Origin of the sequence: Nonomuraea ferruginea (assembly GCF_039540635.1) — a bacterium.
GTDB classification, from domain to species: Bacteria; Actinomycetota; Actinomycetes; order Streptosporangiales; family Streptosporangiaceae; genus Nonomuraea; species Nonomuraea ferruginea.
Genome location: NZ_BAABFD010000011.1, coordinates 1 through 57,671, shown reverse-complemented (window position 1 = coordinate 57,671; position 57,671 = coordinate 1). Strand labels below are relative to the sequence as shown.

Below are 57,671 nucleotides of genomic sequence, written 5' to 3'. Positions count from 1 at the left end.
CGGCGCAGGCAGGCCTGACGGGTGAGCGCCAGGCCGAGCCCGCGCGGCCCCGAGTGGGCCGCCTTGGTGGTGAACCCCTCACGGAAGACCTCCTCCACCAGCTCCGGCGTGATGCCCGGCCCCGAGTCGCGCACCCGTACGCGCAGCCCGCCGTCCCCCGCCACGACCGAGACCTCGATCGTGCCGGCCCGGCCGTCGAGCGCGTCGATGGCGTTGGCCACCAGGTTGCCGACGACCAGGACCGCGTCCTGCGGGTCGCCGAGCGCCCCCTCGGGCACCGTGGAGTCGTCCGACAGCACCAGCCGGGCGCCGCGCTCGGCCGCCTCGGCCGACTTGGCCAGCAGCAGCGCGGCCAGCGTGGGGTCCTGCACCCGCTCGCGCAGCTCGCCCGCCTTCACGCCCGGGGTGGTGCTGGTGATGAACGCGATGGCGGCGTCGTGTTCGCCCATCTCCAGCAGCCCGACCACGGTGTGCATGCGGTTGGCGAACTCGTGCGCCTGGGCCCGCAGCGCCTCCGTCGCGCTGCTGGTCGACTCCAGCTCGCGGGCGAGCCGGACCAGCTCGGTGCGGTCGCGCAGGGTGATCACCCAGCCGCTCTGCCGGCCCCGTACGGACACCGGGGTGCGGTTGAGCACCAGCACCCGCTCGCCGTGCAGGACCACCCGGTCCTCGCCGGGGTCGGCGCCGCCGAGCACGTCGCGCATGCGGTCGGAGACGGGCATCCGGGTCAGGTCGTCGCCGACGTCGCCGAGCAACTCGCGGGCGGCGTCGTTGACCAGCGTCACCCGGCCGTCGAGGTCGAGCGCTAGCACGCCTTCCTTGACGCCGTGCAGCACGCCCTCGCGCTGCTCCAGCAGGGCGGCGATCTCGCGCGGCTCCAGCCCGAACGTCTGCCTGCGCACCCTCGCGGTGATCAGGGCGGCCGCGGCGAGCCCGGCGACGAGCACGGCCGTCGCGGTCCACAGCAGCGGCGGCAGCGCGCCCGCCACCTCGCCGATGACCGTGGTCTCCAGCACGCCGACCGAGACCAGGCCGATGACCTCGCCGTACTCGTCGCGCACCGGGGTCTTGCCGCGGACCGTGATGCCGATCGTGCCCTTCTGGGTGCCCACCCAGTCGCCGCCGGTGGTGAGCACGTAGCTGCCGTCGGTGGACAGCCGGTGGCGGATCAGCGAGGCGTTGGGGTGGGCGTAGCGGACCTGGTCGGCGTTGGCGATCACCACGTAGTCGGCGCCGGTGGTCTGCTGCACGCTCAGCGCGAGCGGCTGCAGCACGGTCTCCGGCCGGCGCAGCTTGAACGCCTCGCGCACCTGCGGCAGGGCGGCGACCGACTGGGCGATGGCCAGCGCCCGCTGCTCGTAGCGGGAGTCGTACTGGTTGCGGGTGTGCTGTGCCCAGACAGCGGCGGTGCTGCCGACGGCGAGCAGCACGATCGCCATCTGGAGCACGAACAGCTGGGTGCCGAGTCTCACGCAGCACATGCAAACAGCGCCAGGTCACGGGCCGGTTGCGACCAATACGACCACTACGACCGCTACCTGCAGAGTCTCGACGCGGGCGCTCACGGGCCGCACGATCCAGGGTTCATAGATGTGAAACCCCCTGGAGTTGATCATGCGTTTGCGCATCATCGCCGCGCTCGCGGCGTTCTCCGTCGCGCTGGCCGGCTGCGGCGGCGGCAGCGGCGGCGGCACCACGACCCTGCGCATCATGGCCCCGGCCTCGCCCGGCGGCGGCTGGGACCAGACCTCACGCACCGCGGAGCAGGCGCTGAAGTCCGTCGCGCCGGACCGCGGCGTCGAGGTCTTCAACGTCCCCGGCGCCGGCGGCACGATCGGGCTGGCCCAGCTCGCCGGTGAGCAGGGCAACGGCAACCTGCTGATGACCATGGGCCTGGTCATGGTCGGCGCCATCGAGCAGAACAAGTCCAAGGTCACGCTGGCCGAGACGACGCCGATCGCCAAGCTGACCGAGGAGTACGAGATCGTCGTGGTCCCGGCGGAGTCCCCGCTCCAGTCGCTGCAGGACCTGGTGGCCGCGTGGAAGGCGGACCCGGCGAAGGTGTCGGTCGCGGGCGGCTCGGCCGGCGGCACCGACCACATCGTGGCCGGGCTCATGGCCAAGGCCGCGGGGGTCGACCCCAAGCAGGTCAACTACATCGCGCACTCCGGCGGCGGCGAGGCGCTCAACGCGCTGCTCGGCAACAAGGTCACGATCGGCGTCTCGGGCGTCGGCGAGTTCGCCGAGCACGTCAAGTCCGGCAAGCTGCGCGCGCTCGGCGTCACCTCCGGCGAGCGGCTGCCCGAGCTGGACGCGCCCACGCTGAAGGAGGGCGGCCTGGACGTGGAGCTGGCCAACTGGCGCGGCTTCGTGGCCCCCGGCGGGCTCGCCGACGCCGACCGGCAGGCGCTGACCGACCTGGTCACCAAGATGCGCGACTCGCAGCCGTGGAAGGACGCGGTGGCCAAGAACGGCTGGATCGACTCGTTCATGACCGGCCAGGAGTTCGACGCCTACCTGAAGTCCGAGGAGACCCGGGTCAAGGGCATCATCGCCGAGATGGGGCTCGTGTCCTGATGTCCTCACCCGAGGAGCCCACTCTTCAGGAGACCGGGCGCAAGCGCGGCCTTTGGCGGCCCGAGCTGGGGCTGGCCCTGGTGGTGCTCGGTCTCGGCGTGTTCGTCGTCGTGGGCACGCTCGACGTGTCGGCCGCGGCCTCCCGGCTCGGGCCGGGGCCGCGGTTCTTCCCCATGCTGGTCGGCGGGGCGATGATCCTCATCGGCCTGTTCTACGTGGCCGACGTGCTGCGCGGCGGGCGCGGCGACCCGGAGGAGAGCGAGGACGTGGACGCCGAGGCGCCCGCCGACTGGCGCGGCGTCGGCCTGGTGAGCGGCGTCTTCCTGGCCTTCACCGCCGTGCTGGACGTGCTCGGCTGGATCATCGCGGCGAGCCTGCTGTTCTTCGGGCTGTCACTGGCGCTCGGCGCCGAGCACAAGGTCCGCGCGGCCCTGATCGCGGTGGTGCTGGCCGTCTCGACGTACCTGACGTTCGTCGAGGGGCTGGGCGTCACGCTGCCCGCCGGGCTGCTGTCGGGGGTGATCTGAGTGGAGTCGCTGGGGCTGCTGCTCGACGGGTTCGCCGCCGCGCTGACGCCGGTCAACCTGCTGTACGCGCTCGTCGGCGTCACACTCGGCACCCTCGTTGGCGTGCTGCCGGGCATCGGGCCGGCGATGACCGTGGCGCTGCTGCTGCCGATCACCTTCACGGTGCCGCCGGCCAGCGCGTTCATCATGTTCGCCGGCATCTACTACGGCGGCATGTACGGCGGCTCGACCACGTCCATCCTGCTCAACACGCCCGGCGAGTCCTCCTCCATGATCACCGCGCTGGAGGGCAACAAGATGGCCAGGCGCGGGCGGGCCGCGCAGGCGCTGGCCACGGCGGCCATCGGCTCGTTCGTGGCGGGCACGATCGCCACCGCGCTGCTGGTGTTCGCGGCGCCTGCCGTGGTGAGCTTCGCGATCTCGTTCGGTCCCGAGGACTACTTCGCGCTGGCGATCCTGGCCTTCACCGCGGTGTCGTCGGTGCTGTCGCGGTCGGTCGTGCGCGGGCTGGCCTCGCTGGTGCTGGGGCTGGCGATCGGGCTGGTCGGCATCGACCAGCAGACCGGGCAGGCCCGGCTCACGCTGGGCATCCCGCAGCTCCTCGACGGCATCGACGTGGTGATCGTCGCGGTCGGGCTGTTCGCCGTGGGCGAGGCGCTGTACGTGGCCTCCCGGCTGCGGCACGCCCCGCCGGACGTCGTACCCGTCGGGCGGGCCTGGATGGGCCGCTCGGACTGGGGCCGGTCGTGGCGGCCGTGGCTGCGCGGCACCGCGCTCGGCTTCCCGTTCGGCGCGCTGCCCGGCGGCGGCGCCGAGATCCCCACGTTCCTGTCGTACGCGGCCGAGAAGCGGCTCGCCCGCGGCGTGGCGCGGGAGGAGTACGGGAAGGGCGCGATCGAGGGCGTGGCCGGGCCCGAGGCGGCCAACAACGCCTCGGCGGCGGGCACCCTCGTGCCGCTGCTCACGCTGGGGCTGCCGACCTCCGCCACGGCCGCGATCATGCTGGCGGCCTTCCAGCAGTACGGGCTGCAGCCCGGGCCGCAGCTCTTCGACCACAACCCGGCGCTGGTGTGGGCCATGATCGCGTCGCTGTTCATCGGGAACACGATGCTGCTCGTGCTGAACCTGCCGCTCGCGCCGGTCTGGGCCAAGCTGCTGCGGATCCCGCGCCCGTACCTCTACAGCGGGATCATCCTGTTCGCCGCGCTCGGCGTCTACGCGCTGAACGCCAGTGCGGTGGACCTCGTGGTGCTGTTCGTGCTCGGGCTGCTCGGGTTCGCCATGCGCCGGTTCGGGCTGCCGGTCGCGCCCGCGGTGATCGGCATGATCCTGGGGCCGATGGCGGAGATCCAGCTGCGTCGGGCGGTGGCCATCGGCGCCGGCGACGTGACCGTGCTGGTGGGCAGCCCGGTCGCGGTGGTGCTGCTCGTGCTGTCGCTGCTGGCCCTGCTGACGCCGCTGCTGCGGGGCTTCATGGCCAGACGGCGGATGCCGCCGCTGCCGGTCTCGCACGAGGACTGAACGACGCGGCCCCGGACACCACCCGGGGCCGCGTCCGTCTCAGACCGCCGCGGTCGCGGGGACGGGGGTTCCGGCCCGCACGGCGCGGGGCACGATCAGCAGCCCGGCCGCCGCTATGACCAGGGTCGCGGTGAACACCGTCCAGTAGGCCCCGCCGGCCGCGATGAACAGCGCGGAGGTGACGGCGACCGCCACCACCGAGAACACCGACTCGCCCAGGTGCAGCGCCCCGCTGTTCTCGCCGGCCTCGCCGGGGGCCGACAGCTCCAGCGTGAGCACCGACAGCGTCGGGTAGATCAGCCCCATCCCGAACCCGGCCGCGATCCAGGCCGGATAGGCCAGCTCCAGCGGCACCCCGGGGAACGTCACGGCCCCCATCGCCACGATGCCCGCCGACAGCGCCACCGAGCCCAGCCGCAGGTTCGTGCTCCGGCTGAACACCTCGCGCCCCTGCAGCCAGGAGGCGAGCGACCAGGTCAGCGCGCCGCCGGTGAGCGCGATCCCGGCGGTGAACGGCGACATGCCGCGCTCCTCCTGCAACATGAGCGGCACCATCACCTCGGCCGCGAAGAACGCCCCGGTGGCCAGGCCGCGCAGCCCCACCACCGCCGGCAGCCCTCTGGCGGCCCTGAGCGTCCCGGGGGGCAGCAGCCTGGGCAGCGCCACGGCCAGGATCACCAGCCCGATCGCCAGCAGCGCGAACCGCCCGTCGCTCCCGTACTGCATGAGGGCCGCCGCCACGGCCGTCACCGCCGCCCACGCGATCTTGCCCATGAGCCCCGGCGCCGGGGCGCCCTGACCGCCGCGCACCGGCTGCCCGGCCAGCCCGCGCGCCAGCACCAGCCCGGCCGCCACGGTCAGGAACGGCACCAGCAGGAACACCCACCGCCAGCCCAGCGTCTCCACGATCACGCCGACGATCGCCGGCCCCACCATCGACGGCACCACCCACGCGGTCGCGAACAGCGAGAACACCCGGGGATGCAGCTCCTCGGGATAGACCCGGGCCACCACCACGTACAGCGCCACGTTCACCAGCGCCCCGCCGAACCCCTGGATCAGCCGCCCGGCGATCAGCACCTCCATGGCCGGCGCCAGCCCCGCCAGCGTCAGCCCGCCGATGAACGCGGCCGCGCCGGTCCAGAGCGGCGGGAGCGGCCCGCGCACGTCCGCCCACCGGCCGCCGAGCACCGTGCCCACCACCCCGGCCGCCAGCGCGCTGCTGAAGGCCAGCCCGTAGAGCTCGAACCCGCCGAGCTCACGCGCCACCACCGGCATCGCCACCGCGACCGCCACATATTCGAAGGCCACCAGTGACACCATCGCCACGAGGCCCGCGGTCAGAGCAGATGTCTTCATACCGGAGACGGTAGATCCGCTCCTCGCGGAAAACCTCCAGCCACGGCCGTAGGCCGGGGTACGCGGATCGTCCTAGGTCCCGCCCCCACGCGCGGAGGGCGGGACCTAGGACCTACTCGGAGACGCCCAGCTTCTCCAGGATGAGCTGACGGGCGCGGGCCGCGTCGGCCTTGCCCCGGCTGGCCTTCATCACGCCGCCGACCAGCGCGCCGACGGCCGCGATCTTGCCGGAGCGCACCTTCTCGGCGGCGTCGGCGTTGCCCGCCAGGACCTCGTCGATCATCGCCGACAGCTCGCCCTCGTCGTTGACGATCTTCAGGCCGCGCTTCTCGACCACCTCGTCGGGGGCGCCCTCGCCGCCGAGCACGCCCTCCAGCACCTCGCGGGCCAGCTTGTCGTTGAGCGCGCCTGAGGCGACCAGCTCGGTCACCTTGGCCACCTGCGCGGGCGTGATCGGCAGGTCGGCCAGCGCCACGCCGGTCTCGTTGGCGCGGCGGGCCAGCTCGCCCATCCACCACTTGCGGGCGTCGGCCGCGGGCGCGCCCGCCGCGACCGTGGCCTCCACCAGGTCGATGGCGTCGGCGTTGTGCATGGCCCGCATGTCGAGGTCGGACAGCCCCCACTCGGCCTGCAGCCGCTTGCGCTTGACCGTCGGCAGCTCGGGCAGCCCCGCCTTGAGCTCCGCCACCCACGCCGGGTCCGGCGCGATCGACACCAGGTCGGGCTCGGGGAAGTAGCGGTAGTCCTGCGCCTCCTCCTTGGACCGGCCGGACGTGGTGGTGCCGGTGTCCTCGTGGAAGTGACGGGTCTCCTGCACGATCCGGCCGCCGTCGGCGAGGATCGCGGCCTGCCGCTCGATCTCGCCGCGCACCGCGCGCTCGACGCTGCGCAGCGAGTTGACGTTCTTGGTCTCGGTACGGGTGCCCCACTCGGACGCGCCGCGCGGCATGAGCGAGACGTTCACGTCGCAGCGCAGCGAGCCCTCCTCCATGCGCACGTCGGAGACGCCCAGCGAGCGCATGATCTCGCGCAGCTCGGTGACGTAGGCCTTGGCCACCTCGGGCGCGAGCCGGTCGGTGCCGGGGATCGGCTTGGTGACGATCTCGACCAGCGGGATGCCGGCCCGGTTGTAGTCGACGATCGAGTAGTCGGCGCCGTGGATGCGGCCGGTGGCTCCGCCCACGTGGGTCGACTTGCCGGTGTCCTCCTCCAGGTGGACCCGCTCGATCTCGATCCGCACGGTCTCGCCGTCGACCTCCACGTCGAGGTAGCCGTCGAAGCAGAGCGGCTCGTCGTACTGGGAGATCTGGTAGTTCTTCGGCATGTCCGGATAGAAGTAGTTCTTCCGAGCCATGCGGCACCACTCGGCGATCGAGCAGTTGAGCGCCAGGCCGATCCTGATCGTGGACTCGATCGCCATGGCGTTGGCCACGGGCAGCGCCCCCGGCAGCGCCAGGCAGGTCGGGCACACCTGCGTGTTGGGCGGCGCGCCGAAGGTGGTCTTGCAGCCGCAGAACATCTTCGACGCGGTGCCCAGCTCGACGTGCGTCTCCAGCCCGAGCACGGGCTCGAAGCGAGCGAGCGCCTCGTCGTACGGCATGGCCGTCTCGACAGTCATGATGAGGTCCTTCGTTCAGATCGCATGCGAACCAGCTCCTAGAGCGCCGGGGCCTTGGCCAGCAGGCTGCCGCCCCAGCGGCTTTCGAGGGCCTGCTCCACGGCGGCGCCGACCCGGTAGCAGCGGTCGTCGCCCAGGACCGGGGCCATGATCTGCAGGCCCACCGGCAGGCCGTCCTCGTCGGCCAGGCCGCACGGCACCGAGATGGCCGCGTTGCCCGTCAGGTTGGACGGGATCGTGTAGAGGTCGGCGAGGTACATCGCCATCGGGTCGTCGGCGCGCTCGCCGATCGGGAACGCCGTCGTCGGCGTCGTCGGCGAGACGAGCACGTCGACCTGGTGGAAGGCGGCCTCGAACTCGCGCGAGATGACCGTGCGGACCTTCTGCGCCTGGCCGTAGTAGGCGTCGTAGTAGCCGCTCGACAGGGCGTACGTGCCCAGCATGATGCGCCGCTTGACCTCGGGACCGAAGCCGGCGGCCCTGGTCAGCGCCATGACCTCCTCGGCGCTGCGGTCGCCGTCGTCGCCCACGCGCAGGCCGTAACGCATGGCGTCGAAACGGGCCAGGTTGGAGGAGCACTCCGACGGCGCGATCAGGTAGTAGGCCGGCAGGGCGCTCGCGAACGCCGGGCAGGACACCTCGACGACCTTGGCGCCGAGCGACTCCAGGAGCTGCACGGTCTCGTTGAAGCGGGCCAGCACGCCGGCCTGGGCGCCCTCACCCGCGGCGAACTCCTTGACGACGCCGATGCGCATGCCGGAGACGTCGCCGTGGCGCGCGGCCTCGACGACGGACGGCACCGGGGCGTCGATGGAGGTCGAGTCCATCGGGTCGTGGCCGGAGAACACCTCCTGCAGCAGCGCGGCGTCGAGCACGTTGCGGGCGAACGGGCCCGGCGTGTCGAGCGAGCTGGCGAAGGCGATCAGCCCGTAACGGGACGAGCCGCCGTAGGTGGGCTTCATGCCGACGATGCCGGTGACGGAGGCTGGCTGGCGGATCGAGCCGCCGGTGTCGGTGCCGGTCGCCAGCGGGGCCTCGTAGGCGGCCACGGCGGCGCTGGAGCCGCCCGACGAGCCGCCGGGCACCCGGGTCAGGTCCCACGGGTTGTGGGTGGCGTGGTAGGCCGAGTTCTCCGTGGAGGAGCCCATCGCGAACTCGTCCAGGTTGGTCTTGCCCAGGATGACCAGCCCGGCCTCGCGCAGCCGCCGGGTGACGGTCGCGTCGTAGGGCGGACGCCAGCCTTCGAGGATCTTGGACGCGGCCGTGGTCGGCATGTCGTGGGTGGTGAAGATGTCCTTGTGCGCGATGGGCACCCCGGCCAGCGGCCCGAGCTTCTCGCCCGCCCGCAGCCGGGCGTCCACGGCCCGCGCCTGCCCCAGCGTGGTCTCGCGGTCGACGTGCAGGAACGCCTTGACCTGGGGCTCCACCTCGGCCATCCGATCGAGGTGGGCCTCGGCCACCTCGACCGCGGACACCTCACCGGCGGCGATCATCGCGCCGAGCTCGGCGGCGGTCTTGCGGATCAGGCTCATGCCTCCTCCCCGAGGATGCGCGGCACCCGGAAGCGGTCGTCCTCGACGGCGGGAGCGCCCGACAGGGCCTGCTCGGGCGTCAGGGACTGTCGCACCTCATCGGGACGGAAGACGTTGGTCAGAGGCAGAGCGTGCGACGATGGCGGCACGTCCTCGGCGGCGACCTCGGCCACCTTCGCGACCGACTCGATGATGGCATCGAGCTGCGTGGCGTAGTGGTCGAGCTCGTCGTCGGTGAGCGCCAGCCTGGACAACCGGGCCAGATGCGCGACCTCGTCGCGGGTTATGGCGGACATGAGTCGTTGAACCCGTTTCGTGGATGGAGTTTGGACACTCACATCCTAGGGGCCTTGACGGATCGCCTCAGAACCCTTAACCACCTGGTAACACCAGTGGCGTGACGCCTCAGACGGTCTGGGGGAACTCCTCGCCGTACTCGTACTCGCGCTCCTGACGCTCGCGGAGCCAGGCGGTGGCGTCGGCGGCCGGCATCGGCTCGCAGAACAACCACCCCTGGCCCAGGTCGCAGCCGATCTCGGCGAGGCGGAGCGCGACCGTCTCGGACTCGACGCCCTCCGCCACGGAGCGCAGGCCGAACGAGCGGACCAGGTCGACGATGGAGCGGACGATGCGGTCGTCGTCGGCGGAGTCGGCCATGCGGCGCACGAAGGAGGAGTCGATCTTCACTTCGGAGATCGCCAGCCGCTGCAGCCGGATGAGCGACGAGTAACCGGTGCCGAAGTCGTCGAGCGCGAGCGGCACGCCGAGCGCGGCCAGCGCCTTGATGGTCTCCTGGGTGTAGACCTGCTCGCCGGTCAGGATGCGCTCGGTGACCTCCAGCTGGATCGCGGCCGGCGGCAGCCGGTGCCTGGCCAGGCCGGCTTCGAGCTGCTCGGGCAGGGCGGGGCCGAGCAGGTCGCGGGCGGAGATGTTGACCGAGATCTGCACCCGCAGGCCGGTCTGCCACCAGCGGGCGGCCTGCTCCAGCGCCTCGTCGACGACGTAGGCGGTGAGCTGGCGCATCAGGTAGGACTGCTCGGCCAGCGGGATGAAGTCCGACGGCCCGATGGCGCCGTGGACCGGGTGGTGCCAGCGCAGCAGCGCCTCGACCCCGTCGACGGCGCCGCCGGCCAGGGCGACCTTCGGCTGGTAGTGCAGGCGCAGCTCGCGGCCGTCGAGCGCGCGGCGCAGGTCGCCCAGCAGGTTGAGGCGTTCGGGCGAGTTGCGGTCCTTGTCCGGCTGGTAGATCTCGACGCCGGTGCGGCCCTCCTTGGCCAGGTACATCGCCACGTCGGCGCGCTGGAGCAGCAGCTCGAAGTCGGGCGCGTGGTCGGGGTAGAGGGCGATGCCGACGGAGCCGTCGAGGTCGAACGACATGCCTTCGAGCCGCACCGGCTCGGTGAGCGCGGCCCGCAGCCGGGCGGCCACCTCGCGGGCGGCGTGGGCGTCCCTGATGGACGGCAGCAGCACGGCGAACTCGTCGCCGCCGAGCCGGGCCACCACGTCGCCGGGCCGCACGGAGTGGGCGAGCCGGTGGGCGACGAGCTGCAGCAGCCGGTCGCCGACCGGGTGGCCCATCGTGTCGTTGACCTCCTTGAACCGGTCGAGGTCGATGAGGAACAGGCCGACCCGCTCGTCATGGCGGGCCTCGGCCAGCGCCTCCTCGGTGCTGACGATGAGCATCTTGCGGTTGGGCAGCCCGGTCAGCTCGTCGTGCAGCGCCTGGTGGTCGCGGCGCATGGAGAGCGTGGCGGTGAAGTAGACGGCCGCGAGCGGGGCCACGAACAGCGGCACCAGCCCGGGTGAGTGGTTCATCACGACGACGACCAGCGGGGCCAGCCCCAGCAGCCCGGCGTACACCAGGGCCTGCGGCCCGATCGAGGCGCGCAGCACCCGCAGGATGGAGCGGCGCTCGTGCAGCGCCACGGCGCCGCACACGAGGGTGGCCCGGGTGGCGAAGTAGGCGACCCCGGCCAGCGTGATGGCCGGCAGCGCGTCGCCGGTCGGCACCCACGGCACGGCCGGGTTCGGCGCGTGGCCGAACGCGCCGATCACGACGGCGGCGGCGGTGAGCGCGAGCGTCGACTGGGCGATGTTGAACATCACCCGGTGCCAGGCCTTGCGGGTGGCGATGCCGTTGACGGTGACGGCCACGGCCTGCAGGAGCACGGCCACGGGCAGGCCGAGGTAGAGCAGGACCGCGAAGGTGAACATGGCCGAGGGGTACGTGCCGCCCACCGCGGTGGCGGAGGACACCATGACCGGCCGCAGCTCGCCCAGGACGACCAGCACCGCGAGCACCCAGAACAGCGGCGTGCGGACGAGCTCCGTCAAGGGGCCCGGGTCCAGTCTCAGCACGGCCACGAGGAGCGCGGTGAAGCCGATCACGGTGACGCCCGCGAGGAACGCCCACAGGGGCGTGCCGGCGCGCGGCCCGGTGTCGCGGGTGTCGGTTGGGTCAGTCATCGTTAACGAAACCCCCATTAGTTCACTATGGGAGGGTACGACCATAACCCACTTCTCGCAGCCAAGTGCGTACGTTCCGTCACATCTCCTCCCCGGCCTGCACCCACCCTCCGTAGTTACCTGGTCAACGCCCTGTATTCGCAGAAACTTCCCGAGCGTCACTATTCGGGCGTGACCGCCAGCTCCGCGGCGGCGTCGGGCCCGTGTTCGAGCAGGGTCGCGAAACCTTCGTCGGTCAGAATGGGGATCTTGAGGCTGACGGCCTTGTCGTACTTGGACCCGGCGTTCTCGCCGGCGATCAGGAACGACGTCTTCTTCGACACCGATCCGGTCACCTTGCCGCCCCTGGCGGTCAGCTCCGCGCCCGCCTCGTCGCGGGTGTGGCCGGCCAGCGTGCCGGTGACCACGAACGTGAGCCCCGCCAGATTCTGCGGCAGCTCGGAGACGGCCGGGGCCGCCTCCTCCATGCGGACGCCCGCGCGCCGCCACCGCTCGACGATCTCGCGGTGCCAGTCGACCTGGAACCACTCCTTGATGGTGACCGCCATCCGCGGGCCGATGTCCTCGACCGCGGCGAGCTCCTCCTCGGTGGCGTTCATGACGGCGTCGACGGAGCGCAGCTCGGCGGCCAGCTTCTGCGCGGTCGGCGGGCCGACGTGGCGGATCGACAGCGCGACCAGCACGCGCCAGAGCGGCGCCTCCCGCTTGACCCGGTCGAGCTCGGCGATGAGCTGGTGGGCGGCCTGGCTGGGCCTGCCGTCGGCGTTGGAGAACAGCGAGACGACCTTCTCCTCGCCGGTCTTCGGGTCGATCTTCGGCAGGCCGGACTCCTGGTCGCGGACCACCGACCTGATCGGCACCAGCCGGTCGAGCGTGAGGTCGAACAGGTCGGCCTCGGTGCGGACCACCGGCTCCTGCGGCGGCACCGGCTGGCTGAGCGCGGTGGCGGCGACGTAACCCAGGCCCCGGATGTCGAGCGCGTTGCGGTGGGCGGCGAAGTAGAGGCGCTCGCGGATCTGCGCGGGACAGCCGCGGGCGTTGGGGCAGCGCAGGTCGGCGTCGCCCTCCTGCTCGTAGGCCAGCTCGGTGCCGCACTCCGGGCAGTGGGTGGGCATGGCGAAGGCCCGCTCGGAGCCGTCGCGCAGCGCGGTGACCGGGCCGATGATCTCGGGGATGACGTCGCCGGCCTTGCGCAGGATCACCGTGTCGCCGATGAGCACGCCCTTCTTCTCGACGACGGCGGCGTTGTGGAGCGTCGCCCGGTTGACGGTCGAGCCGGACACCACCACCGGCTCCATCACGCCGAAGGGCGTCACCCGGCCGGTGCGCCCGACTCCGACCTGGATGTCGAGCAGCTTGGTGTTGACCTCCTGGGGCGGGTACTTGTAGGCGATGGCCCAGCGCGGCGCCCGCGAGGTGGAGCCCAGCTCGCGCTGGATGCGGAACCGGTCGACCTTCACGACCACGCCGTCGATCTCGTAAGCGGGATCGTGACGGTGCTCGCGGTAGTGCTCGATGTAGGCGTTGACCTCGTCGAGCCCGTCCACGACCCGGTAGAGGTCGCTCACCGGCAGCCCGAACCCGCGCAGCCGCTCGTAGACCTGCGACTGCGACCGCGGCTCCGCCGCGCCCTCCCAGACGCCCACGCCGTGGACGAGCATGCGCAGCGGCCGCTTGGCGGTGACGCGCGGGTCCTTCTGCCTGAGCGTGCCGGCGGCGGAGTTGCGCGGGTTGGCGAACGGCGGCTTGCCCTCCTCCACGAGCTGTTCGTTGAGCAGCTTGAAGTCGTCGACCGGGATGTAGACCTCGCCGCGCACCTCGACCAGGCTGGGGACGTCGTCGCCGGTGAGCCGGTGCGGGATGTCCCTGATCGTGCGCACGTTGGCGGTCACGTCGTCGCCCACCCGCCCGTCGCCCCGGGTGGCGCCGCGCTCCAGCCTGCCGTCGCGGTAGACCAGCGCGATGGCCAGCCCGTCGATCTTCAGCTCGCAGAGGTAGGGGCCGGGATCGCCTTCGGCCAGCCGCTCCGCCCTGGTCAGCCAGCCGGTCATGCCGTCGGCGTCGAAGACGTTGTCGAGGCTCTCCATGCGGGCCAGGTGGTGGACCTTGGTGAACTCGCCCGAGACCGGCGCGCCGACCTTCTGGGTGGGCGAGTCGGGCGTCTGCAGCTCCGGATGGGCCTTCTCCAGCTCCAGCAGCTCGCTGAACCAGGTGTCGAACTGCGCGTCGCTGACCGTCGGCGCGTCTTCGACGTAGTAGCGGTAACGCGCCTCCTCGACCAGCTCGCTCAGCTCGGCATGCCGCTGCCGCGCCGCCGCCGGCATGTCCCCCTGCTCGCTCACGGCGTCTCCTTCCGTACGAACACCCCTGGCCGAACGGTATCGCGCGGCACCGTCACTCCTGGAGGTCGCGCGCGGGGTCGTCCTTGATCACCTGGGCGGCCTTCCGGCAGGCGGCCAGCGCCGACCTGGCGTAGCCGGGCGAGGCGCCGGCGAGCCCGCAGGCGGGCGTGAGCACGATCTTCCCGGCCAGCTCCTCCGGCGCGAACCCGAGCCGCCGCCACAGCTCCAGCGCGGGCCGGGCCACCGCCGAGTAACGGGGCAGCCGCGTGTCGGTCGCGGGCACCACGCCGAGGAACAGCCCGACGCCGGCCTCGACCAGCTCGCCGATCGGCTCCTCGTCCCTGCGCCTGATCAGCGACGCGTCCGCGGACACCGCCCGCACCCCCGCCCGGCGCAGCAGCGCGTACGGCACGGAAGGGGCGCAGCAGTGGACCACCACGTCGGGGAAGGCGCGCAGCGACTCCTCCACCCGCCACTCCTCGGCGGCGGGCAGCCGCCCGAACCCGGACGCGGTCGGCACCGTGCCGTTCAGCACGCCGGGCAGGCCGGGCTCGTCCAGCTGGAGCACGAGGTCGGTGACGCCGGGCATCCGCCGGCGCACCTCGGCGCAGTGGTCGGCGACGCCCTGCGCGAGCGAGGCGGCCAGGTCGCGCACCGCGCCCGGGTCGGACAGGACCTTGTCGCCGTGACGCAGCTCGATCGCGCCCGCCAGCGTCCACGGCCCGCAGACCTGCAGCTTCAGCGGCCCCACGTAGCCGTCGCCGACCTCCTCCAGCCCGTCGAGGTCGCGCCGCAGATGGTCGACGGCCCGCTGGTGGTCGCGCCCCGGCCGCCCCGCCAGCCGCCATCCGGACGGCTGCACCTCCACGGGCAGGTCGACGAGCAGCCCCGCCGTCCGCCCCACCATGTCGGCGCCGACCCCGCGCGCCGGCAGCTCCGGCAGGTAGGGCAGCCCCGGCACCTCCCCGAACACGACCCGCAGCGCCTCAAGATGATCATCGCCGGGATGCGACCCGACCCCGGTGGCTTCCCACGTCAGCATGGGCACAAGCGTAGGGTGTGCCAGATGAAGCTCACGAAGTACGGGCACGCCTGCGTACGCCTGGAGAAGGACGGCAAGGTCCTGGTCATCGACCCCGGCACCTTCACCCGGGACCCGGTGCTCGACGGCGCCGACGCGGTGCTCATCACCCACCAGCACCCCGACCACCTGGACGTCGACCGGCTGGCCGCCGCCTCCCCCGATCTGGAGGTGTGGACGTGCGAGGCCGTCGCCGCCGAGCTCGACGAGCTGCCGCTGAAGGTCGGCGTGGTACGTCACGGCGACGACTTCCAGGCGGCCGGGTTCCGGGTGGACGTGTTCGGCGAGTGGCATCTGAAGAACCATCCCGACCTGCCGATCGTGCAGAACGTCGGCTTCATGGTCGACGGCGCGCTGTTCTACCCAGGCGACGCGCTCACCGTGCCCGACGCCGAGGTGGAGACGCTGCTGGTGCCGACCAACGCGCCGTGGCTGAAGCTCGTGGAGATGGTCGAGTATCTGCGCACGATCCGGCCCGCGCGGGCGCTCTCCACCCACGACGGGCTGCTCAACGACATCGGGCTCGGGCTGGTCGACAACTGGCTGCGGATGGAGTCGGAGGCTCAGAAGGCCGACATGCGCCGGCTGCCCGTCGGCGGGTCGATCGAACTCTAGGCCGCCGACGTGATCGTGGCCGACCCGATCACCGTCGGCCCCGAGTAGAGCACCGCCGCCTGGCCGGCCGCGACGCCGGTGGCCGGCCTGTCGAGCTCGATCTCCAGGCCGCCGTCGCGCTCCTCGAACGCGCACCCGTACACCTCGCCGTGCGCGCGCAGCTGCACGGTGAGGTCGTCGCGGACGTGCGGGCCGTTCCACACCGGTCGCACGCAGGAGATGCGGGTGACCTCCAGCGCCGAGCGCGGCCCGACCGTGACGGTGTTGGACACCGGCTCGATCGACAGCACGTAGCGCGGCCTGCCGTCGGGCGCGGGCCGGTCGATGCGCAGGCCCTTGCGCTGGCCCACGGTGAACCCGTGGGCGCCCTGGTGGCTGCCGACGACCGCGCCCGACTCGTCGACGATCGGCCCCTCGTCCGCGCCGAGCCGCTCGGCCAGGAAGCCGCGGGTGTCGCCGTCGGCGATGAAGCAGATGTCGTGGCTGTCGGGCTTGTCGGCGACGGTCAGCCCGCGCCGGGCCGCCTCCGCGCGCACCTCGGCCTTGGTGGAGTCGCCCAGCGGGAAGACGGCGTGGCCGAGCTGCTCGCGGGTGAGGACCCCGAGCACGTACGACTGGTCCTTGGCCGGGTCGGCGCTCCTGGACAGCACGCCGTCGACGAGCCTGGCGTGGTGGCCGGTCGCGACCGCGTCGAAGCCGAGCGCCAGCGCCCGGTCGAGCACCGCGGCGAACTTGATCTTCTCGTTGCACCGCAGGCACGGGTTGGGCGTGCGGCCGGCCGCGTATTCGGCCACGAAGTCGTCGACCACGTCACGCTGGAACCGCTCGGCCATGTCCCAGATGTAGAACGGGATGCCGATCACGTCGGCCGCCCGCCTGGCGTCACGCGAGTCCTCGATCGTGCAGCAGCCCCTGGCCCCGGTGCGGTGGGATTGGGGGTTGGCGGACAGGGCGAGATGGACACCGGTGACGTCGTGACCGGCCTCGGCGATCCGGGCGGCGGCCACGGCGGAGTCGACGCCGCCCGACATGGCGGCAAGCACACGCAATCCCATGACCGTTCCAGCGTACTGGCCGCGCGGATGTGGTGTGGCGTCACCGAACGGTCGGCTGACCTCCGCTGACGGGGAGGCGCTCCCGGAAAGGATGGCGGACGCGGGGCCGGTCGGCCTGGTCGAGCGAGACCAGGGGCAGGGCGGGCGCGGAGCCGCCCCGGCTCAGCAGGGACAGGACCAGTTCCACGGTCTCCTCCATCACGGTCATGTTGAGGCGGTACCAGATGGTCGTGCCCTCCCTGTCCCCGATGATGAGGTCGGCCCCCTTCAAGACGTTGAGATGGCCGGACAGCGTCGGCCTGGGCACCGCGAGCTGCTCGGCGAGTTGTCCCGCCGACAGCCGGTCATGCTTGCGGAGGATGCGTAACACCTCACGACGTCGCACGTGAGCCAATGCTTCGAAGGCACGATTCGCGAGCACGAAAACCCACCTCGTTTCGCCCTAGACAGTGAGGGGCGGCTTCCTGCCAATGGGGAGATCGTAAATTTGGCCAGTGAAGCCAAATATCCCGCCTAGGGCACATAGGGGTCACGCCGCACCATGACCCAAGTCATGCGCGGCGGCCCGGCGAGGCATGACCACGGCCACGCTGTGCTGCGAGAACCGGCTGGTTAAGCTCGACGCCATGAGCCTCCGGACTCGCAAGCCGCGCGCATGCCGTGGGCGGGCGTCGTCGCCTCCGCCGCGGGCCTCCTCGTGATGATCGCGATCGCGTACGTCATGTGGGACCGCCTGCCCGAGTACGTCGCCACCAGGGAAGCCACCGCCACCCGGCCGGGTGTCGACGTGCCGAGGATCGTCATCGCGGGCGCCCTGCCCGCCGTCCTGCTCCTCGTCGGGGCCGTCATGACCGTGTCCACGATCATCGGCGGCAGGTTGCGGCACTACGTCGACCCCACGCTCGTCGCCTCGCCGAGCTCGCAGACCAGGACGATGAACGTCCTGTTCTCCGTCCTTCCCCTGCTGCTCGTCACGCTGCAGGCCGGCCTGCTGTCCAAGGCCGCCCGCTACGACTTCCCCCTGGAGCAGGCCGTCGGGGTCGCGTTCGGCATCGTGCTGATCGGCCTCGGCAACGTGCTCCCCAAGATCAGCCCGGCCCGCGTCGGGAGCGGCGCCACCGGCCGGTGGGCCCTGGCCTGGCAGCGGTCGCAGCGGACGGGAGGCGTGGCCCTGATGGCCCTGGGGGTGGCCTGCGTGACCGGAAGCTTCTTCTTCCTGCCAGTCCTGCTGGTGGTGGGCTCGGCGCTGCTGGTGGCGGCGGTGTACGCCCTGATGGCCGTGCTCGCCGTCATGCGGATGCGCCGATCGTGATCCGGCCAGGTCGAAGCGCGCTCGGAGTGCGCGACCTGGGGGGCGAGTCTGCGAGGATTCTGCCATGCGACTGTTCGGGCGCAAGAGCGAAGACGAGGGTGCCGACCCGGGTGAGCGCGTGGCGGGGTTCTGGCAGTGGTGGGCGAGCGCCAGGCCGGAGCTCGACGCGGCGGTGGCGGCGGGAGAGAGCGGGAAGCCGGCGGAGCTCCTCGGCCCCGCGGTGGCGGCGGTCCACCCCGACCTGGTGTGGGAGCTGGCGCCGGGCAGGAACGCGGCCCACGCGCTGGTCGTGACGGCCGCGGGCGACGCCGAGCTGCGCTCGCTGGCGCACCGCTGGGCGCGCGCGGCGCCGCCCGCCGACATGCTGTGGGAGTTCCACCCGTCGCGCCAGGCGAGCGCCCTGCCCGGTGAGCTGACGCTCGACGCGGGCGGGATCGAGTTCGGACTGGACAAGCTGGTGCTGGGGCTGCGGGTGCCGCGCGGGGCGCTGCGGGTGGACGTGACCGCGCACCACCCGATCTTCGGCGAGCTCGGCGAGGACGCCCGGATGGACGCCACGCTGCTGGCCCTCGACCGGCTGCTCGGCGAGGACGACGTGGCCCGGTGGGTGGGCGAGATCGTCCCCGCCGCCGCGCCGCCGATCGACGCCGTGCCCGCCGTCCACCTGCCCGTGGTGGTGGCCGACGTGGCCGCCGACTACGACACCGAGCAGTGGGCCATGCTGGAGGGCCGGACGGCGAGCGGCGCGCCGCTGGTCGCCTCGGCCCGCTATCCGCTGCGGCCCGTCGACTACCCGCTGCTCGACCACCACATCGCCGTCACGCTGCCGTACCGCGACAAGGACGCGGGCGGACTGCCCCAGGGCAGGTCGCTGGCCGCGCTGGGCGCGTTCGAGGAGCGGCTCGGCGAGCGGCTGCGCGCGCTCGGCGACGACGTGGTGCTGGCCGCCAACCTGAGCGCCGAGCGCCGCCGCGTCATGCACGTGTACGCCACGCGCGAGAGCGCCGCCGCGGCCGCGCTCAAGGAGCTGGCGTCCACCTGGAAGGAGGGCAGGGCCCGGGTGGACGTGACCCCCGACCCGGCCTGGAGCGCGGTGGCGGCCTTCCTCGCCTGAGCGGGCCGTACGGGGCGGCGGGGTCTGTCAGCCGAGGCCGGCGCGGCGGGCCCGCTCGACCGCGGCCGGCAGCACCTCGATGAGCCTGTCGACGTCGTCCTGGGTCGAGGTGTGGCCCAGCGAGAAGCGGAGCGAGCCCCTGGCGGCGGCCGCGTCGGCGCCCATCGCCAGCAGCACGTGGGACGGCTGCGCCACCCCCGCCGAGCAGGCCGAGCCGGTCGAGCACTCCACTCCCCTGGCGTCGAGCAGCATGAGCAGCGCGTCGCCCTCGCAACCGGGGAAGGAGAAGTGGGCGTTGCCCGGCAGCCGGTCGGTGGGGTCGCCGTTGAGCACCACGCCGGGCACGGCCTGGCGGACGCGGGCGATGAGGTCGTCGCGGAGCGCCGTCAGGTGGCGGCGCTGGGACTCCTGCTCCTTGACCGCGGTGCGGACCGCGGCGGCGAGCCCGGCGATGGCGGGCGCGTCGAGGGTGCCGGAGCGGACGTCGCGCTCCTGGCCGCCGCCGTGTTGCACGGAGACCGGGGTCACCCCGCGGGCCAGCAGCAGCGCGCCGACGCCCATCGGGCCGCCGATCTTGTGGCCGGTCAGGGTGAGCGCGTCGGCGCCGGACTCGGCGAAGGACACGGGAAGCTGGCCGATCGCCTGCACGGCGTCGGTGTGGAACGGGATGCCGTGGTCGCCGGCGATGGCCGCCAGGACGTGGACGGGCTGGATGGTGCCGACCTCGTTGTTGGCCCACATGACGCTGACCAGGGCGACGCCGTCGGGGTCGCGCTCGATGGCGGCGCGCAGCGTGTCGGGGCCGACCCGGCCGAGCTCGTCGACCTCCAGCAGCTCGATCTCGGCGCCCTGGCTGTCGGCCAGCCAGTGGGCGGGGTCGAGCGCGGCGTGGTGCTCGACCGAGCTGATCAGGACGCGCTTCCTGGGCTGACGCGCCCAGAACATGCCCTTGATGGCGAGGTTGTCGGCCTCGGTGCCGCCCGAGGTGAACACGACCTCGCTGGGCCGGGCGCCGAGCGCGTCGGCGATCGTCTCGCGCGACTCCTCCACCACCCGGCGGGCCTCGCGCCCGGCGGCGTGGAGCGAGGAGGCGTTGCCGACCCGGCCGAGTTGCTCCGTCATGGCCTCGATGGCCTCGGGGAGCATGGGCGTGGTCGCCGCGTGATCGAGATAGGCCGACGGTCTGTTCACCCGGCCAGGGTATCTCGTTTGCCCCTGTACCGTCCGGACGGTACAGTAGAGCGCATGAGACGGGACGAGCTACTGGACGCGGCAGAAGAGCTGCTCAGCGACCTCGGCTCGACCGCGCTCACGCTCTCCGCCGTGGCCGACCGGGCCGGCGTCAGCAAGGGCGGTCTCCTCTACCACTTCGCCACCAAGGATGCCCTGATCAAGGCCATGGTGGAGCGTCTGATCGAGGAGTTCGACGACCTGGTGGCCGCCCAGCCGGACGCCACCTACACCGAGCGCTACCTCGGCGCCACGCTCGTCGCCGTCCGCGAGGGCAAGCTGCGCCGCTGGGCCGTGGTCACCGGCGCGTCGGGCAACACCTACCTGCTTGCCCCGCTGCGCGAGGCCATGGCCCGCTGGCATCGCGAGGGCCTGGACGACGAGCCCGACCCGGTGGCGTCGCAGATCGTGCGGCTGGCCTGCGAAGGGCTCTGGGACCTGGCGAGCCATGACCCGGAGCTCAACGGCGACGAGGCTCTGGGCGCGCTCGACGCCCGGATGAGAGCTCTGCTCAAACCTCCTTCCTGAGGTTTCCGGCTCTCTCGTACGGTCGGACACCGCTGCGCGCGCCCTTCTGACGCGACGCGCCGCCGGCGTTTGCGTGCGCCACTCCCCCCTTCCTTCAAGGCTCGGCCACGGCCGGGCCTGATTTCTGCCCGAAGTGATGTTTCTGTGAGGCATGCCCTGATGAACCGTGACCTGAGGATCGCCCGCTACGGCGCCGTCCTCACCTTCGCCCTCGCCGGCCTGATGGTCGGCACCATGACCGTGCGCATCCCCGCGCTGACCGACAAGCTCGGCCTGTCCGAGGCGGAGGTCGGCACCGTCCTGCTCGCCTGGGGCCTGGGCGCGCTGGTGACCATGCAGTCGATGCGCCGCGTGATGGCCCGCGCCGGCAGCCGCACCGTGCTGCGGGTCGGCGGCCCGCTGACCGCGCTCGCCCTGATCGCGGTGGCGCTCATGCCGAGCCTTCCGGCGCTGCTCGTCGCGTCCACGGTGTTCGGCATGACGTTCGGCCTGTTCGACATCGCGATGAACGCCCAGGGCTCCACCGTGGAGCGCGCCTACGGGCGGCCGCTGATGAACGGCATGCACGCCGGCTGGTGCGTGGGCGCCATGACCGCCGGCGTCACCGGCAGCCTGTCCATCGTCCTGGGCCTGTCGTTCACCGCCAACCTGGTGCTGGTCAGCCTGCTGTCCCTGCCGGTGCTCCTGGTGCTCGGCCGGACGTACCTGCCTGACGTCCCCGCGCCCGCGACCGCCGCGGGGCCGCGCCGCCGCATGCCGCCGGTCGTGTACCTGCTGGGCGCGCTGGCCTTCTTCGCGTTCATGGTCGAGGGCGTGGTCGCCGACTGGAACGGCCTCTACATGCGCGACACCATGAAGGCGCCCGAGGCGCTGGCCGCGCTCGGCTACCCGATCTTCGAGGCGGGCATGCTGCTCGGCAGGCTGACGGGTGACCGGCTGCGCTCGCGGTTCGGGGTACGGGGCATGCTGACGGCCGCCGGGCTGGCCACGGCCGCCTTCTTCGGCATGGTGCTGGCGGCGCCCGCGCCGGTGGTCGCGCTGGTCGCGGTGTTCTTCGTGGGCCTCGGTGTGGCGACCATCTCGCCGATGACGCTGTCGCTGGCCGGCACCGCCACCAGCACCCCCGGCCCGGCGATCGCCCAGGCGGGCGCCATGGGATACGCGGGCCTGCTGCTCGGTCCGGTGGCGATCGGGTTCCTGTCGGACGTGACCTCGCTCCGTACCGCGCTCGGGCTGGCCGTCGTGCTGGGCCTGCTGATCGCCGTGGCGGCGCGCCTGCTGCCGCGCGAGGAGCCCGCGGCGGTCACGCAGCTGCCCGCCCCCGAGCGGCAGCCGGTGGCCGCCTGACAAATGTCACGCCCGGACCCTGCGGTTTTCCCGGGAAAGAGCTGAGACAGCGCACTGCCGGGACGGCGCCCCGCCCCGGCACAGTGGTCCCGTGGACACGACAGCGATCGAGGTGCGGGACCTGCACCAGAAATATGGCGACTTCGAGGCGGTCAAGGGGATCGGCTTCCGGGTCGGCCGGGGCGAGCTGTACGCGCTGCTCGGCACCAACGGGGCGGGCAAGACGACCACCCTGGACGTGCTGGAGGGGTACGTCGCACCGACCGGCGGCGAAGTGCGGGTGCTCGGGCACGACCCGGTCAAGGAGCGGGCCCGCATCCGGCCCCGGATGGGCATCGTGCTCCAGGAGGCCGGCTTCTACAAGGACCTGACGGTGGCGGAGACCGTGGACGCCTGGCGGCGCTGGACGCCGCACGCGCTCGGCCGGGGCGAGGTGCTCGACCGGGTCGGGCTCGGTCACCGCGCGGCGGTGCGGGTCGGGCAGCTGTCCGGCGGCGAGAAGCGCCGGCTCGACCTGGCGCTGGCCGTGCTGGGCAGGCCCGAGGTGCTCTTCCTGGACGAGCCCACCACCGGACTGGACCCGGAGGCCAGGCGGAACGTGTGGGAGCTGGTGCGCGGCATGGTCGCCGACGGCGCCACCGTACTGCTCACCACCCACTACCTGGACGAGGCCGAGCAGCTCGCGCAGCGGCTGGCCATCATGCACGACGGCCGGATCGTCACCGAGGGCACGCTGGCGGGCGTGCTCGGGGAGCGGGGCACCAGGATCAGCTTCCGGCTGCCCGGCGCGCGCCCTGGCGACCTGCCGTACTCGCCCGGCCTGGCACGGCGCTCGGTCAGGCAGGACGGCGAGACGTTCACGGTCGAGACCCACGAGCCGCAGCGTGACCTGCGGGATCTGCTGGTGTGGGCGGACGAGCGCGGAACGGAACTGGGCGGCCTCGAAGTGCGCAGGCCGTCGCTGGAGGAGATCTTCCTCGAAGTCGCGGAGACGGAAAGGGTGGCGGCGTGAACTGGCTCTCGACGGTCTGGGCGCAGGCCCGGCTCAACCAGACGGTCCTGCTGCGGCAGCGCGGCCTGGCGTTCACCATCCTGCTGCTGCCGCTGTTCATCGCCTTCGTCTACACCAGCGGCCCGACGGCCTCCGGCGAGGTGAACGGGGTGCCGGCCGCCGCGCTCGCCGCGATCGGGGCCATCGCCGTGGTGTTCCCGTTCTCGTACATGACGATCGCGACCGGCATCGTGGTGCGCAGGGAGGAGCGTGTGTACAAGCGGCTGCGCGGCAGCGCGCTGTCCACCACCGCGATCTTCGCGGGCGACATCCTGCACGCCACGCTGGTCGGCGCGGTGCAGGCGGCGGTCATCCTGGTCTACGCGGTCGGGGTGGTGGGCGTGCCGGTGCCGGGGAACGTGCCTCTCATGCTGGTGGCGTTCGTGCTGGGCGCGGCGGTGTTCGCGGCGCTGGCGATCGGCACGGCCGGGCTCATCCCCAACTACGAGGTGGCGCAGCTGGTGGCGCTGCCTGTGCTGTTCGCCAGCATGCTCGGGGCGGGCATGATGTTCCCGCTGTCGGTGCTGCCCGAATGGGGGCAGCGGGTGGCGGAGGTGCTGCCGATGACACCGGTCGTGGACATGATGCGCATCGCGTTCCTGGGCCGCGACCTCGGCCGGGCGGGCGCGCCCGAGGTCGGCTTCCTGGAGGGCTTCCAGGTGTCGGCCGCGGGCCTCGGGATCGGGCTGCTGTGGATCGGCGTCGGGCTGTGGTGCACCCGGAAGTTCTTCCGGTGGGACCCGCGCCGGGCGTGACCTGGGCAAGGACAACCCGGCGGCGACCCTGGCCCGAGATCATCAGGAAGGTGCACGAGGGCGGCCGGTACATCGACCCGGAGCTGGCCGCGGACGCGCTGTCGATCCGGGAGTGCCCGCTGACCCCGCGCGAGCTGGACACGCTGCGCGCGGCCGCCGGGGGCGCGCCGATGTCCAGGATCGCCAGGCAGCTGAGCCTGTCGGAAGGCACGGTGCGCAACTACCTGTCCTCGGCGGTGACGAAGCTCGCCGTGGCGGACCGGCATGCCGCCGTCCGCCGCGCCCGTGACATGGGCCGGCTCTGACGGTCATGATCGTCATCATGACTGAGAGGAACGTCCCCTTCGACGTGGCCGCCTACGAGGCGCGTGTCCGGTCCATCCCCTGTTTCATCTGCGCCATCGTCGCCGGCGACCCGGCCTACGAGCACGAGCAGATCTTCTACGAGGACGAGCACCACCTGGCGTTCCTGTCCGCCTACCCGACGGTGCCCGGCTACGTGCTGGTCAGCCCGAAGGCGCACGTCGAGCACGTGGTCCGCGACCTGGACGAGGAGGCGTACCTGGCGCTGACGGGCGTGGTGCGGAAGGTGGCGCTGGCGGTGGAGTCGGTGGTGCCGTCGGAGCGCACCTACCTGCTCTCGCTCGGCAGTCAGCAGGGCAACTCCCATCTGCACTGGCACGTGGTGCCGCTGCCGCCGGGCATCCCGTACGGGCAGCAGCAGTACCACGCGCTGATGTCGGAGAACGGGCTGATCCCGTGGAGCCGGGAGCAGGCGGAGGACCTGGCCGCGCGGCTCCGGGAAGCTGTGAGTTCCCTCTGAGTCCGCCCGCGTCCCCCAGGCCGGGGTCGCGGGCTCACAGAGGTCTCACAGGATCGCTCAGGACGTCTCCAACCGGGCGGGCCAGGCTGGCCGCATGATCCGGCTCAACGCACTGACCAAACGCCACGGCGGGACGCTCGCCGTGGACGGGCTCACGTTCGAGGTACGGCCCGGCCTCGTCACCGGTTTCCTGGGGCCCAACGGCGCGGGCAAGACCACCACCATGCGGATGATCCTCGGGCTCGACCTGCCGACGTCCGGCACGGTGACCGTCGGCGGGCGGCGCTACCGGGACCTGGAGACGCCGCTGCGCGAGGTGGGGTCGCTGCTGGAGGCGCAGTCCGTGCACCCGCGCCGCACCGCCCGCGACCACCTGCTCTACCTGGCCAGGGGCAGCGGCCTCCCGGACCGCAGGGTCGGCGAGGTGCTCGACCTAGTGGGCCTGTCCGACGCGGCGGGCTACCCGGCCGGCGGGTTCTCGCTCGGCATGTGCCAGCGGCTCGGCATCGCCGCCGCGCTGCTCGGGGACCCGCCGGTGCTGGTGCTGGACGAGCCGGTGAACGGGCTCGACCCGGAGGGCGTGCTGTGGATCCGTACGCTGCTGCGAGGCCTGGCCGCCGAGGGCCGCACGGTGCTGGTCTCCAGCCACCTGATGAGCGAGATGGCGGTGACCGCCGACCGGCTGGTGGTGATCGGCAGGGGCCGGCTGATCGCGGAAGGGGACGTCGAGGACTTCACCGGCGCCGGCGCCGAGGTGCTGGTCCGGGTGGCCGACGGGGCGGGCTTCGGCAGGCTGCTGGAGCTGGCGGGGGCGCACGTGCGGGCGCACGGCGACGAGCTGGTGGTGACGGGCATGCCGGCCCCGGACATCGGGCGGCTGGCCGCGTCTGAAGGGGTGGCGCTGGCCGAGCTGACGCCTCGCCGCGCTTCGCTGGAGGACACGTTCATGGAGCTGACCAGGGACAGCGTAGAGTTCGGGGCCGCGCTGTGAGGGGGCTGGTGCGGGCCGAGTGGACCAAGTTCAGGAGCGTCCCCGTCATGCCGGTGCTGGCCGGGGCCGTCATCGCCGTGTCGGTGCTGCTGGGATGGCTGTTCGCGCAGGCGTCGGCGGCCGAGTACGCGCGGGCCACGGCGGCGGACCAGGCCGCGTTCGATCCGCTGCAGGGAGGCTCCCGGGGCGTCTTCATCGTCCAGCTGCTGGTCGCGGCGCTGGGTGCGCTCGTGGCCAGCACCGAGTACGGCTCCGGTACGATCCGGGCCACCGTGGCGGCGGCCGGACGGCGCACCCGGCTGGTGGTGGCCAAGGCGGCGCTGGTGGCCGTGGCCGGGCTCACGGCAGGCGCGGCGGCGGTATGGGGGATGTTCCTGGTCTCACAGATCACGCTCGCCATGCACGGCGTGCCGCGGGTCTGGCTGGACGATCCCGACGCGGTGCGGCTGTTGCTCTTCGGGCCGGTGGTGCTGGAGCTGGTGGCGCTGTTCGGGCTGTCGCTCGGGATCCTGCTGAGGAGCACGGCGGCGGCGGTGAACACGGCCACGGCCTTCCTGCTGCTGCCGATGTTCGCCCCGATCATGCCCGACTTCCTGGGCCTCACGCTGAGCACCTGGTGGCCGAACACGGCCGCCTTCCGGTCGCTCATGCCCTCGGAAGGCTCACTCCCGATCTGGATGGGGATGGGCGTGCTGGCCGCTTTCGTGGCGGTCATGATGGTCTGGGCACGCACCCGGTTCCGCACGCGTGATGTGTGACCCCGGCTCGTAGGCTGAAGGCGGGAGGGCGGCAGGTGCGTGAACCCACAGGCGAGCGGCTGCTCGTGGTCGACGACGAGCCGACCGTCAAGGAACTGCTCGCGGCCACGCTCCGGTTCGCGGGTTTCACCGTCAGCTCGGCCGACAGCGGCACGCGGGCCCTTGAGGCGGCCAGGCGCGACCCGCCCGATCTGGTGCTGCTCGACGTGATGCTGCCCGACCTCGACGGGTTCGAGGTGCTCCGCAGGCTGAGAACCTTGCCGAGGGCTGGCGGCAGGCCGGGGCCGGTGCCGGTCCTGTTCCTGACGGCTCGCGACGCCACCGCCGACAAGATCAACGGCCTGCGGCTGGGCGGCGACGACTACGTGACCAAGCCGTTCGACCTGGAGGAGCTGCTGGCCCGCATCAGGGCGATCCTGCGGCGCACCGGCGCCTCACCCGGCGACCACACGCTGACGGTCGGCGATCTGGAGGTCGACCCGGAAGGCCACCAGGTGACGCGGGGCGGCGTCCCGGTGCGGCTGTCGCCGACCGAGTTCAGGCTGCTGCGCCACCTGGCCGAGAACGCCGGCCGGGTGCTGCCCAAGGCGGACATCCTCCAGCACGTGTGGCGCTACGACTTCGCCGGCGACTCCAGCATCGTCGACACCTACATCAGCTACCTGCGCCGCAAGCTCGACACCGGCGGGCCGCGGCTCATCCACACCGTCCACGGCGTCGGCTACGTGCTGCGCAGGCCGAAGCCATGATCAGGCGGCTGTCGCTGCGCGCCCGGCTGCTCGCCATCACGGTGGCGCTGCTCGTGGCGGGCCTCGCGCTGGTGAGCACGGTCGTCGTACGGCAGCTCGAAGCCGAACTGCTGGCCCGGATCGACGCCCAGCTCGGCCCCTTGGCGACAGCGGCCGCCTCGATGCCGCCCGAGCTCATGGACCTGCTGCGCAAGCGGGCCGCCCCCGCCGCCCCGTCCCAGCTCGACCTGATCGAGGAGGTGCGGCTGGCCTTCCTCGCCGCCGACGGCACCGTGGTCACCACTGTGGTCGGCGCCGGGGTCGGCAGCGAGGTCGGCACCGGCGCCGGCCCTTCCTCCGGCGCTCCGACGGTCGGCGGGCTGCCGCGGCTGCCCCGGCTGGACGCGGCGGCCGTCGAGGCCCGCGCGGGGCGGCCGTTCACGGTCTCCGGCGACGACGGCGAGCAGTGGCGGACGGTCGCGGTGCCCGCCACCCGCGGCACGCACGCCTCGGTCGTCGCGGCGGTCTCTCTGGACGGGATGAACTCGACGGTCCAGCGGGTGCGGGTCGCCTCCCTGGTCGCGGGCGGGCTGCTGCTGGGCTTGCTGGCGCTGACGGGCGGGTTCGCGATCCGGGCCGGGCTGGCGCCGCTGCGCCGGGTCGAGGAGACCGCGGCGGCCATCGCCGCCGGCGACCTCAGCAGGAGGGTGCCCGAGCCCGCCGGTCCGGGCACCGAGGTGGGACGGCTGGCCCGCTCCCTCAACGGCATGCTGGCGCAGATCGAGCGGGGCTTCTCCGCCCGGGAGGAGTCGGAGGCCAGGATGCGCCGTTTCGTCGCCGACGTGAGCCACGAACTGCGCACCCCGCTCTTCGGCATCAAAGGCTTCTCCGAGCTCTACCGCATGGGCGGCACGGACGCGGACGCGGCCCTGGCCCGCATCGAGAGCGAGTCCGCCCGCCTGGCCAAACTGGTGGACGACCTGCTGCTGCTCGCCACCATGGACCTCGCCACCCCCAACCCCACCCACACAACCCCCACCCCGGCCGACCCCACCCCCGGAGCCCCCACCCCGGCCGACCGCACCTCCAGAGACCCCACCGCCAGGGACCGCACTCCCGGGGACCGCACCTCCGAGGACCGCACCAAGGGCTGCGGTCCCTTCGGGGGCCGCGCCCTCGGGGACCGCGCCGCCGGTCGCGGCGCCTTCGGGCGCGGCTCCTCCGGAGACGCCTCGTTCGGAGACCGCCCCCTCGGGGACCGCGCCTTTGGAGACGGCTCCTTCGGGGACCGCACCGCCGACCACGGCACTTCGGGAACGGTGGGGTTCAGGGACGGTGGGCTCAGGGACGGTGCGTTCGGGGTGGGGCTTGATCTGACGCCGATGGATCTGCGGACGCTCGCCGCCGACGCCCGCGCCGATCTCGCCGCTCTGGATCCGACGCGGGCGATCACGCTCACCGGCCCCGACGACGGCCCGCCGGGGAGCGCCCCGGTGCTGGGCGACGAGGACCGGCTCCGGCAGGTGGTCACGAACCTGGTGGGCAACGCCGTCACCCACACCCCGCCGGGAACCCCGGTCAGGATCGGCGTGGGCACCGTCGGCCGGGACGCGGCTCTGGTGATCGCCGACTCCGGCCCCGGGCTCTCCCCGGAGCAGGCGGAGCGGGTCTTCGACCGGTTCTACCGCGCCGACGGCTCCCGCAACCGCACGACCGGAGGAGCGGGCCTCGGCCTTGCCATCGTCCGCTCCATCGTGACCGCCCACGGCGGCCGGGTGGAGATCCACTCCTCCCCCGGCGAAGGCGCGACCTTCCGCCTCCTGCTCCCGGCCGAGCCACAGTGAAACGAGAGCCACCCGGCACCTGAACTCCCACGAGAACCGACCACGTCCCAAGGTTCGAGATCCCCACTCACAGAACCACAGGCCGGTCTCCATCGCTTACGGCGGAGCGGGCGGGCCGAAGGCTCGCTAACGGCGCCCAGCCCGAGGGGTTTCCCAAAAAGCTTGTAAAACCCAAACCAACCCAAAACCCTGCCGAAACCCCAACCATCCCAAAAGGCCCGCAAAACCCAGAACCGACCCCGAAGTCCTTGCAGACCCCGACCCACTGGCCGAGAGGCCTGCAAAACCCGAGCCACAGGCCAGGAGGCTTGCGGACCCCGACCCACCAGCCCAAGAGGCTCGCAGAACCCAAGCCACCAGCGCAGGAGGCTTACGGACCACAACCCACGAGCCAAAAAGCTTGCAGAACGCGACCCACCAGCCCAAGCGGCCCCGCAGAACCCGAACCGACCCTCACCAATGGCCCCCGGACGCGAAAACGGCGCCACACAGAGGTGCGGCGCCGTTTCCCGGAAAAGAGCTCCGAAAAGCTACTTACGCTTGTCGACCTCTTCGGTGAGCTGCGGGACGACCTGGTGCAGGTCACCCACGACGCCGTAGTCGGCCAGCTCGAAGATCGGCGCCTCCGGGTCCTTGTTGATCGCCACGATGGTCTTGGCGGTCTGCATGCCGGCCCGGTGCTGGATGGCGCCGGAGATGCCGGCCGCGATGTAGAGCTGCGGCGACACGGTCTTGCCGGTCTGGCCCACCTGGAACTGGTGCGGGTACCAGCCGGCGTCCGTGGCGGCGCGGGAGGCGCCCACGGCCGCGCCCAGGGCGTCGGCGAGGCCCTCGATGACCGAGAAGTTCTCCGCCGAGCCCACGCCGCGGCCGCCGGAGACCACGATCGCGGCCTCGGTCAGCTCGGGGCGGGCGCCCTTCTCCTGCTTGACGCGCTCGACGACGCGGGCGGACTTGGCGGCGTCGGACAGCGAGACCGACACCTCCTCCTCGGCGCCGGCGCCCGCGGCGGCCTCCGGGGCCGTCGAGTTCGGCCGCACGGCGACGATCGGGATGCCCCTGCTCACCTTCGCCTGGACGTTCACGCCGCCGCCGAAGATGGACTGCTCGGCCACGAAGCCGTCGCCGAGGCCCACGGCGTCGGTGATGACGCCGGAGTCGGTCTTGACGGCCAGCCGCCCGGCGACTTCCTTGCCCTCGGCGGTCGCGGCGACCAGCACGGCCGCGGGCGACTTCTCGCCGACGAGCTGGGCGAGCAGCTCGGCCTTGGGCGCGACCACGTATCCGGTGATCTCCTCGGAGCCGGCCACGTAGATCGTCTCGGCGCCGTACTCGGCCAGCTTGGCCTTGGCCTCCGGGGTGTAGCCGGGGCCCGCCCAGACGGCGGCGGGCGTGCCGAGCCGGCGGGCCAGGGTCAGCAGCTCCAGCGTGACCTTCTTGACCTCGCCGTCGACCTGCTCGACGAGAACGAGAATCTCCGACATATCAGTAAAACCCCCGTTCTCAGATGAACTTCTTGGACGCGAGGAACTCGGCGGCCTTGGCACCGCCGTCGCCCTCGTCCTTGACGATCGTGCCGGCGGCGCGCGGCGGGGCCGGGGCGAAGTCGACGACCTGCGACCAGGAGGAGTCGAGACCCACCTGGGCGGCGTCGATCTCGGCGTCGGCCACGCCCAGGGTCTCGACCGGCTTCTTCTTGGCCGCCATGATGCCCTTGAAGGACGGGTAGCGCGGCTCGTTGATCTTCTCGACCACGGACACGACCGCGGGCAGCGAGGCCTCGACCCGGTCGAAACCGTAGTCGGTGATCCGCTGGATCTTGATGGACGAGCCGTCGACCTCGACCTTGTTGGCGAGCGTGAGCTGCGGCGTGCCGAGGCGCTCGGCCAGCATCGCGGGCAGCACGCCGGTGCGCGCGTCGGTGGACTCCGAGCCGAGGATGACCAGGTCGAACCCGATCTTCTTCAGCGCCTGGGCCATGGCGTAGGACGTGCCCAGCGCGTCGGAGCCGTGGAGCGCGTCGTCGACGAGGTGGACCGCCTTGTCGGCGCCCATGGCCAGGGCCTTGCGGATCGTCTCGGTGGCCTTGCCCGGGCCCATGGTGAGGACGGTCACCTCACCGCCGTGGGCCTCCTTGAGCTTGAGCGCCTCCTCGACCGCGTACTCGTCGAGCTCGTTCACCACGCCGTCGACCGCGTCACGGTCGAGGGTCTTGTCATCGGACCGCAGCTTGCGCTCGGTCGCCGTGTCGGGGACCTGCTTCACGCAGACGACAATGTTCATGGCCGGTGGCCGACCTCCCGTGTTCGCGTGCGCCGCCGCGCGAGCGGTCGGCGCCGGATGTCCTGTCCAGACTGCCAGGGCCCCATGGGCGTTGTGACAGCGGGTGTCCCGGCGCTCATGTTACCCACGGGTAGCTTACGCGCTGACACGTGCATCCGCGCGTAACGACTCCCCGCCCCAACCTTACCGAGCTTTGTTCCGCTGCTTGCTGGCGGCCCTGGTCACGCGCTCAGGCTGTGAGCAGGAACACGATCCCGAGGACCAGTGCCGTGCCCGCGAACAGCGCCAGCACGGGCGTGCTGAAGAACGCGCTCAGCGCCACCGACAGGCCGATCGCCCCGGCGACGCCCACGGCGTCCGCGATGACCCTGCCCTTGGTGAAAGGCCCTCGCGAGAACAGCGCGAACCCCGCGTCCACCACCACTGCCAGCGAGAACACGGCCATCAGGAACAGCGCCACCTCCGGCAGCGGCTCGGTGGCCGCGGCCGACAGTAAGCCCACGAACACCGTCGAGCCGGCCAGCCAGCGCCTGCGCACCCTCTCCTGGTGCCGCGCCCTGGCGTCCTCCGCCGAGAGCTCGCCGACCGCCCTGCCGGGCTGCCACTCCCTCGTCGCCATGTGGTGGACATCACGACCGGAGCGGCGCCCCGTACCCACCGAGGGCCGCGGCAGGCGGCGTAACCGCGGGACCGCCGCCACGCCGAGCCGCGCGCAGATGTCGGCGGCCACCGGCCGCGCCGCCGGGTCGGTGGCGAGGCACTCGGCCAGCAGCGGCTCCAGCCAGCCGGGCGCGCCCTCCAGGTCGGGCTCGTGGTGGACGACGCGGTAGGCGACCGCCGACGCGGGCCCCGTGCCGTACGGGTGACGCCCGGTCGCGGCGTAGGCCAGCGTCGCCCCGAAGGAGAACACGTCGGCCGCCGGGCCGGCCGGCCCGCCCTCCAGCACCTCGGGCGCCAAGTAACCGGGGGTGCCGACCACCGCCCCGGAGGCGGTGACCGACAGCGAGTCGAGCGCGTGCGCGATGCCGAAGTCGATGACGACCGGCTCGCCCTCGCTCATCATCACGTTGGCCGGCTTGAGATCGCGGTGCACGACCCCCGCGTCGTGCATGGCCACCAGCGCCTCGGCCAGCCCGGTGGCCAGCTTGCGCAGGTCGGCCACCGGCACGGGCACCGCGCTGAGCGGCTTGCCCTGCACGTAGCGGGTCACGAGGTAGGGCCGGTCGCCGTCGAACGAGGCGTCGAGCACCTCCGCGACGTTCTTGCCACCCACCAGCCGCATGGTCTCGACCTCGCGGGCCAGCCGGGCCAGCGCCGCCGAGTCGGCCGTGACGTGCGGATGGAGCACCTTGACCGCGACCGTGCGGCCCTCCTGGTCGAGCGCCAGGTGCACGTGGCCGAACCCGCCCGCGCCCAGCCGCGAGAGCAGCTGGTAGGGGCCGAGGTGCTCGCTCATACCCCTACTTCTCCCCACCACGGCCGCCGGGGACACTCACGACCAGGGCGACAGGAAGCCCAGCCCCAGCTCTCTCATCAGGTCGTCGACGAGGCCCGTGATCAGGCCGGTCGCACTGTCATGCGCCCGGGTGGTCAGCTCCTCGATGACGGTCTCGGGGGCCCGCCAGGGCTCCCACGACGGCGTGCCGCCCAGCGCGAACATCACCGCGAACAGCGCGACCGTGCCCATCACCAGGACCGCCACCGTCGCGGCGCCGGGCGAGCGCAGCACACCGGTGAGCGTGCGGGTGACCGCCTTGCGCGGCGAACCGCCGCCGGGCAGCAGGAACAGGCCGGCCACGAGCGCGCCGGCCGCGTAGGCGGCGGCCTCGTTCACGCCCATCCCGCCGCCCCACCGCAGCACGCCCCACACGCACACGCCGAACAGGATCGCCAGCGGCACCTGCACCACGCTCACCAGCGTGGCCTTGATCAGCGCCCACGGCGTGCCGACCAGCACGAGCAGCGGGTCGGCGGCGCTGCTGCCGCGCACCTGGCGCCGCTGCACCATGTCGCCGAACAGGTATTCGCCCACCCGCAGCACCAGCGCCAGCACGATCGCGATCGCGCTCACCATGACCGGCATCATCACCGCCAGCGCGACCAGCGTGACGAGCCCGAGCAGCGCCACGAACTGGCTGCCCGCGAGGTAGCGCTTGCGCTCGCGCGGCGGCGTCTGGTCGCGCGGCGGCGTGTAGGCCCGGGGCCGCGCCTGGGCCTGGGCCCGCGGCTGGGGCTGGGCCTGCGGCTGCGCGTGTGTGGGGGCCGGCGCGGGATAGCCCGCCACCCGCTGGTCCGGCCACGGGGGCCGGGACGTGACAGGCGCGGGGACGTACGGCGGCGGCTTCTCCTCGCGCGCCGGCCGCCCGTACTGGACCGGCGGCAGCAGGTCGGAGAACGACTCCATGACCTTCGTACGGCCGAGCAGCCGCTTGGTCCGCCCCGGCTGCTCCTCCGGCGGCGACTCGTTGAACGTGGTCACCGACGGGTCGAGCGCCCTGGCCATGCGCAGCAGCTCGCGCGCGTCGGGCCGGTCGGCGGGGTCGACCTGGAGCGCGCGGCTCAGCCAGCCGCGCAGCCACACGGGCGCCTTGTCGAGCTGCGCCCGCCCCTCCATGATGTTGAAGCACACCGCCTCGAACGTGCCGGTGCCGAACGGCGGCACCCCCGTCGCGGCGAAGAACACCGTGGAGGCCAGCGAGTGCACGTCGGCCCGCTGCGTGATGTCGGAATCGCGGATGATCTCCGGCGCCAGGTAGCCCGGCGTGCCGACGAACATGCCGGTCTGGGTCAGCCGGGTGGCGTTGACCAGATGGGCGATGCCGAAGTCGATGACCAGCGGCTCGCCGTCGACGAGCATCACGTTGGACGGCTTGAAGTCGCGGTGGATCACGTCGGCCGCGTGGATGGCCACGAGCGCCTGGCACAGGCCCTGGGCGAGGGTGATGAGCTGGCGCGGGCCGAGCGGCCCGTCGGACAGCACGGTCTCCTCCAGCGTGCGCCCCGGCGCGAACCGGGTCACCACGTACGGCTGGCCCCCCACCAGCTCGGCGTCGAGCACCTCGGCGACGTGCGGGCTGCGCACCCGGCGCATCGTCTCGACCTCGCGGGTGAGCCGGTCACGCGCCTTCAGGTCGGCGGCGACGTGCGGATGCAGGACCTTGATGGCGACCTCGCGGCCGTCGCCGTCGATGCCGAGGTGCACCACCCCCATGCCGCCTTCGCCGATCTTCCGCACCAGCCGGTACGGGCCGAGCCGCTCTGGCGTCTGGGTGTTGCCCGCGCTCATCGCAATCGTCCCAGCGTCATCCCCCCGAGTCCCCCTTCCAGTCCTGCAGCAGATCGACCACGGGCCCGACGTTCACCGGAGTCCATATGGCCCTCCTCGCGTTGTCCCCGAATGTGCCGGTGGCGAGGATCGGCGTGAGCGCGGCCATCGCCGCGAACACTCCCGCCATCACCATCGCCGCTGTTCTCGAGGGTACGAGCGATGAGAGCGTCCTGCGCATCTGGCGCCCCGGGCCCTCGACTCCGGGGCCTGCGCACACCGTCCACAGGGCCACCCCGGCACCCCAGGCCAGCGCGTTGTACGGGCTCATGCCGGCCATCACCGTGAGCAGGAGCGTCACGGGTAGTCCGAGTATGAGCGCGTACGGGATCAGGGCAAGCGTGATGGCCACCGACTTGACCAGCGCCTTGGGGTAGGCGAACACTCTGATGACGTCCAGCGCGGCCGCGCCCGTCGGCCGGCGGGTGATCAGCTCGGGCTGGGCCAGGTCGGCGGCGCGCAGCAGCACCGCGACCGGCAGCGACACCAGGGTCACCAGCACCGGCGCCCGCGCGGCCAGCACGATCATGATGATGAGAAGCATCGCGCCCGCCACCCCGTAGGCGGCCGATCGCTGCAGCGCCTGGCCGGGGCGGGCGCCGGGGATGAACGGCTCCCGCTTGGTCTGCGGGTCGGGCGGGAACTGGACCTGCGGCGGGATGTACGGAGGGGGCTGCACCGGGGTGCCCCTGCCGTAGTCGGGGGCCTCGGGGCGCACCCGCCTGGTGGGCAGGTCCTGCGGGTCGGGCCGCACCCGCCGGGTCGGCACGTCGGCCTCCGGCACATGGTGGTTGGCCTGCCCCTGGCCGCCCGGGCCCTGCTGCCAGGGCGCGCTCTGCTGGGCCTCCCGCTGCATCTGGCGCAGCTCCTCGGGGCTCACCCTGCGCGTCGGCCACGGGTCACCCTGGCCGAGCAGCGAGACGTACCGCTGGTCCTGCGCGGGCGGCGGGACGCGCGGGTCCTGCCCCTCGACGAGCTTGCGCGGCGTCATCGGCGGCGTGGAGATCTCCCAAGACGGCTTGTCACCGGCCTCCGCCTCCCGAGACCCGCCACCCCCTTGCGCCCCACCAGCCACCTGCGAGCCGTGCGGCCCTCCAGCAGGACCTTGCGGCCCACTGCCGTGAGGCCTACCGGCAAGCCCTTGCGGCCCACTGCCAGCACCATGAGACCCGCTCGCAGGACTCTGCGGCCCGCTCCCTTGCCCATACGGCCCGGCGGCGGCACTTTGAGCACCGCTTCCCTGCCCATATGGCCCGGCGGCGGCACCCTGAGCGCCGCTGCCAGGGCCATGCGGCCCTCCGGCGGGGCCTTGGGGGCCGCTCTGCGGGCCTCCGGCGGGGCCTTGACCGGGCGGGCCGCCGAGGAGGCTCTGTGGCTGGCTGTGGGGGGTTCCGCCGGGGCCTTGGGCGCCGCCGCCCGGCCCGTACGGGGTGCCGGGCGTACCGGCGGCGGGGCCGCTGTCGGGGCTCTGGGAACCGGTGAGGAGGCTCTGCGCTCCGCTGCCCGGCCCCTGCGGGCCGCTCGCCGCGGCGCCGTGCGGCAGGGACGAAGGCACCTGAGGGCCGCCGCTCTGCGGGACCTGAGAACCGCCGCCGACCGCGGGGAACGCCGACTGAGAACCGCCGCCAGCCGGAGGGAACGATGGCTGAGAACCGCTTCCAGGGAAGGCCGGCTGGGAGCCGCCGGGGAAGGCCGGTTGGGGGCCGCTGGCGGGCTGGGGGCGGATTCTGTCGTGGCCGGGTGCGGGGGTGGTCGGTCCCTCGTACGGGGGAGTCACGGACGGGTCCGGGTGCGGGACCGTGGAGATCTCGTCGGGCATCGACAGCCCGGCCTTGGGCATCAGCCTGGCCACCTGCTCGGCCAACTCGGCCGCCTTGGGCCGCTTCGCCGGGTTGCGCTGGAAGGCGCCCTTGAGCAGCGGCTGGAGCGGCCCGGGGGCGGCGCTCACGTCGGCCTTGCCCGCGGTGATGTTGTAGAACACCATCTCCAGCGTGCCCTTGCCGAACGGCGGCTGGCCCGTGCCGGCGTAGAGGAGCGTGCCTGCCCAGGCGTGGATGTCGACCTCGGGCCCGGCCTCCTGCCCCTCGATGATCTCCGGCGCGAGGTAGCCGGGCGTGCCGATGAACATGCCCGTCTGGGTCAGCCGCGTCGCGTCGACCGCCTGCGCGATGCCGAAGTCGATCAGCACGGGATCGCCGTCGAGGATCAGCACGTTGCCCGGCTTGAGGTCGCGGTGGATCACGCCGACCGAGTGGACGGCGGCCAGCGCCGCGGCCACCCCGTGTCCGATCTTGAGCAGCGCGGGCAGGTCGAGCGGGCCGTCGTCCTTGACGATCTCGTCGAGCGAGCGGCCGGCGACGTAGCGGGTGACGATGTACGGGCGATGACCGGTCACATCGGCGTCGAGCACCTCGGCGATGTACTTGCTCCGCACCCGGCGCATCGTCTCGACCTCGCGCGAAAGCCGCCGCCTGGCGAGCTCGTCGCCGGCGACCTCGGCGCGCAGGACCTTGACCGCGACCTGCCGCCCCTGGGGGTCGACCGCGAGGTGGACGACGCCCATTCCCCCCTCGCCGAGCCGCCTGAGCAGCCGGTAAGGGCCGAGTCGGTCATCGTTCATGGCATGAAGCACCATACCGGCTTAATCCCCGCCCACGAGATGAACCATGAGGCCACATTCCCACTCGTACAACGTCCGGATCGGGGTGAATGGTTTCCGATCCAACGGTCTCGGTTCGGCCACGGTGTCTTCCCTCCGTGACCGATCGGCCCTCCGCCGGCATCGTTCCTCGCTCTCTGGAGCTGTCGCGCTCAGACGGACAGGGAGAGGACTTCCGCTCCCTTCAGCCCGGCCAGGGTGGCTCCGGAGACGGCGAGCTTGGACCGGCGCAGGCCGCTGCCGATGACCACCTCGGGGTGCTCGGCGACCTGGGTGTCGACCAGGATCGGCCAGTCGGCCGGCAGGCCGACCGGGGTGATGCCGCCGTACTCCATCGCGGTGAGCTCCACCGCCTCCTCCATCGGGGCGAAGCTCGCCTTGCGGGCGCCGAGATGCTTGCGCACCACGCCGTTGACGTCGGCCCGTGTCGTCGCCAGCACCATGCAGGCGGCGTAGCGGACCTCGCCGCCGCGCTTGGCGGCGACGACGACGCAGTTGGCCGAATCGCCCATGGCCACGCCGTAGCGCTCGCAGAACGCGGCCGTGTCGGCCAGCTCCGGGTCGATCTCCGCGACCCGCGCGTCCTCCACCTGCCCGATCGCCCGCGCCACCGGCTCGGCCAGCAGGTCGGTCCGGCCGGCGGCCGGCACCCAGTGCAACGTCATCCCATCTCCTCGATCGCTCCTCTCAGGACCTTACGCCGGTCCCGGGAGCAGCGGGTGGGCGTCACGATGACTGCAGCACGCGTTTGTGCAGCTCAGTGACGACGCCACGGGCTGATTCCATCGCTCCGGCCATCCAGGCGGTCAGCCGGGTGAGCCAGTCGCCCGCGAAGTAGACCCTTCCGCTGGGACGTTGCAGAAGAGTGAAGGACGAATCAAAGGCGGGCCAGCTCGCCCAGCCGCCCTGGATGTGTTCCTGGCGCTCCCAGGCGACGGAGATGGAGGACAGGACGCCGGTGCGGTACTTCTCGCCGTGGATCTTCTTGCCCTGGGTGAGCGCGCGGCGGCGGCGGTCGTCGGGGGTGAGCGCGCCGTACAGCTCGGCGTCCGGCCCGTGGTTGTAGTAGCCGACCAGCACGCCGCGCTCGCCGTGGTAGCCGTACGAGGGGTACCAGATGCGTGCGATGTCCAGGTCGGTCTCGCTGACGCCGCCGTAGATCCGGTCCTCCAGCTCCCACCAGCGGCGGTCGTACTCCAGGCCGATCTTCCCGGTGGACATGGGCGTGGGAAGTCGCAGCGCGGCGGTGACGTCCGCGCCCAGGTTGTGCGGGATCTTGGCGAGCAGGTGGGGCGGCAGGGTGGCGATGCAGTAGTCGGCCTTGATCCGGCCGCCGTCCCAGGTGACCTCGACCCCGTCGGGCAGGTCGGTGATCCCGGTGACCTTGGCGCCGGTGGTGATCCGGTCCGCGCCGATGGCCTCCACCAGTCTGGTGACGATCGTGTCCGTGCCGCCGACGACCTGGAACATGGGGCTGGCCTGGTCGTGGCCGAAGTCGTTGGTGATGGCCCGGCCGGTGCCCGCGGCGAGCACCTGCGCCAGGCTGCCGGGCGGGGGGAACGGGCTGCCCTCGTCCAGGCCCGGGTAGTCGAAGAAGCCGCGGCGGGGCGAGCCCTCGTAGTCGAGCTCGGGGCCCAGGTCGCCGAAGCGGCGCAGGAAGGTGAGCAGCCGATCCCGGTCCTCGGCGGTGAGCTTGCGGTCGAGCGCGCCGGAGTCGGTGGCCTTCGCGAGCAGTTCGGCGACATATCCGTACATGTCGGCGCGGGCGGTGCGTTGGCGCACGGACTGGCCGTTGGTGTGGATGTACGCCTGGGCGTTCCTGTTGACGAACGTCTCGATGGGGACGCCCAGTTCGCGGCAGTAGTCCAGGGTCACCATCCACTGCGCGATCCGGGCCGGGCCGGCGTTGAAGTAGAGGCCCTCGCCCAGCTTGACCTCCTGGGCTGGGCCGTTCAGCTCGGTCAGCCGGTCGCCGCCGCGCAGGGTGAGGTTGCGCCCGCCGGCCTTGGCCCTGGCCTCCAGCAGGGTGCAGTCGTAGCCGGCCTTGCCCAGCTCGTAGGCGGCGGTCAGCCCCGTCACGCCGGCGCCGAGTATCACCACCTTGGCCGCGCCGCGTCCTTGCAGGGAGAAGTCGCCCGGCCTGGGCGGGGTGAAGGTCTTGACCTGCTCGTCGGGGGCCAGCCCCAGCGCGCCCATGGCGGCGTACATGGCCCCGGCGCCGCCCGCCGCCCCGATGCCCACCAGCAGCCCGCGCCTGGTCAGCTCCGCGCCTTCCATGCCACCCGCCTCCAGCCCTGGCCGCGCTGTCAGACCCGCGCGGCGTCACGAACCCGCCCATGCTGCCGCCCCGCCGCCCGGGACACCCACGGAACCGGCCAATCCATCGCAAAGCCCGGAACGCCGGACGAACGGTGGAACCCTACGACTCCCCGCCGCCGGTCCTCACGCGAGGGCCCTCACCCGTACGGGCCGCTGCCGCACGCCACCTGGCCGCCGATCGTCGCGAAGATGCCGAACAGCGCCATGATCTGCGCGAAGTCGTCCGTCGTGAACTCGGTGTGCCGCGACCCCGCCACCTTCACCCCGGGGATCAGCGCCACGGCCGCCGCGATCGCCGTCGAGTTCCACTCCACACCCAGCGTGTACGGGGGATCGATCGTGTAGGGCGTGAATTCGGTCAACCGGCTGAGCGCCCTGGCCATGCCCTCACGGATCCGTCCCTGGGCCACGCTCGGCGGCAGCAGCTCGGCGGAGAACTTGTCGATCCCCTTCTTGACCGCCACCGTCTCCACGTCGCCGAGCAGCTCGCGGGCCTCCTCGCCGACGGCCTCGTCACCGGTGACCAGCACCACCGGCACGCCGTGGAACCCGGCGCACGCCGCCACCACCCGCGTCTCCCCGGCGATCTCGCCGTTGAGGTAGACGTTCTGGATCTCCTTGCCCATCCACGTGTGGTTGAGCACGCCGTGGCTCACCCCGGCCCGCGCGTGGTAGCCGACGAAGCCGGCCGCCTGGAAGGACCCGTCGAGCCCGTGCGCCATCCGCTGCGCCTTGCCCGGCCCCCTGATCAGGGTCGCCCGCGGGTCCAGCAGGTCGATCCGCAGGTTCTTGGTCGACCCGTGGGCGTCGTTCACCAGCACCTTCCCGGCGCCGGCGGCGAACGCCCCCTCGACCGCCGCGTTGGCGTCGGCCGTCATCAGCTCGCAGCCCCGCTCGTACCCGCGCTTGCCCGCGTGCATCTCCTCGGGGTCGGTCAGGCCGGTGACGCCTTCCATGTCGACGGACAGGTAGACCCTCATGCGCTCACTCCCTCACTCGCTGCCGCCGGAGACGTTATCCGGTGGAGCCCCAGGTCTCGACCCGGTGGATCTCCTTCTCCGTCATGAGGCCGACCTCGGCGGTCATGAACGAGGTGGCCCGCTCGCGCCACGGCTCCGGGATCTCGGCCAGCGCCGGCGGGTAGCAGTGTTCGAGCCAGCTGGTGGACTCCTCCGTGGCGTCGAAGTAGTCGAGTGCCCCGGCGAAGAGCGTCCGCTCGATCCCGGGGATGCGGGCCAGGCCGTACTCGACCATCTCCTGACCGCCGTACGGTGGCGGGCGGAGCCACTTCCTGGCCCGGGGGTGGCCGGCGGTGAGCGGGGTGTCGAGCGGGCGGCGTTCGACGGCGGCCTGGATGAGCTCCTTGTACAGGCACTTGGCGCAGGTCCGGCAGGGGCCGTCGGCCGCGCCGCTGAGGCACCACCGGACCTGGCCGGCCAGTTCGGACTCCAGCGCCAGTCGCATGGTGACCGCCTCGCTCACGCCGCCGACGGGCAGCACGATGTGCACCCCCACCGCGGCGAAGAGCCGGCCCCACTTGCCGTGCGGGGCCCACATGGGGTTGTCGGGGGTGTAGCGGTGCAGGTAGCGGCCGCCGCCGAGCCAGCGCGACCCGATCTCGTAGCCGAAGCCCAGCCCGCCGAGGTCCAGCCGGTCGGCGTTGAGCAGCGCGCCCGCCGCCACCGCGTGGTGCTCCGGATAGCCGGGGCGCGGCTCGGCCAGGGTGTATTCCAGGTCGGAGCGCACCGTGGTGAGCGGCCGGCCGGTCTGCTGGGCGAGCCTGGCCAGGACGTCGGAGCGGTAGTGCGGCCACCGGTTCGGCACCCGGGGGTGCGGCACCCGGCGGAAGTGCACGAACGGGGCGTCAGGGTAGATCGCGGCCGCGGCCACGGAGTCGGCGCCGCCGCTGTACGAGATCGCGAGCGTGCCGCCGGCGGCCCGGGGCTCGGCGCCGACGGGGCCGGCCTCGACGCCCCAGCCGTCATGGAGGACCTGCGCGAACCTGGCGGAGACGGCGCGGTCGAAGGTGATCCGCTTCCTCGTCCAGGGCGCGACCACCGTCCAGGCGGCGACGGCGAACAGGTCGGGGTGGGCGTCGTCCGGCACGTCGGTGATGGTGCAGGAGTTCGTGGCCAGCTTGACGGGATACTCGTCGGAGGCCTTGCCGGTGATCTGGTCTTCGAGGTCGAGCCGGAACGTGAGAAGGCCGTCAGCCCAGGTCACGCGCACGGCCGAGGCTCCTCCCGCGGCACGGCGGGCACGCGCGCCTTGAGGTCGTCGATCGCCTGCCAGATGAGGACCTCGTTCTGCAGCAGGCCGTCGAGGGCCTGGGCGGTCTCCTTGGCCAGGCGGTGGGCGTCACCGGCGACCCGCTGGGCGTCGGCGGACCCAGGCTGCGGCCCCGGCGGCCTGGCCGGTTGCCTGACGGCGGCGCGCAGGCGCTCGACCTCGGCCTGGAGGGCGGCCATCTCCCGGCGCAGCGTCTGCACCTCCCAGAGAGCGTCTTTGATGTCCTGGCGGTGATCCGCGATCGAGATGTACCGGGAGTCGAACCACGAACGCACGGCTTGACGCAGCCGCGCGGGGACGAGGACGCGCTTCATGGAACGTCACCATAGTCGGAAACGTCCCTCGCTCCTGCCGTCCGAATCCGGGCTGTAGCTGGATCGGTATGGCTCTGCCACCGAATATCCGGCATATCCGGCGGACCTTGACAGAGGTGTTGACGAAGCGGCCCCCGCCATCTACGTTTCCGGCTGACGACGAAATATATCGTCACTTTTCCGAAAAGTTTCGGAGGCGCCATGTTACGAGGCGTTGTCGCGGTCACCCTGCTCGGCTTCACCGCCGTGAACCCCGCGCCGCACGGGGACCCCCCGGCCGTCACCGTCCGGGAGCACATCCGCCACCAGAACATCGACGGGTTCGGCCTCTCCCAGGCCTTCAGGCGCAACGAGCTGCTGGAAGCGCTGTCACCCGAACAGCGACGCGAGATCCTCGACCTGTGGTTCGACCCGCGCGAGGGGGCGGGACTGAGCATCCTGCGCCTGGGCATCGGCTCCTCCCCGGCCGGCAGCCCGTACGACCACATGGTCTCCCACCAGCCCGAGGACCCGGGCGGGCCGGACGCGCGCCCCCGGTACGTCTGGGACGGCGACGACAACAGCCAGGTGTGGGTCGCCAAGGAGGCGCGGCGGTACGGCGTCGAGCGCTTCTACGCCAACGCCTGGAGCGCCCCCGGCTACATGAAGGACAACGGCGACGACAAGAACGGCGGCACGCTCAAGCCGGAGTGGGCCGAGGCCTACGCCCGCTACCTCGTCGCCTACACCGACTTCTACAAGAAGGAGGGCATCCGGATCACCGACCTGGCGTTCACCAACGAGCCCGACTACACGGCCCCGTACGCCTCCATGCGGTTCACCCCGGAACAGGCCGCCGCGTTCGTCAAGGTCCTGGGCCCGATCGCCAAGGGCATGAACGTGGTCTGCTGCGACTCCTTCGGCTGGGACGAGGCGCGCGCCTACACCCGGGCCGTCGAGGCGGACCCCGAGGCCCGCCGCTGGGTCAAGGTCCACACCGGTCACACGTACGCGAGCCCCGTGGACGGCCCGTTGCCCACCCGCCGCCAGGTGTGGATGTCGGAGTGGAACCCCAACGGCACCACCTGGAACGAGAACTGGGACGACGGCAGCGGCTACGACGGCATGACCATCGCGCTGGCCGTGCACGACGCGCTGACGCTGGGCCGGGCCAACGCCTACGTCTACTGGTTCGGCGCCTCCCGCGGCGCGACCAGGGCGCTGATGCAGATCGACGACGCGGCCGGGACCTACCGGGTGGCCAAGCGGTTCTGGGCGCTGGCGGCCTACGGCAGGTTCATCAGGCCCGGCGCGGTCCGGCTCGACGCCACCACCGCGAACCCGGCGCTCAAGGCGTCGGCCTTCCGCAACCGTGACGGGTCCACGGTCATCGAAGTGATCAACACCGGCGCCGAGCCGGTCACCTGGCACGGCGTGCGCGGCCGGGCGACCGCGTACCTGACCGACAGCACGCACGACCTCGCCCCCAGCAAGATCACCGGCGGGAGCGTCACGCTCCCGCCGCGCGCCCTCACCACCATCGTCGTCGGAGGCCATCGATGAGACCCCTGATCGTCGCGCTCACGCTGGCGCTCGCCGTGCCCGCGTTCGCACTCCCCGCGTCCGCCGCGCCCCCCGGCCAGGACGCCGCGAACGCCGCCGCGAAGAACCACCACCGCGTCAAAGACCTGCGCGACCTGGCGCGCAAGCACGGCATCAGGATCGGCAGCGCCGTGGACGTCGCCGCGCTGCGTGCCGAGGCCGACTACCGGCACGTGCTCAACCGCGAGTTCACCCACCTCACCGCCGAGAACGCGATGAAGTGGGAGAGCGTCGAGCCCGAGCGCGGCGTCTACACCTGGGACGACGCGGACGCGGTGGTCGCGAACGCGCGCCGCAACGGCCAGCAGGTGCGCGGCCACACGCTGATCTGGCACAACCAGCTCCCCGGCTGGCTGACCAGCGGCGTGGAGGACGGCTCCATCGGCCCCGCCGAGCTCAGGAAGATCCTTCGTGAGCACGTCCAGACCCAGGTCCGCCGCTACAAGGGCAAGATCAGGGCCTGGGACGTGGTCAACGAGGCCGTCGACGACGACGGCAACATGCGGCAGACCATCTGGCTGCAGCACCTCGGCCCCGGCTACATCGCCGACGCCTTCCGCTGGGCCCGCGCCGCCGACCCGCGCGCCAAGCTCTACCTGAACGACTACAACGTCGAGTGGAACCAGGGCAAGATCGACCGCTACCTGAGCATCATCCAGGAGCTGCAGGCGCAGCGGGTGCCGATCGACGGCATGGGCTTCCAGGGTCACCTGGGCATCCAGTACGACTACCCCGGTGACTGGGCCAACGTCATGCGGCGCTTCGCCGCCCTCGGCCTGGAGATCGCGGTCACCGAGATGGACGTGCGGATGGTGCTGCCCGTCACGCCCGAGAAGCTCGCCACCCAGGCCGAGTACTACAGCAGGGCGCTGACCGACTGCCTGAGCGTCAAGGCCTGCCGCGAGTTCACCGTCTGGGGCTACACCGACCGGCACTCGTGGGTGCCCGGCTGGTTCGACGGCGAGGGCGCGGCCTGCATCCTCGACGAGAACCTGCGGCCCAAGCCCGCCTACCAGGCCCTGCTGGCCACCGCGCGGCGCTAGCGGCCGGTGAACTCGGGGGTGGACTTCTCGGTGAAGGCCGTCATACCGGTCTTCGCGTCCTCCGTCGCGAAGATGCCGGAGAACTGGAGCCTCTCGATCTCCAGGCCGGAGTCGAGGTCCACCTCCATCCCCCGGTCCACGGCCAGCTTGGCGGCCCGCAGCGCGATCGCGGGCCCGCCGGTGAAGGTCGCGGCCCACTCGCGCGCGGCCTGGTAGACCTCGGCGTCGGGCACGACCCGGTCGACCAGGCCGATGGCCAGCGCCTCGGCGGCGGGCACGTGACGGCCGCTGAAGATGAGGTCCTTGGCGCGGGCCGGGCCGATCAGACGCGGCAGCCTCTGGGTGCCGCCGGCGCCGGGGATGATGCCGAGCTGGATCTCAGGCTGGCCCAGCTTGGCGGACTCCCCGGCGACCCGGAAGTCGGCGCACAGGGCGAGCTCGCAGCCGCCGCCGAGCGCGTAGCCGGTGATGGCGGCGATGACCGGCTTGCCGATGCGGGCGACGGCGGTGAGGCTGTCCTGCAGGGCGCGCGAGTGCGCGTACATGTCGGCGTACGACATGACCGCCATCTCCTTGATGTCGGCGCCCGCGGCGAACACCCGCTCGCCGCCGTAGATCACCACGGCGTGCACCCCGGGATCGTCGTCCACGAGGCGGGCCGCTTCGGCGATCTCCCGCTGAACCTGGGCGTCGAGGGCGTTCATCTTCGGACGGTCGAGTCTGATCGTGGCGATCTGGTCGGCCACCTCGACGCTTACGAACTCAGCCATGGAGCGAACCCTACCGGCTGCCTTTTCACCGGTTCCGGCAGGTCTGTCTGGGGACGCGGTCGATGAAGAATTTCTTCGCAAAGCTCTCGCCAGAGAAGGAAAATGTTGAGACGCTGACTCCGTTCTGACAGCCCCCAGCAAGGAGCGGTACATGCGCAGAGCGCTGGCGATCGCGGCGGTCGCCATCCTGCCCTTAGCCCACGTCACGGCCGCGTCGGCCGCCGAGCCCGACGACCGGCAGCAGGCCTTCGCGGCGGCGGCCGAGGAGTTCAAGGTCCCCGAGAGCGTGCTGCTCGGCGTCTCCTACCTGGAGTCGCGCTGGGACGCCCACGCCGGGACGCCCAGCAACAACGCGGGCTTCGGCCCCATGCACCTGACCGACGCGGCCTCGTACACCGGCTCCAACCACCACGGTCAGGACGAGGAGGACCCGCGCGGCGACGACAGCAGGCCCGCCGTCCCGGCGGCCGAGGCGCCCGGGCCCGCCGAGATCCCCGCCGCGCTGCGCACCCTGGAGCGGGCGGCCGAGCTGACCGGAGAGAGCCGCGAGCGGCTGCGCGCCGACCCGGCCGCCAACATCAGGGGCGGCGCCGCGCTGCTGGCCGACTATCAGAAGTCGATCGGCGCGCCGCTCAGCGACGACCCCGGCCAGTGGTACGGCGCGGTCGCCAAGTACTCGGGCGCCGAGCAGCAGGAGGCCGCCCGGTTCTTCGCCGACGAGGTCTTCGCCACGATCAAGTCCGGTGAGGAGCGGGTCACCGACGACGGCCACCGGGTCAGGCTCAGCCCCGTCCCGAACCTGGGCAAGGTCGTGGCGTGGCTGGAGAAGCTGGGGCTGCGCGCGCCGCGCCGCGACGGCGTGGAGTGCCCGAGCACGGTGTCGTGCGAGTGGATCCCGGCCGGCTACGCCGAGCTGCCCGGCGGCGGCTACGGCAACCACGACCTGGCGAACCGCCCCAGCTCCCAGAAGATCGACTACATCGTCATCCATGACATGGAGGGCTACTTCGGCCCTTCCGTCGGACTGGTGCAGAACCCGGCCTACCGGGCGAGCTGGCAGTACTCGCTCCGCTCCTCCGACGGGCACATCGCCCAGCACATCAAGGCCAAGGACGTCGCCTGGCAGGCCGGCAACTGGTACATCAACGCCAAGTCGATCGGGCTGGAGCACGAGGGCTTCCTGGCCGAGGGCCACACCTGGTACACCGAGGCGATGTACCGGACGTCGGCCAAACTGGTGCGCTACCTGGCGCTCCGGCACGGCGTGCCGCTCGACCGGGCGCACATCATCGGCCACGACAACGTGCCCGGCACGCTCCCGACCACGGTGCGCGGCATGCACGAGGACCCCGGCCCGTTCTGGGACTGGGCGCACTACTTCAAGCTGCTCGGCGCCCCGCTGCACCCGTTCGGCGGCCCCCGCTCCGGCGCGGTCATGATCAGGCCCGACTTCGAGAACAACAAGCCGTACTTCTACGGCTGCGACCGGCAGAACCCGGAGGCCGCCTGCCCGCCGCTGCCCGCGCACACCGTCTGGCTGCGCACCGAGCCGCGCGAGGACGCGCCGCTGGTGAAGGACATCGGCAAGCACCCCACGGGCGAGTCCCTCTACAGCGTGTACGACCACAGCGCGCGGGCCAGCACCGGCCAGCGGTACGCGGTGGCCGACCGGCAGGGCGACTGGACGGCGATCTGGTATCTCGGCCAGAAGGCGTGGTTCCACAACCCGGCGTCCGCGCCGACCGCCGTGCCGTCGATGGGGCTCGTGGTCACGCCCAAGCCGGGCCTGGCGACGGTGCCGGTGTACGGCAGGGCCTACCCGGAGGAGGCTGCCTACCCCGAGGGCGTCCCGTACCAGGCGGTCACGCCGCTGCAGTACACGTTCTCGGCGGGCGAGAAGTACACACTGGCCGGGACGGCGGCGACCGAGTATTACCGGGCCGTCACCTTCGACCCGGCGAACCACCAGGTGGTCCGGGGCAAGACGAAGTATCTGCAGATCCAGTTCGGGCACCGGATCATGTTCGTCAAGGCTGACGACGTGCGGGTGACGTTCTCCGGGTGAACTCCGAGACGGCGCGCCTGGTGCTGGCCAGCGCCTCCTGCGAGGAGTCGTAGGTGCGCTGGGCGACGCCGACGAAGACGCAGTCGACGACGAGGAGCTGGCTGATGCGGCTGGCCAGGGCGCCGGGACGGAACTCCGTCTCGCGCCCGGCCGAGATCAGCACGTGCTCGGCCAGCTCCGCGATGGACGAGCGGGGGTTGTTGGTGATGGCGACCGTGGTCGCGCCGGCCTCCCCCGCCCGGCGCAGCGGCTCGATCACGTCGGGCGTCTCGCCCGAGGTGCTGATGCCGATCGCCACGTCGCCGTCCTTGAGCAGGACCGCGCTGGTCAGCGCCAGGTGGGCGTCCTGGAAGGCGTGGCTGGACAGGCCGATGCGCAGCAGCTTCTGCGCGACGTCCTCGGCCACCAGGCCGGAGGCGCCCACCCCGTAGGCGTCGATGCGGCGGGCGCCGACGATGGCGTCGACGACCAGGCCGAGCCGCTCGGAGGTGAGCTGGGCGACCGTGTCGTTGATCGCCTCCGACTCGGCCCTGGCGACCTTCTGGATGACCTCCGACAGCGGGTCGTCGGGGGCCAGGTCGCCGGGCACCAGCCGGTCGGGCTGGGCGGCGGCCGCGGCCAGCGCCAGGCGCAGCTGCGGATAGCCCGCGAAGCCGAGCAGCCTGGCGGTGCGCACGATCGTCGCCTCGCTCGTGCCCGACGCGGCCGACAGCTCCGTGATCGTGCTGCGGGCCACCGTCGCCGGGTCCTCGAGGATCAGCTGGGCGACGGTGCGGGCAGCGGGCGTCAGGGACGGCAGCACACCACGAACCGTGGCCACCAGGGTGTCGGCTCGCATGCCGTTGCCGCTGTCGTCCACAGACCTGATTATGCCGTTGGTTGACCTGATTTCTACACCGCGTAATCAGCGCAGGGTGCCGTTGGTCATGCCGACCGGCTCCTCGGGCACGGCGATCAGCCCCAGCTCGGCCCGCGCGGCCACCAGCGGGTGGTGCGGCACGACCCGGACGGTGTAGCCGAAGGCGCCGGTGCGGCCGAGCGGGACCACCCCGGTGAAGTGGGCGCGGCCGTCGTCGTCGACCCCGGCCGCGGTCAGCTCGGCGTACTCGGGATGGATCAGCTCGTCGTGCGGGCCGACCCTGCCGTAGGCGGCCTCCACCAGCACGTCGCCGGGCTCGAGGTCGCCGAGCGTGATCGTGGCCCGCAGCTCCAGCGAGGCCCCGACCTCCGGCGTGTCTCCGACGCCCGACGCCTCCACGTGCTCGACGCGCACGCCCGGCCACTCCTTGGTGACCTTGAGCCGCCAGTCTGCGAACGCCCGCGCCGGAGCGTACCCGTCGGCCGACAGCGCCCGCGCGGCCCTGGCGGCGGGCGTGTAGAGGCCCACCACGTAGTCGCGGAGCATCCGCCCGGCGAGCACCTTGGGCCCGAGCGAGGTCAGGGTGTGCTTGACCATCTCCATCCAGCGGCGGGGCAGCCCGTCGGCGGCCCGGTCGTAGAAGCGGTCGGCCACCTCGTGCTCGATCAGGTCGTAGAGCGCGGTGGCCTCCAGTTCGTCACGCCGGTCGGGGTCGGTCACCCCGTCGGCCGTGGGGATGGCCCAGCCGTTGGTGCCGTCGTACCACTCGTCCCACCAGCCGTCGCGGATGGACAGGTTGAGTCCGCCGTTGAGCGCCGACTTCATGCCGGAGGTGCCGGATGCCTCCAGCGGGCGCAGCGGGTTGTTGAGCCACACGTCGCAGCCCTGCACCAGCAGCTGGGCCAGGGCCATGTCGTAGTCGGGCAGGAAGACGATGCGATGGCGGACGTCGGCGCGGTCGGCGAACTTGACGATCTGCTGGATGAGCTTCTTGCCGCCCTCGTCGGCCGGGTGGGCCTTGCCCGCGATCAGGATCTGCACCGGCTTGTCCGGGTCGAGCAGCAGCTCGCTCAGCCGCTCGGGGTCGCTGAGCATCAGCGTGAGCCGCTTGTAGGACGGCACCCGCCGGGCGAACCCGATCGTCAGCACCTCAGGGTCGAGCACGTCGTCGATCCAGCCCAGCTCGGCCGGCGAGGCGCCGCGGTCGAGCCACGACTGGCGCAGCCGCGCCCGCGCGCCCTCGACCAGGCGGCCGCGGAGCTCGCGCCTGATCTCCCAGATCTCCGCGTCGGAGATCTTCTGCACGCCCTCCCAGCCGCGCGCCCGCTCCAGCAGCGACGGCAGCTCGCGGCCGGCCAGCTCCATGAACTCGCGGCCCACCCAGGTGGGCGCGTGGACGCCGTTGGTGATCGAGCCGATCGGCACCTCGTCGACGTCGAAGCCGGGCCACAGGTCCTTGAACATGTCCCGGCTGACCTCGCCGTGCAGCTCGGACACGCCGTTGACGCGCTGGGCCAGCCGCATGCCCATGACGGCCATGTTGAACCGGCCGGGATCGGCCTCGGCGCCGAGTTCGAGAATGCGCTCGACGGGCACGGTCGGCCAGGCGTTGCCGCCGCCGAACTGGCGGGCGATCATGTCGACGGGGAACCGGTCGATGCCCGCGGGCACCGGGGTGTGGGTGGTGAACACCGTCCCGGCCCGCACCGCCTCCAGCGCCTCGTCGAAGGAGAGCCTGGACTCGGTCAGCTCGCGGATGCGCTCCAGGCCGAGGAAGCCCGCGTGGCCCTCGTTGGTGTGGAACACCTCGGGGTCGGGGTTTCCGGTGATGCGGCAGAAGGCCCGGATGGCGCGCACCCCGCCCACGCCGAGCAGGAGCTCCTGCATCAGCCGGTGGTCGGTGCCGCCGCCGTAGAGCCGGTCGGTGACGTCGCGGGCGGCGCTGTCGTTCTCGGCCACGTCGGAGTCGAGCAGCAGCAGCGGGACCCGCCCGACCTGCGCCATCCAGACCTGGGCGTGCAGCACCCGGTCGTCGGGCAGCGAGATGCGGATCTTGACCGGTGCGCCGCCGGGCTCCTTGAGCAGGCTCAGCGGCAGGCCCCCGGCGTCGAGCGACGGGTAGTGCTCCAGCTGCCAGCCCTCGGGCGAGAGCGACTGCGTGAAGTAGCCGTGGCGGTAGAGCAGGCCCACAGCCAGGATCGGCACGCCGAGGTCGCTGGCCGCCTTGAGGTGGTCGCCCGCCAGGATGCCGAGGCCGCCCGAGTACTGCGGCAGCGCGGCGGCGATGCCGTACTCGGGTGAGAAGTAGGCGATGGCCCGCGCGGCGTCGGGCAGCGTCTGATACCACCGCGGCGCGGTCATGTACTCGCGCAGGTCGTCCGCTGCGTCGGCGAGCCGCCGGCGGAAGCGGCGGTCGGCGGCCAGTTCGGCCAGCCGGTCGGGCCCCACGGCGCCCAGCAGCGCGACCGGGTCGTGGCCGACCCGCTCCCAGAGGACGGGGTCGACCTCGGCGAAGAGATCCATCGTCTCTGGGTGCCATGACCAGCGCAGATTGTGGACGAGCTCGCCGAGTGCGGCCAGCTCCGCGGGCAGGACGGTCCGGACGGTGAACCGGCGGATAGCTCTCACAATGTGAACCCTACGGGCTAGGAGGAACGTCTGGTTCCTTCACCCCCAGTCCCGGCTTTCAAACCCCTTCCGAGATGAAGCATGAAGGGAGACTTTTGGGGCAACTTTCCCCCATGTCAGGTTCTCCCGGGGACACTCGGGAGTTCTATCCACCGCTGCCCGCAATTCACGTGCAAGGATCGATCCTGCCAGGAAAGCCTCCGGCGGTACCGAGTGCCGTCGCAAACCTTGAAATGCGATGATCGGACGAATTCCCATCACGGACATCTCCCCCGTCGTCGACTGCGGGCAGTGGCCCGCCAAGGCGGTCGCCGGCGAGACCTTCGAGGTCTCCGCGACCGTGTTCCGGGAGGGCCATGACGCCGTGGCCGCCGGAGTGGTCCTCACCGCGCCGGACGGGCAGCGGGGCAGGCTGAGACCGATGCGCGAGACCGCCCCCGGCACCGACCGGTGGGCCGTGGAGGTCTGCCTGCCGAGCGAGGGCGACTGGGTCTACCGCGTGGAGGCGTGGAGCGACCCCATCGCCAGCTGGCTGCACGACGCCGACATCAAGATCCCGCGCGGGCTCGACACCGATCTCATGTGCGAGGAGGGCGCGCGCCTGTTCGAGCGCGCGGCCAGGGCCGTGCGGCAGGCCGACTGCCCGGCTCCCGACGGCGCCAACGGCGAGAGCGCCTGCGGCCACCGGGCCGCGCTGCTCGGCGTCGCGGCGAGGCTGCGCGACGAGGACCTCGACCCGCGGGCCCGGCTGTCGATCGCGCAGCTGCCCGAGACGGCCTCGCTGCTGGCGGCCCACCCGCTGCGCGAGCTGGTCACCAGGTCCAGGCAGCAGAAGGTGCGGGTGTCCAGGCGGCGGGCGCTCTACGGCTCCTGGTACGAGTTCTTCCCGCGGTCGGAGGGGGCCGTGGTCAACGGCGTCGGCGCCTCCAAGTCCGGAAATTTCCAGACTGCGGCCAAGCGACTGCCCGCCATCGCCAAGATGGGCTTCGACGTCGTCTACCTGCCCCCGATCCACCCGATCGGCCACACCTTCCGCAAGGGACGCAACAACACGCTCAACCCCGAGCCCGACGACCCCGGCTCGCCGTGGGCGATCGGCTCGGAGGACGGCGGGCACGACGCCGTCCACCCCGACCTGGGCACCATCGACGACTTCGACGACTTCGTCGGCCGCACCCGCGAGCTGGGCATGGAAGTGGCGCTCGACTTCGCGCTGCAGTGCTCCCCCGACCATCCGTGGGTCAAGGAGCACCCGGAGTGGTTCACCGTCCGGGCCGACGGCACGATCGCGTACGCCGAGAACCCGCCCAAGAAGTATCAGGACATCTACCCGCTCAACTTCGACAAGGACCCCGAGGGCCTGTACGCGGAGATCAAGCGGGTGCTGCGCCACTGGATGGACCACGGCGTGCGGATCTTCCGGGTGGACAACCCGCACACCAAGCCGGTCGCGTTCTGGGAGCGCCTCATGGCCGACATCCACGCCACCGACCCTGACGTGCTGTTCCTGTCGGAGGCGTTCACCCGGCCGCCGATGCTGCACGCGCTGGGCAAGATCGGATTCCACCAGTCGTACACGTACTACACCTGGAAGAACTCCAAGTGGGACGTCGAGGACTACCTGGCGGAGCTGTCCCACGCCACGTCCCACTTCCTGCGGCCCAACCTGTTCGTCAACACGCCGGACATCCTGCACGAGTACCTGCAGCACGGCGGGGTCCCGGCGTTCAAGATCAGGGCCGTGCTGGCGGCGACGGCCTCGCCGACGTGGGGGGTGTACTCGGGCTACGAACTCGCGGAGAACGTGCCGGTACGTCCCGGCAGCGAGGAGTATCTCGACAGCGAGAAGTACCAGTACCGGCCGCGTGACTGGGTGACCGCGGAGCGGGAGGGCCGCAGCCTGGCGCCCTTCATCACCCACCTGAATCTCTTCAGAAGGGCCCACCCGGCCCTGCAGGAATTGCGTAACCTACGGTTCCACCGGGTCGACCAGCCGGACATCATCTGCTTCTCCAAACGGCTGCCCGGCGCCTACGACGCGGCCACACGACGGCACGGACTGGGCGACGTCGTCATAGCGGTGATCAACCTCGATCCGCACCATACGCACGAGGCCACGGTAGACCTCGACCTGCCCGCCCTCGGGCTCGACTGGAACGCCGAGTTCGTGGTGGACGACGAGTTTTCTGGCGAGTCGTACCGTTGGAGACAGAACAACTACGTGCGTCTCGACCCTCACATCCAGCCGGCCCACCTTCTCACCGTACGAGCCTCGCCACGGTAGAGCTGAATTCAGCGGGGAGTCTTCAACAGTGTGTGCAAGCGCCTCCCTCATGAGCACCCGAGAGGAGAGCTCATGAGCTCCACACCCATTCCCAACACCTTCGACGACGAGAAACCACGCGACCCCTACTGGTACCGGCGTGCCGTCTTCTACGAGGTGCTGATCAGAGGGTTCGCCGACTCCAACGGCGACGGCACGGGCGACATCCGCGGCCTCATCGGCAAGCTCGACTACCTGCAGTGGCTCGGCGTCGACTGCCTCTGGCTGCTCCCGCTGTACGAGTCACCGCTGCGCGACGGCGGCTACGACATCGCCGACTTCATGAAGATCCTCCCGGAGTTCGGTGATCTCGGCGACTTCGTACGGCTGGTCGAAGAGGCGCACAAGCGCGGCATGCGGGTCATCGCCGACCTGGTGATGAACCACACCAGCGACGCCCACCCGTGGTTCCAGGCGTCCCGCCACGACCCGGAGGGGCCGTTCGGCGACTTCTACGTCTGGTCCGACACCGACACGCGCTACCCCGACGCCCGCATCATCTTCATCGACACCGAGACGTCCAACTGGACGTATGACCAGGTGCGCGGGCAGTACTACTGGCACCGGTTCTTCCATCACCAGCCGGATCTCAACTACGAGAACCCCGCGGTGCAGGACGCGATGCTGGAGGTGCTGCGCTTCTGGCTCGACCTGGGCATCGACGGGTTCCGGCTGGACGCGGTGCCGTACCTCTTCGAGGAGGAGGGCACCAACTGCGAGAACCTCCCGAAGACGCACGAATACCTCAAGCGCGTGCGGGCCGAGGTCGACAGGCTCTACCCGGACCGGGTGCTGCTGGCCGAGGCCAACCAGTGGCCTTCGGACGTGGTGGAGTATTTCGGCGACCCGGTGGGCGGCGGGGACGAATGCCACATGGCTTTCCATTTCCCGCTGATGCCCCGCATTTTCATGGCGGTCCGCCGGGAGTCCCGTTACCCCATTTCCGAAATTTTGGCACAAACGCCGAAAATTCCGGAAAACTGCCAGTGGGGAATCTTCCTCCGCAACCACGACGAGCTGACCCTCGAAATGGTCACGGACGAAGAACGCGACTATATGTATACCGAATACGCCAAAGACCCCCGTATGCGGGCGAACGTCGGCATCCGCCGCCGGCTGGCGCCCCTGCTGGAGAACGACCGCAACCAGATCGAGCTGTTCACCGCCCTGCTGCTCTCGCTGCCCGGCTCGCCGGTGCTCTACTACGGCGACGAGATCGGCATGGGCGACAACATCTGGCTCGGCGACCGCGACGGCGTCCGCACCCCCATGCAGTGGGACCCGGACCGCAACGCGGGCTTCTCCGACTGCGACCCCGGCCGCCTCTACCTGCCGGTGATCATGGACCCGATCTACGGCTATCAAGGGCTCAACGTCGAGGCCCAGCAGAAGAACGCCGGCTCGCTGCTCCACTGGACCCGCCGGATGATCGAGATCCGCAAGCGCCACCCGGTGTTCGGGCTCGGCGAGTTCATCGAGCTCAACTCCTCCAACCCGAGCGTGCTGGCGTTCGTCCGCGAGCTGGGCGACGACCGCATGCTCTGCGTGAACAACCTGTCCCGCTTCCCGCAGCCGGTGGAGCTGGACCTGCGCAGGTTCGTCGGCGTCTCGCCCGTGGAGACCATGGGTGGCGTGCCATTTCCACCGATTGGCGAACTTCCGTATCTTTTGACGCTCCCTGGGCATGGGTTCTACTGGTTCACTTTGCCGCCGGCCCACACCCAGGAGGAGTAGGACGTGCTGGAGGAGCTCCTTGCCGCATGGATCGCACGCCAACGCTGGTTCGGCGGCAAGGGGCGCCCGATCGACTCGCTGTCGATCGACTCCGACGTCGTCATCGAGGCGGGCGACCCGAGCCTGCGCCACCTGATCGTGTCGGTGTGGCAGGAGGGGTCCCGCGAGCGCTACCAGCTCCCGCTCGGCCTGCGCAGGGAGCTCCCCGACACCCTCACCCACGCCTTCATCGGACCGTACGCGGCGGACGACGGGGAATGCGTGGTGTACGACGCCGTCCACGACCACGAGCTGACCCGCTGGATCCTGGAGTCGATGGCGGCCGGCTCAGGCCGGGCGGGCGTGCGGTTCCACCACCTGCCCGGCGTCGAGATCGACACCAACCAGCGCAGCCTGGTGCTGGGGGCCGAGCAGTCCAACACCTCGCTGGTGTTCGGCGAGGAGTACATCTGCAAGCTCTTCCGCCGGCTCGTCCCCGGCGTCAACCCGGAGCTGGAGATCGTCACCGCGCTCGCGATCAGGCAGGCGCCGCACATCGCGCAGCCGTACGGGTGGATCGAGACCGACCTCGACGAGACCCCGACCACGCTGGCGATCATGCAGGAGTTCCTGTCGAACTCCACCGACGGCTGGGACCTGGCGCTCACCAGCGTGCGCGACCTCTACAACTCGCTGCCCGGCCTCCCCGCCGCTGAGGCGGGCGGCGACTTCGCCGCCGAGGCGGGCCGGCTCGGCGCGGCCACCGCCCGCGTCCACCACGAGCTGCGCGAGGCGTTCGGCACGGAGGTGATGGAGCCGCACGAGATCAAGCGGATGGCCGAGGACTTCAGGCGCCAGCTCGGCCGCGCCGTGGGCGAGGTCCCCGAACTGCGCGAGCACGTGCCCGCCCTGGAGCTCGCCTACCACCGGGCCGAGGAGCTGACCACCGAGGTGCGCGTCCAGCGGGTGCACGGCGACTACCACCTGGGCCAGGTCATGCGCACCACCACCGACTGGGTGGTGCTCGACTTCGAGGGCGAGCCCGGCCAGCCGCTGGCCGAGCGCCGCGCGCTCTCCTCGCCGCTGCGCGACGTGGCCGGCATGCTGCGCTCGTTCGACTACGCGGCCAGGCACCTGCTGGCGGACCACTCCGAGGCGGCACGCCTGGAGCCGATGGCCGAGGAATGGGCCAAGCGCAACAGGGCCGCGTTCCTTGAGGGCTACGCCGAGGGCGGCGGCGTCATCACCCCCGCCGACACGGCGCTGCTGCGCGCGTTCGAACTGTCGAAGGCGGTCTACGAGGTCGTGTACGAGGCCCGCAACCGCCCCACCTGGGTGTCGATCCCCTTGGCCGCCTTCCGCTAGACGGCCGGGCTCTCGAAGGGCGACACCGGAGCGGCGGGGCGCCGCGCCTCCTGCGCGTTGCTGATCCGCAGGACCACCAGGGCCGCCGGCACCGCCGCCACCAGCATCAGCGCGCAGCTCAGCACGTCGAACCTGGCCGCCGACGCCATGGACTCCAGCTCTTCGGCGTTGAAGAACAGCCGCCCGGCCACGAGCGCCACCCAGTTGCCGATCAGCCAGAGCGCCCACCAGAGCGTGACCAGCCCAGAACGCGGCCAAGGATCGTTCTCGTCCCGATGGCTGGCACTCCAGATGTCGTCGACGATCCGCTTCGGGAACCAGAGACTGATGATCGGTACGAACCACGCCAAGATGGCCCAGGGCCGGGAATGCCGTTGCTCGTCCGGCGCCAGGATCTCGGCGTTCGCCCGTACCCGGAAGATCCAGACCAGGAAGGCCACGGCCGTGAGGACGTAGACGCCGAGCTCCGCCATGCCGGTGAGGGCGTAGACGGCGTCACTGGCCTCGACCTCCTCCATCGTGATGGCGGCCGGGTCGGCGATCACGCGGTCGATGAACGCGGCCCGCTGCAGGTCGACCACGATGACGCCGACGGCGACGAGGGAGTGGAGCACCAGCGCGCCCACGGCGAGGAAGGCGACCCCGCGGGCCGGGCGTAACGGTAACGGGTACATGGTGACCTCTCGAATGGGGGGTGAAGAGCCCGCCAGTCTTACGAGATCGCCGAGCCGGAAGCACCCGGGTGTCCGACCCGGCACCCATCCGTGATCAACCCGAGACGGTTGTCAGGCCGTTCAGGCGGCCTTGTACTCGGGGTAGCCGTAGCCGGTCACCTGGGACACGGGCCGGATGCGCTCCTCGACCTTGCCGTTGCCGGTGTTGCCCTCGATCGTGGTGATCGTGCCGTCGCCGTTGTCCTTCTTCACCAGGCCGACGTGGTCGACGGCGCTGATGTTCTTGC

General features: G+C 71.8%; 47 protein-coding genes (1 of these 47 running past the window's edge). 22 read left to right on the top strand and 25 right to left on the bottom strand.

The features are described from left to right. Positions 1–1,472 carry the 5' portion of an ATP-binding protein gene (locus ABD999_RS21125; protein WP_261808327.1) on the bottom strand. It extends 76 nt beyond the left edge of the window, so only the first 1,472 of its 1,548 coding nucleotides appear in the window; its start codon is at positions 1,470–1,472; its stop codon lies off the left edge, out of view. A 142-nt stretch (positions 1,473–1,614) separates the two neighbouring features. Here ABD999_RS21125 and ABD999_RS21120 point away from each other — a divergent pair, with 142 nt between their 5' ends. The 3 genes from ABD999_RS21120 to ABD999_RS21110 are packed head-to-tail and all read left to right on the top strand — an operon-like array spanning position 1,615 to position 4,625. Further along, positions 1,615–2,577 (top strand): tripartite tricarboxylate transporter substrate binding protein, encoded by a 963-nt coding sequence (locus ABD999_RS21120; protein ID WP_148029465.1) that lies wholly within the window; start codon positions 1,615–1,617, stop codon positions 2,575–2,577. Then, a complete protein-coding gene (locus ABD999_RS21115; RefSeq protein ID WP_271276420.1) occupies positions 2,577–3,104 on the top strand; it encodes a tripartite tricarboxylate transporter TctB family protein in 528 nt (175 codons plus the stop codon). Before ABD999_RS21120 ends, ABD999_RS21115 begins: the two co-directional genes overlap by 1 nt. Beyond that, positions 3,105–4,625: a tripartite tricarboxylate transporter permease gene (locus tag ABD999_RS21110; protein WP_271276421.1), complete on the top strand. Its 1,521-nt coding sequence runs from the start codon at positions 3,105–3,107 to the stop codon at positions 4,623–4,625. It abuts the gene before it with no gap. A gap of 39 nt (positions 4,626–4,664) precedes the next feature. Here ABD999_RS21110 and ABD999_RS21105 read toward each other — a convergent pair whose 3' ends face one another. The 7 genes from ABD999_RS21105 to ABD999_RS21075 all read right to left on the bottom strand — a co-directional run bounded on the left by ABD999_RS21105 (position 4,665) and on the right by ABD999_RS21075 (position 14,984). Next, positions 4,665–5,984: an MFS transporter gene (locus tag ABD999_RS21105; protein ID WP_261808326.1), complete on the bottom strand. Its 1,320-nt coding sequence runs from the start codon at positions 5,982–5,984 to the stop codon at positions 4,665–4,667. Positions 5,985–6,096: 112 nt separating this feature from the next. Then, entirely contained in the window at positions 6,097–7,602 is a 1,506-nt protein-coding gene (gatB, locus tag ABD999_RS21100; protein WP_271276422.1) for an Asp-tRNA(Asn)/Glu-tRNA(Gln) amidotransferase subunit GatB, read from the bottom strand. Between the two features lie 38 nt (positions 7,603–7,640). Continuing rightward, on the bottom strand, positions 7,641–9,134 hold the full coding sequence (gene gatA, locus ABD999_RS21095; RefSeq protein ID WP_148029461.1) for an Asp-tRNA(Asn)/Glu-tRNA(Gln) amidotransferase subunit GatA: 1,494 nt from the start codon (positions 9,132–9,134) through the stop codon (positions 7,641–7,643). Continuing rightward, entirely contained in the window at positions 9,131–9,430 is a 300-nt protein-coding gene (gatC, locus tag ABD999_RS21090; protein ID WP_049556801.1) for an Asp-tRNA(Asn)/Glu-tRNA(Gln) amidotransferase subunit GatC, read from the bottom strand. The genes gatA and gatC overlap by 4 nt, the downstream gene beginning before the upstream one ends. Positions 9,431–9,539: 109 nt before the next feature. Continuing rightward, a complete protein-coding gene (locus ABD999_RS21085) occupies positions 9,540–11,600 on the bottom strand; it encodes a putative bifunctional diguanylate cyclase/phosphodiesterase (RefSeq protein WP_271276423.1) in 2,061 nt (686 codons plus the stop codon). A 161-nt stretch (positions 11,601–11,761) separates the two neighbouring features. Further along, on the bottom strand, positions 11,762–13,924 hold the full coding sequence (gene ligA, locus ABD999_RS21080) for an NAD-dependent DNA ligase LigA (RefSeq protein ID WP_271276452.1): 2,163 nt from the start codon (positions 13,922–13,924) through the stop codon (positions 11,762–11,764). 70 nt (positions 13,925–13,994) lie between these two features. Next, positions 13,995–14,984: a methionine synthase gene (locus tag ABD999_RS21075; protein WP_271276424.1), complete on the bottom strand. Its 990-nt coding sequence runs from the start codon at positions 14,982–14,984 to the stop codon at positions 13,995–13,997. 24 nt (positions 14,985–15,008) lie between these two features. Between ABD999_RS21075 and ABD999_RS21070 the strand changes: the two genes are divergently transcribed. Next, the gene (locus ABD999_RS21070; RefSeq protein WP_271276425.1) at positions 15,009–15,638 is read left to right on the top strand and encodes an MBL fold metallo-hydrolase; all 630 of its coding nucleotides are present in this window, start codon (positions 15,009–15,011) and stop codon (positions 15,636–15,638) included. Here ABD999_RS21070 and mnmA read toward each other — a convergent pair. Together mnmA and ABD999_RS21060 are read right to left on the bottom strand one after the other, a co-directional pair. Beyond that, entirely contained in the window at positions 15,635–16,693 is a 1,059-nt protein-coding gene (mnmA, locus tag ABD999_RS21065; RefSeq protein WP_187280965.1) for a tRNA 2-thiouridine(34) synthase MnmA, read from the bottom strand. The genes ABD999_RS21070 and mnmA overlap by 4 nt on opposite strands. A 40-nt stretch (positions 16,694–16,733) precedes the next feature. Next, positions 16,734–17,114 carry a metalloregulator ArsR/SmtB family transcription factor gene (locus tag ABD999_RS21060; protein ID WP_271276426.1) on the bottom strand — a complete coding sequence of 127 codons (381 nt, stop codon included), beginning with the start codon at positions 17,112–17,114 and terminating at the stop codon, positions 16,734–16,736. 234 nt (positions 17,115–17,348) lie between these two features. Here ABD999_RS21060 and ABD999_RS21055 point away from each other — a divergent pair, with 234 nt between their 5' ends. Continuing rightward, on the top strand, positions 17,349–18,005 hold the full coding sequence (locus tag ABD999_RS21055) for an SdpI family protein (RefSeq protein ID WP_271276427.1): 657 nt from the start codon (positions 17,349–17,351) through the stop codon (positions 18,003–18,005). Positions 18,006–18,069: 64 nt separating this feature from the next. Continuing rightward, on the top strand, positions 18,070–19,119 hold the full coding sequence (locus tag ABD999_RS21050; protein WP_271276428.1) for a DUF695 domain-containing protein: 1,050 nt from the start codon (positions 18,070–18,072) through the stop codon (positions 19,117–19,119). A gap of 27 nt (positions 19,120–19,146) precedes the next feature. On the opposite strand, the gene ABD999_RS21045 is transcribed toward ABD999_RS21050, so the two are convergent. Next, positions 19,147–20,310, bottom strand: coding sequence for a cysteine desulfurase family protein (locus ABD999_RS21045; protein WP_271276429.1), 1,164 nt, complete (start codon positions 20,308–20,310; stop codon positions 19,147–19,149). 54 nt (positions 20,311–20,364) lie between these two features. On the opposite strand from ABD999_RS21045, the gene ABD999_RS21040 reads away from it, so the two are divergent. The 10 genes from ABD999_RS21040 to ABD999_RS20995 all read left to right on the top strand — a co-directional run bounded on the left by ABD999_RS21040 (position 20,365) and on the right by ABD999_RS20995 (position 29,174). After that, a complete protein-coding gene (locus ABD999_RS21040) occupies positions 20,365–20,877 on the top strand; it encodes a TetR/AcrR family transcriptional regulator (protein ID WP_148029454.1) in 513 nt (170 codons plus the stop codon). Positions 20,878–21,036: 159 nt separating this feature from the next. Continuing rightward, positions 21,037–22,224: an MFS transporter gene (locus ABD999_RS21035; RefSeq protein ID WP_271276430.1), complete on the top strand. Its 1,188-nt coding sequence runs from the start codon at positions 21,037–21,039 to the stop codon at positions 22,222–22,224. Positions 22,225–22,315: 91 nt separating this feature from the next. Then, a complete protein-coding gene (locus ABD999_RS21030; RefSeq protein ID WP_271276431.1) occupies positions 22,316–23,236 on the top strand; it encodes an ABC transporter ATP-binding protein in 921 nt (306 codons plus the stop codon). Beyond that, entirely contained in the window at positions 23,233–24,030 is a 798-nt protein-coding gene (locus tag ABD999_RS21025; protein WP_271276432.1) for an ABC transporter permease, read from the top strand. Before ABD999_RS21030 ends, ABD999_RS21025 begins: the two co-directional genes overlap by 4 nt. 50 nt (positions 24,031–24,080) lie before the next feature. Further along, the gene (locus tag ABD999_RS21020) at positions 24,081–24,335 is read left to right on the top strand and encodes a response regulator transcription factor (protein ID WP_333485704.1); all 255 of its coding nucleotides are present in this window, start codon (positions 24,081–24,083) and stop codon (positions 24,333–24,335) included. A 17-nt stretch (positions 24,336–24,352) separates the two neighbouring features. Then, the gene (locus tag ABD999_RS21015; protein ID WP_271276433.1) at positions 24,353–24,853 is read left to right on the top strand and encodes an HIT family protein; all 501 of its coding nucleotides are present in this window, start codon (positions 24,353–24,355) and stop codon (positions 24,851–24,853) included. 94 nt (positions 24,854–24,947) lie between these two features. Further along, positions 24,948–25,844: an ABC transporter ATP-binding protein gene (locus tag ABD999_RS21010; RefSeq protein WP_271276434.1), complete on the top strand. Its 897-nt coding sequence runs from the start codon at positions 24,948–24,950 to the stop codon at positions 25,842–25,844. Beyond that, positions 25,841–26,602, top strand: coding sequence for an ABC transporter permease (locus ABD999_RS21005; RefSeq protein WP_271276435.1), 762 nt, complete (start codon positions 25,841–25,843; stop codon positions 26,600–26,602). Before ABD999_RS21010 ends, ABD999_RS21005 begins: the two co-directional genes overlap by 4 nt. Before the next feature lie 35 nt (positions 26,603–26,637). After that, positions 26,638–27,351 (top strand): response regulator transcription factor, encoded by a 714-nt coding sequence (locus ABD999_RS21000; RefSeq protein ID WP_148029447.1) that lies wholly within the window; start codon positions 26,638–26,640, stop codon positions 27,349–27,351. Next, positions 27,348–29,174 carry a sensor histidine kinase gene (locus tag ABD999_RS20995; RefSeq protein WP_271276436.1) on the top strand — a complete coding sequence of 609 codons (1,827 nt, stop codon included), beginning with the start codon at positions 27,348–27,350 and terminating at the stop codon, positions 29,172–29,174. Before ABD999_RS21000 ends, ABD999_RS20995 begins: the two co-directional genes overlap by 4 nt. Before the next feature lie 530 nt (positions 29,175–29,704). Here the strand turns inward: ABD999_RS20995 and ABD999_RS20990 are convergent. The 10 genes from ABD999_RS20990 to ABD999_RS20945 form a co-directional block, all read right to left on the bottom strand. Further along, positions 29,705–30,658, bottom strand: coding sequence for an electron transfer flavoprotein subunit alpha/FixB family protein (locus ABD999_RS20990; protein ID WP_148029445.1), 954 nt, complete (start codon positions 30,656–30,658; stop codon positions 29,705–29,707). Positions 30,659–30,677: 19 nt separating this feature from the next. Continuing rightward, complete coding sequence (locus ABD999_RS20985; protein WP_148029444.1) at positions 30,678–31,457, bottom strand: electron transfer flavoprotein subunit beta/FixA family protein; 780 nt, start codon at positions 31,455–31,457, stop codon at positions 30,678–30,680. 229 nt (positions 31,458–31,686) lie between these two features. Then, complete coding sequence (locus ABD999_RS20980; protein WP_271276437.1) at positions 31,687–32,913, bottom strand: serine/threonine-protein kinase; 1,227 nt, start codon at positions 32,911–32,913, stop codon at positions 31,687–31,689. 36 nt (positions 32,914–32,949) lie between these two features. Beyond that, a complete protein-coding gene (locus tag ABD999_RS20975; protein ID WP_271276438.1) occupies positions 32,950–34,743 on the bottom strand; it encodes a serine/threonine-protein kinase in 1,794 nt (597 codons plus the stop codon). A 16-nt stretch (positions 34,744–34,759) separates the two neighbouring features. Continuing rightward, positions 34,760–37,402, bottom strand: coding sequence for a serine/threonine protein kinase (locus tag ABD999_RS20970; RefSeq protein WP_271276439.1), 2,643 nt, complete (start codon positions 37,400–37,402; stop codon positions 34,760–34,762). Positions 37,403–37,593: 191 nt separating this feature from the next. Continuing rightward, positions 37,594–38,106, bottom strand: coding sequence for a YbaK/EbsC family protein (locus ABD999_RS20965; RefSeq protein WP_271276440.1), 513 nt, complete (start codon positions 38,104–38,106; stop codon positions 37,594–37,596). Between the two features lie 61 nt (positions 38,107–38,167). Beyond that, the gene (locus ABD999_RS20960; RefSeq protein ID WP_271276441.1) at positions 38,168–39,718 is read right to left on the bottom strand and encodes a flavin monoamine oxidase family protein; all 1,551 of its coding nucleotides are present in this window, start codon (positions 39,716–39,718) and stop codon (positions 38,168–38,170) included. A 179-nt stretch (positions 39,719–39,897) separates the two neighbouring features. After that, complete coding sequence (locus ABD999_RS20955) at positions 39,898–40,740, bottom strand: M55 family metallopeptidase (protein WP_271276442.1); 843 nt, start codon at positions 40,738–40,740, stop codon at positions 39,898–39,900. 34 nt (positions 40,741–40,774) lie between these two features. Continuing rightward, positions 40,775–41,989: a DUF6395 domain-containing protein gene (locus ABD999_RS20950; RefSeq protein ID WP_271276443.1), complete on the bottom strand. Its 1,215-nt coding sequence runs from the start codon at positions 41,987–41,989 to the stop codon at positions 40,775–40,777. Next, positions 41,980–42,363, bottom strand: coding sequence for a hypothetical protein (locus ABD999_RS20945; RefSeq protein ID WP_271276444.1), 384 nt, complete (start codon positions 42,361–42,363; stop codon positions 41,980–41,982). Before ABD999_RS20945 ends, ABD999_RS20950 begins: the two co-directional genes overlap by 10 nt. Before the next feature lie 201 nt (positions 42,364–42,564). Between ABD999_RS20945 and ABD999_RS20940 the strand changes: the two genes are divergently transcribed. Together ABD999_RS20940 and ABD999_RS20935 are read left to right on the top strand one after the other, a co-directional pair. Continuing rightward, positions 42,565–43,905 carry a glycoside hydrolase family 30 protein gene (locus ABD999_RS20940; RefSeq protein ID WP_271276445.1) on the top strand — a complete coding sequence of 447 codons (1,341 nt, stop codon included), beginning with the start codon at positions 42,565–42,567 and terminating at the stop codon, positions 43,903–43,905. Next, positions 43,902–44,987 carry an endo-1,4-beta-xylanase gene (locus ABD999_RS20935; RefSeq protein ID WP_271276446.1) on the top strand — a complete coding sequence of 362 codons (1,086 nt, stop codon included), beginning with the start codon at positions 43,902–43,904 and terminating at the stop codon, positions 44,985–44,987. The genes ABD999_RS20940 and ABD999_RS20935 overlap by 4 nt, the downstream gene beginning before the upstream one ends. Here the strand turns inward: ABD999_RS20935 and ABD999_RS20930 are convergent. After that, on the bottom strand, positions 44,984–45,757 hold the full coding sequence (locus ABD999_RS20930) for an enoyl-CoA hydratase/isomerase family protein (protein ID WP_271276447.1): 774 nt from the start codon (positions 45,755–45,757) through the stop codon (positions 44,984–44,986). The two genes, ABD999_RS20935 and ABD999_RS20930, sit on opposite strands and share 4 nt — an antisense overlap. 151 nt (positions 45,758–45,908) lie before the next feature. Here ABD999_RS20930 and ABD999_RS20925 point away from each other — a divergent pair, with 151 nt between their 5' ends. Continuing rightward, entirely contained in the window at positions 45,909–47,822 is a 1,914-nt protein-coding gene (locus ABD999_RS20925) for an N-acetylmuramoyl-L-alanine amidase (RefSeq protein WP_271276448.1), read from the top strand. Here ABD999_RS20925 and ABD999_RS20920 read toward each other — a convergent pair. Continuing rightward, positions 47,785–48,681 carry a MurR/RpiR family transcriptional regulator gene (locus ABD999_RS20920; RefSeq protein WP_148029433.1) on the bottom strand — a complete coding sequence of 299 codons (897 nt, stop codon included), beginning with the start codon at positions 48,679–48,681 and terminating at the stop codon, positions 47,785–47,787. The genes ABD999_RS20925 and ABD999_RS20920 overlap by 38 nt on opposite strands. Positions 48,682–48,726: 45 nt before the next feature. Continuing rightward, positions 48,727–51,309 (bottom strand): alpha-glucan family phosphorylase, encoded by a 2,583-nt coding sequence (gene glgP, locus ABD999_RS20915; protein ID WP_271276449.1) that lies wholly within the window; start codon positions 51,307–51,309, stop codon positions 48,727–48,729. 238 nt (positions 51,310–51,547) lie between these two features. On the opposite strand from glgP, the gene ABD999_RS20910 reads away from it, so the two are divergent. The 3 genes from ABD999_RS20910 to ABD999_RS20900 all read left to right on the top strand — a co-directional run bounded on the left by ABD999_RS20910 (position 51,548) and on the right by ABD999_RS20900 (position 56,710). Further along, complete coding sequence (locus tag ABD999_RS20910; protein WP_271276450.1) at positions 51,548–53,593, top strand: alpha-1,4-glucan--maltose-1-phosphate maltosyltransferase; 2,046 nt, start codon at positions 51,548–51,550, stop codon at positions 53,591–53,593. A gap of 72 nt (positions 53,594–53,665) precedes the next feature. Beyond that, on the top strand, positions 53,666–55,366 hold the full coding sequence (gene treS / locus ABD999_RS20905; RefSeq protein WP_148029430.1) for a maltose alpha-D-glucosyltransferase: 1,701 nt from the start codon (positions 53,666–53,668) through the stop codon (positions 55,364–55,366). Between the two features lie 3 nt (positions 55,367–55,369). Then, complete coding sequence (locus ABD999_RS20900) at positions 55,370–56,710, top strand: maltokinase N-terminal cap-like domain-containing protein (RefSeq protein WP_219548322.1); 1,341 nt, start codon at positions 55,370–55,372, stop codon at positions 56,708–56,710. Here ABD999_RS20900 and ABD999_RS20895 read toward each other — a convergent pair. Beyond that, on the bottom strand, positions 56,707–57,384 hold the full coding sequence (locus ABD999_RS20895) for a DUF4328 domain-containing protein (protein WP_271276451.1): 678 nt from the start codon (positions 57,382–57,384) through the stop codon (positions 56,707–56,709). The genes ABD999_RS20900 and ABD999_RS20895 overlap by 4 nt on opposite strands. Positions 57,385–57,671 lie beyond the last annotated feature (287 nt).

What these genes read in the sequence shown, in the direction of transcription:
- treS (WP_148029430.1), top strand. Translation starts at nt 53,666, where the DNA reads ATGAGCTCCACACCCATTCCCAACACCTTCGACGACGAGAAACCACGC.
- ABD999_RS20965 (WP_271276440.1), bottom strand. Translation starts at nt 38,106, where the DNA reads ATGACGTTGCACTGGGTGCCGGCCGCCGGCCGGACCGACCTGCTGGCC.
- mnmA (WP_187280965.1), bottom strand. Translation starts at nt 16,693, where the DNA reads ATGGGATTGCGTGTGCTTGCCGCCATGTCGGGCGGCGTCGACTCCGCC.
- ABD999_RS20980 (WP_271276437.1), bottom strand. Translation starts at nt 32,913, where the DNA reads ATGAGCGAGCACCTCGGCCCCTACCAGCTGCTCTCGCGGCTGGGCGCG.
- ABD999_RS20960 (WP_271276441.1), bottom strand. Translation starts at nt 39,718, where the DNA reads ATGGAAGGCGCGGAGCTGACCAGGCGCGGGCTGCTGGTGGGCATCGGG.
- ABD999_RS21050 (WP_271276428.1), top strand. Translation starts at nt 18,070, where the DNA reads ATGCGACTGTTCGGGCGCAAGAGCGAAGACGAGGGTGCCGACCCGGGT.
- ABD999_RS20955 (WP_271276442.1), bottom strand. Translation starts at nt 40,740, where the DNA reads ATGAGGGTCTACCTGTCCGTCGACATGGAAGGCGTCACCGGCCTGACC.
- ABD999_RS21010 (WP_271276434.1), top strand. Translation starts at nt 24,948, where the DNA reads ATGATCCGGCTCAACGCACTGACCAAACGCCACGGCGGGACGCTCGCC.
- ABD999_RS20945 (WP_271276444.1), bottom strand. Translation starts at nt 42,363, where the DNA reads ATGAAGCGCGTCCTCGTCCCCGCGCGGCTGCGTCAAGCCGTGCGTTCG.
- ABD999_RS21040 (WP_148029454.1), top strand. Translation starts at nt 20,365, where the DNA reads ATGAGACGGGACGAGCTACTGGACGCGGCAGAAGAGCTGCTCAGCGAC.
- ABD999_RS20925 (WP_271276448.1), top strand. Translation starts at nt 45,909, where the DNA reads ATGCGCAGAGCGCTGGCGATCGCGGCGGTCGCCATCCTGCCCTTAGCC.
- ligA (WP_271276452.1), bottom strand. Translation starts at nt 13,924, where the DNA reads ATGCCGGCGGCGGCGCGGCAGCGGCATGCCGAGCTGAGCGAGCTGGTC.
- ABD999_RS20935 (WP_271276446.1), top strand. Translation starts at nt 43,902, where the DNA reads ATGAGACCCCTGATCGTCGCGCTCACGCTGGCGCTCGCCGTGCCCGCG.
- ABD999_RS21015 (WP_271276433.1), top strand. Translation starts at nt 24,353, where the DNA reads ATGACTGAGAGGAACGTCCCCTTCGACGTGGCCGCCTACGAGGCGCGT.
- gatB (WP_271276422.1), bottom strand. Translation starts at nt 7,602, where the DNA reads ATGACTGTCGAGACGGCCATGCCGTACGACGAGGCGCTCGCTCGCTTC.
- ABD999_RS20985 (WP_148029444.1), bottom strand. Translation starts at nt 31,457, where the DNA reads ATGAACATTGTCGTCTGCGTGAAGCAGGTCCCCGACACGGCGACCGAG.
- ABD999_RS20975 (WP_271276438.1), bottom strand. Translation starts at nt 34,743, where the DNA reads ATGAGCGCGGGCAACACCCAGACGCCAGAGCGGCTCGGCCCGTACCGG.
- ABD999_RS20910 (WP_271276450.1), top strand. Translation starts at nt 51,548, where the DNA reads ATGATCGGACGAATTCCCATCACGGACATCTCCCCCGTCGTCGACTGC.
- ABD999_RS21075 (WP_271276424.1), bottom strand. Translation starts at nt 14,984, where the DNA reads ATGCTGACGTGGGAAGCCACCGGGGTCGGGTCGCATCCCGGCGATGAT.
- ABD999_RS21115 (WP_271276420.1), top strand. Translation starts at nt 2,577, where the DNA reads ATGTCCTCACCCGAGGAGCCCACTCTTCAGGAGACCGGGCGCAAGCGC.
- ABD999_RS21055 (WP_271276427.1), top strand. Translation starts at nt 17,349, where the DNA reads ATGCCGTGGGCGGGCGTCGTCGCCTCCGCCGCGGGCCTCCTCGTGATG.
- ABD999_RS20930 (WP_271276447.1), bottom strand. Translation starts at nt 45,757, where the DNA reads ATGGCTGAGTTCGTAAGCGTCGAGGTGGCCGACCAGATCGCCACGATC.
- ABD999_RS20895 (WP_271276451.1), bottom strand. Translation starts at nt 57,384, where the DNA reads ATGTACCCGTTACCGTTACGCCCGGCCCGCGGGGTCGCCTTCCTCGCC.
- ABD999_RS21035 (WP_271276430.1), top strand. Translation starts at nt 21,037, where the DNA reads ATGAACCGTGACCTGAGGATCGCCCGCTACGGCGCCGTCCTCACCTTC.
- ABD999_RS20970 (WP_271276439.1), bottom strand. Translation starts at nt 37,402, where the DNA reads ATGAACGATGACCGACTCGGCCCTTACCGGCTGCTCAGGCGGCTCGGC.
- ABD999_RS21085 (WP_271276423.1), bottom strand. Translation starts at nt 11,600, where the DNA reads ATGACTGACCCAACCGACACCCGCGACACCGGGCCGCGCGCCGGCACG.
- ABD999_RS21120 (WP_148029465.1), top strand. Translation starts at nt 1,615, where the DNA reads ATGCGTTTGCGCATCATCGCCGCGCTCGCGGCGTTCTCCGTCGCGCTG.
- ABD999_RS20995 (WP_271276436.1), top strand. Translation starts at nt 27,348, where the DNA reads ATGATCAGGCGGCTGTCGCTGCGCGCCCGGCTGCTCGCCATCACGGTG.
- gatC (WP_049556801.1), bottom strand. Translation starts at nt 9,430, where the DNA reads ATGTCCGCCATAACCCGCGACGAGGTCGCGCATCTGGCCCGGTTGTCC.
- ABD999_RS21070 (WP_271276425.1), top strand. Translation starts at nt 15,009, where the DNA reads ATGAAGCTCACGAAGTACGGGCACGCCTGCGTACGCCTGGAGAAGGAC.
- ABD999_RS20940 (WP_271276445.1), top strand. Translation starts at nt 42,565, where the DNA reads ATGTTACGAGGCGTTGTCGCGGTCACCCTGCTCGGCTTCACCGCCGTG.
- ABD999_RS20990 (WP_148029445.1), bottom strand. Translation starts at nt 30,658, where the DNA reads ATGTCGGAGATTCTCGTTCTCGTCGAGCAGGTCGACGGCGAGGTCAAG.
- gatA (WP_148029461.1), bottom strand. Translation starts at nt 9,134, where the DNA reads ATGAGCCTGATCCGCAAGACCGCCGCCGAGCTCGGCGCGATGATCGCC.
- ABD999_RS21105 (WP_261808326.1), bottom strand. Translation starts at nt 5,984, where the DNA reads ATGAAGACATCTGCTCTGACCGCGGGCCTCGTGGCGATGGTGTCACTG.